This window comes from Pseudonocardia endophytica (assembly GCF_004339565.1).
Lineage (GTDB): Bacteria > Actinomycetota > Actinomycetes > Mycobacteriales > Pseudonocardiaceae > Pseudonocardia > Pseudonocardia endophytica.
The window spans coordinates 1201302-1256925 of record NZ_SMFZ01000002.1 but is presented as its reverse complement, the minus strand read 5'-3'; the positions used below and the strand labels follow the sequence as shown (position 1 = coordinate 1256925).

The 55624-nt window shown below is 73.3% G+C and carries 57 protein-coding genes, 2 tRNA genes, 1 pseudogene and 1 riboswitch (1 of these 61 running past the window's edge); of the genes and pseudogenes, 29 read left to right on the top strand and 31 right to left on the bottom strand.

Translation table 11 applies throughout. The annotated features are described in order from the left end of the window. On the bottom strand, positions 1–626 hold the 5' portion of the coding sequence (locus tag EV378_RS24745) for a PIN domain-containing protein (RefSeq protein ID WP_132429815.1). 472 nt of this gene lie to the left of the window's left edge; 626 of the gene's 1098 nt are visible here — the first part of the coding sequence; the start codon lies at positions 624–626; its stop codon lies beyond the left edge, outside the window. Positions 627–719: 93 nt separating this feature from the next. Between EV378_RS24745 and EV378_RS24740 the strand changes: the two genes are divergently transcribed. The 5 genes from EV378_RS24740 (at position 720) to EV378_RS24720 (ending at position 3545) form a co-directional block, all read left to right on the top strand. Beyond that, positions 720–1301 carry a maleylpyruvate isomerase N-terminal domain-containing protein gene (locus tag EV378_RS24740; protein WP_132429814.1) on the top strand — a complete coding sequence of 194 codons (582 nt, stop codon included), beginning with the start codon at positions 720–722 and terminating at the stop codon, positions 1299–1301. A gap of 112 nt (positions 1302–1413) precedes the next feature. Then, positions 1414–1602: a YegP family protein gene (locus tag EV378_RS24735; RefSeq protein ID WP_132429813.1), complete on the top strand. Its 189-nt coding sequence runs from the start codon at positions 1414–1416 to the stop codon at positions 1600–1602. Between the two features lie 179 nt (positions 1603–1781). Further along, positions 1782–2237: an ATP-binding protein gene (locus EV378_RS24730; RefSeq protein WP_165922468.1), complete on the top strand. Its 456-nt coding sequence runs from the start codon at positions 1782–1784 to the stop codon at positions 2235–2237. Between the two features lie 24 nt (positions 2238–2261). Then, on the top strand, positions 2262–2888 hold the full coding sequence (locus EV378_RS24725; RefSeq protein WP_243653752.1) for a maleylpyruvate isomerase family mycothiol-dependent enzyme: 627 nt from the start codon (positions 2262–2264) through the stop codon (positions 2886–2888). A 30-nt stretch (positions 2889–2918) separates the two neighbouring features. Further along, the gene (locus EV378_RS24720) at positions 2919–3545 is read left to right on the top strand and encodes a class I SAM-dependent methyltransferase (protein WP_132429811.1); all 627 of its coding nucleotides are present in this window, start codon (positions 2919–2921) and stop codon (positions 3543–3545) included. A 4-nt stretch (positions 3546–3549) separates the two neighbouring features. Here the strand turns inward: EV378_RS24720 and EV378_RS24715 are convergent, their stop codons facing one another. Together EV378_RS24715 and EV378_RS24710 are read right to left on the bottom strand one after the other, a co-directional pair. After that, positions 3550–4230 (bottom strand): DUF3159 domain-containing protein, encoded by a 681-nt coding sequence (locus tag EV378_RS24715; protein WP_132429810.1) that lies wholly within the window; start codon positions 4228–4230, stop codon positions 3550–3552. Between the two features lie 333 nt (positions 4231–4563). Further along, complete coding sequence (locus EV378_RS24710) at positions 4564–4782, bottom strand: hypothetical protein (protein ID WP_132429809.1); 219 nt, start codon at positions 4780–4782, stop codon at positions 4564–4566. A 138-nt stretch (positions 4783–4920) separates the two neighbouring features. Between EV378_RS24710 and EV378_RS24705 the strand changes: the two genes are divergently transcribed. Genes EV378_RS24705 through EV378_RS24695 form a run of 3 tightly spaced genes read left to right on the top strand, consistent with a single transcriptional unit; the run spans position 4921 to position 6570 of the window. Then, positions 4921–5508, top strand: a complete 588-nt coding sequence (locus tag EV378_RS24705; protein WP_132429808.1) for a winged helix-turn-helix domain-containing protein — start codon at positions 4921–4923, stop codon at positions 5506–5508. Then, positions 5505–6176 (top strand): SRPBCC family protein, encoded by a 672-nt coding sequence (locus EV378_RS24700; RefSeq protein ID WP_132429807.1) that lies wholly within the window; start codon positions 5505–5507, stop codon positions 6174–6176. Before EV378_RS24705 ends, EV378_RS24700 begins: the two co-directional genes overlap by 4 nt. Continuing rightward, positions 6169–6570 (top strand): VOC family protein, encoded by a 402-nt coding sequence (locus EV378_RS24695; RefSeq protein WP_132429806.1) that lies wholly within the window; start codon positions 6169–6171, stop codon positions 6568–6570. Before EV378_RS24700 ends, EV378_RS24695 begins: the two co-directional genes overlap by 8 nt. Before the next feature lie 183 nt (positions 6571–6753). On the opposite strand, the gene EV378_RS24685 is transcribed toward EV378_RS24695, so the two are convergent. From EV378_RS24685 to EV378_RS24670, 4 genes are all read right to left on the bottom strand, one after another. Then, positions 6754–7218: an SRPBCC family protein gene (locus EV378_RS24685; protein ID WP_132429805.1), complete on the bottom strand. Its 465-nt coding sequence runs from the start codon at positions 7216–7218 to the stop codon at positions 6754–6756. Then, complete coding sequence (locus tag EV378_RS24680; protein WP_132429804.1) at positions 7208–7564, bottom strand: ArsR/SmtB family transcription factor; 357 nt, start codon at positions 7562–7564, stop codon at positions 7208–7210. The genes EV378_RS24685 and EV378_RS24680 overlap by 11 nt, the downstream gene beginning before the upstream one ends. Positions 7565–7633: 69 nt before the next feature. After that, positions 7634–7927, bottom strand: coding sequence for a DUF3040 domain-containing protein (locus EV378_RS24675; RefSeq protein ID WP_165922467.1), 294 nt, complete (start codon positions 7925–7927; stop codon positions 7634–7636). Between the two features lie 31 nt (positions 7928–7958). Continuing rightward, positions 7959–8021, bottom strand: a riboswitch (Fluoride riboswitch). Between the two features lie 120 nt (positions 8022–8141). Then, a tRNA-Gly gene (locus EV378_RS24670) sits at positions 8142–8215 on the bottom strand. A gap of 141 nt (positions 8216–8356) precedes the next feature. Between EV378_RS24670 and EV378_RS24665 the strand changes: the two genes are divergently transcribed. Together EV378_RS24665 and EV378_RS24655 are read left to right on the top strand one after the other, a co-directional pair. Continuing rightward, positions 8357–8433, top strand: a tRNA-Pro gene (locus EV378_RS24665). Positions 8434–9117: 684 nt separating this feature from the next. Then, positions 9118–10401, top strand: a complete 1284-nt coding sequence (locus EV378_RS24655; RefSeq protein WP_132429802.1) for an HNH endonuclease signature motif containing protein — start codon at positions 9118–9120, stop codon at positions 10399–10401. 82 nt (positions 10402–10483) lie between these two features. Here the strand turns inward: EV378_RS24655 and EV378_RS37135 are convergent. After that, a pseudogene (locus EV378_RS37135) lies at positions 10484–10672 on the bottom strand (hypothetical protein); the annotation flags it as partial. Positions 10673–10889: 217 nt separating this feature from the next. Between EV378_RS37135 and EV378_RS35525 the strand changes: the two are divergent. After that, positions 10890–11231, top strand: a complete 342-nt coding sequence (locus tag EV378_RS35525; protein WP_165922466.1) for a DUF4288 domain-containing protein — start codon at positions 10890–10892, stop codon at positions 11229–11231. 5 nt (positions 11232–11236) lie between these two features. Here the strand turns inward: EV378_RS35525 and EV378_RS24640 are convergent, their stop codons facing one another. Further along, positions 11237–11647 (bottom strand): PPOX class F420-dependent oxidoreductase, encoded by a 411-nt coding sequence (locus EV378_RS24640; protein WP_132429799.1) that lies wholly within the window; start codon positions 11645–11647, stop codon positions 11237–11239. A 121-nt stretch (positions 11648–11768) separates the two neighbouring features. Between EV378_RS24640 and EV378_RS24635 the strand changes: the two genes are divergently transcribed. Further along, a complete protein-coding gene (locus EV378_RS24635; RefSeq protein ID WP_132429798.1) occupies positions 11769–13211 on the top strand; it encodes a flavin-containing monooxygenase in 1443 nt (480 codons plus the stop codon). A gap of 59 nt (positions 13212–13270) precedes the next feature. Here the strand turns inward: EV378_RS24635 and EV378_RS24630 are convergent, their stop codons facing one another. After that, positions 13271–13579: a hypothetical protein gene (locus EV378_RS24630; protein WP_132429797.1), complete on the bottom strand. Its 309-nt coding sequence runs from the start codon at positions 13577–13579 to the stop codon at positions 13271–13273. Between the two features lie 322 nt (positions 13580–13901). Between EV378_RS24630 and EV378_RS24625 the strand changes: the two genes are divergently transcribed. The 5 genes from EV378_RS24625 to EV378_RS24605 all read left to right on the top strand — a co-directional run bounded on the left by EV378_RS24625 (position 13902) and on the right by EV378_RS24605 (position 18985). Then, positions 13902–15377, top strand: coding sequence for an AMP-binding protein (locus EV378_RS24625; RefSeq protein ID WP_243653751.1), 1476 nt, complete (start codon positions 13902–13904; stop codon positions 15375–15377). A gap of 7 nt (positions 15378–15384) precedes the next feature. Then, complete coding sequence (locus EV378_RS24620; protein WP_132429795.1) at positions 15385–16038, top strand: RraA family protein; 654 nt, start codon at positions 15385–15387, stop codon at positions 16036–16038. A gap of 79 nt (positions 16039–16117) precedes the next feature. Continuing rightward, complete coding sequence (locus tag EV378_RS24615) at positions 16118–17221, top strand: hypothetical protein (protein ID WP_132429794.1); 1104 nt, start codon at positions 16118–16120, stop codon at positions 17219–17221. Further along, positions 17218–18438 carry a VWA domain-containing protein gene (locus EV378_RS24610; RefSeq protein ID WP_132429793.1) on the top strand — a complete coding sequence of 407 codons (1221 nt, stop codon included), beginning with the start codon at positions 17218–17220 and terminating at the stop codon, positions 18436–18438. Before EV378_RS24615 ends, EV378_RS24610 begins: the two co-directional genes overlap by 4 nt. Beyond that, positions 18428–18985, top strand: a complete 558-nt coding sequence (locus tag EV378_RS24605) for an FHA domain-containing protein (protein ID WP_132429792.1) — start codon at positions 18428–18430, stop codon at positions 18983–18985. The genes EV378_RS24610 and EV378_RS24605 overlap by 11 nt, the downstream gene beginning before the upstream one ends. 6 nt (positions 18986–18991) lie before the next feature. Here EV378_RS24605 and EV378_RS35520 read toward each other — a convergent pair whose 3' ends face one another. Next, on the bottom strand, positions 18992–19144 hold the full coding sequence (locus EV378_RS35520) for a hypothetical protein (RefSeq protein WP_165922465.1): 153 nt from the start codon (positions 19142–19144) through the stop codon (positions 18992–18994). Between the two features lie 77 nt (positions 19145–19221). Here EV378_RS35520 and EV378_RS24600 point away from each other — a divergent pair, with 77 nt between their 5' ends. Beyond that, on the top strand, positions 19222–20187 hold the full coding sequence (locus EV378_RS24600) for a DUF6925 family protein (protein ID WP_132429791.1): 966 nt from the start codon (positions 19222–19224) through the stop codon (positions 20185–20187). Between the two features lie 39 nt (positions 20188–20226). Here the strand turns inward: EV378_RS24600 and EV378_RS24595 are convergent, their stop codons facing one another. The 3 genes from EV378_RS24595 to EV378_RS24585 are packed head-to-tail and all read right to left on the bottom strand — an operon-like array spanning position 20227 to position 22311. Further along, a complete protein-coding gene (locus EV378_RS24595; protein WP_207908984.1) occupies positions 20227–20976 on the bottom strand; it encodes an HAD-IIA family hydrolase in 750 nt (249 codons plus the stop codon). A 51-nt stretch (positions 20977–21027) separates the two neighbouring features. Next, entirely contained in the window at positions 21028–21840 is an 813-nt protein-coding gene (locus EV378_RS24590; protein WP_132429789.1) for an Fpg/Nei family DNA glycosylase, read from the bottom strand. 3 nt (positions 21841–21843) lie between these two features. Next, complete coding sequence (locus tag EV378_RS24585; RefSeq protein ID WP_132429788.1) at positions 21844–22311, bottom strand: ribose-5-phosphate isomerase; 468 nt, start codon at positions 22309–22311, stop codon at positions 21844–21846. 16 nt (positions 22312–22327) lie between these two features. On the opposite strand from EV378_RS24585, the gene EV378_RS24580 reads away from it, so the two are divergent. Both EV378_RS24580 and EV378_RS24575 read left to right on the top strand, forming a co-directional pair. After that, positions 22328–22996 (top strand): DUF429 domain-containing protein, encoded by a 669-nt coding sequence (locus EV378_RS24580; protein WP_132429787.1) that lies wholly within the window; start codon positions 22328–22330, stop codon positions 22994–22996. Between the two features lie 215 nt (positions 22997–23211). Then, positions 23212–24006 carry an MBL fold metallo-hydrolase gene (locus EV378_RS24575; protein WP_132429786.1) on the top strand — a complete coding sequence of 265 codons (795 nt, stop codon included), beginning with the start codon at positions 23212–23214 and terminating at the stop codon, positions 24004–24006. A gap of 288 nt (positions 24007–24294) precedes the next feature. On the opposite strand, the gene EV378_RS24570 is transcribed toward EV378_RS24575, so the two are convergent. After that, a complete protein-coding gene (locus EV378_RS24570; RefSeq protein WP_207908859.1) occupies positions 24295–25920 on the bottom strand; it encodes an MFS transporter in 1626 nt (541 codons plus the stop codon). Between the two features lie 153 nt (positions 25921–26073). Between EV378_RS24570 and EV378_RS24565 the strand changes: the two genes are divergently transcribed. Beyond that, positions 26074–28623 carry a carboxylate--amine ligase/circularly permuted type 2 ATP-grasp protein gene (locus tag EV378_RS24565; protein ID WP_132429785.1) on the top strand — a complete coding sequence of 850 codons (2550 nt, stop codon included), beginning with the start codon at positions 26074–26076 and terminating at the stop codon, positions 28621–28623. An 8-nt stretch (positions 28624–28631) separates the two neighbouring features. On the opposite strand, the gene EV378_RS24560 is transcribed toward EV378_RS24565, so the two are convergent. Continuing rightward, on the bottom strand, positions 28632–29000 hold the full coding sequence (locus EV378_RS24560) for a nuclear transport factor 2 family protein (RefSeq protein WP_132429784.1): 369 nt from the start codon (positions 28998–29000) through the stop codon (positions 28632–28634). An 85-nt stretch (positions 29001–29085) separates the two neighbouring features. Here EV378_RS24560 and EV378_RS24555 point away from each other — a divergent pair, with 85 nt between their 5' ends. The 3 genes from EV378_RS24555 to EV378_RS24545 all read left to right on the top strand — a co-directional run bounded on the left by EV378_RS24555 (position 29086) and on the right by EV378_RS24545 (position 33953). Then, entirely contained in the window at positions 29086–30096 is a 1011-nt protein-coding gene (locus tag EV378_RS24555; RefSeq protein ID WP_132429783.1) for an RNA polymerase subunit sigma-70, read from the top strand. 61 nt (positions 30097–30157) lie between these two features. Next, on the top strand, positions 30158–31942 hold the full coding sequence (locus EV378_RS24550) for an N-acetylglutaminylglutamine amidotransferase (RefSeq protein ID WP_132429782.1): 1785 nt from the start codon (positions 30158–30160) through the stop codon (positions 31940–31942). Positions 31943–32114: 172 nt separating this feature from the next. Continuing rightward, complete coding sequence (locus tag EV378_RS24545) at positions 32115–33953, top strand: S9 family peptidase (RefSeq protein ID WP_132429781.1); 1839 nt, start codon at positions 32115–32117, stop codon at positions 33951–33953. On the opposite strand, the gene EV378_RS24540 is transcribed toward EV378_RS24545, so the two are convergent. The 4 genes from EV378_RS24540 to EV378_RS24525 form a co-directional block, all read right to left on the bottom strand. After that, positions 33940–35517 carry a serine/threonine-protein kinase gene (locus EV378_RS24540; RefSeq protein ID WP_132429780.1) on the bottom strand — a complete coding sequence of 526 codons (1578 nt, stop codon included), beginning with the start codon at positions 35515–35517 and terminating at the stop codon, positions 33940–33942. The two genes, EV378_RS24545 and EV378_RS24540, sit on opposite strands and share 14 nt — an antisense overlap. Before the next feature lie 122 nt (positions 35518–35639). Next, the gene (locus EV378_RS24535) at positions 35640–37547 is read right to left on the bottom strand and encodes a transglycosylase family protein (protein WP_132429779.1); all 1908 of its coding nucleotides are present in this window, start codon (positions 37545–37547) and stop codon (positions 35640–35642) included. Between the two features lie 367 nt (positions 37548–37914). After that, positions 37915–39324 carry an aldehyde dehydrogenase family protein gene (locus EV378_RS24530; protein WP_132429778.1) on the bottom strand — a complete coding sequence of 470 codons (1410 nt, stop codon included), beginning with the start codon at positions 39322–39324 and terminating at the stop codon, positions 37915–37917. A 35-nt stretch (positions 39325–39359) separates the two neighbouring features. Further along, positions 39360–39980 (bottom strand): mycothiol-dependent nitroreductase Rv2466c family protein, encoded by a 621-nt coding sequence (locus tag EV378_RS24525; protein WP_132429777.1) that lies wholly within the window; start codon positions 39978–39980, stop codon positions 39360–39362. A gap of 111 nt (positions 39981–40091) precedes the next feature. Here EV378_RS24525 and pepN point away from each other — a divergent pair, with 111 nt between their 5' ends. Further along, entirely contained in the window at positions 40092–42692 is a 2601-nt protein-coding gene (pepN, locus tag EV378_RS24520; RefSeq protein WP_132429776.1) for an aminopeptidase N, read from the top strand. A gap of 66 nt (positions 42693–42758) precedes the next feature. Here the strand turns inward: pepN and EV378_RS24515 are convergent, their stop codons facing one another. From EV378_RS24515 to EV378_RS24485, 7 genes are all read right to left on the bottom strand, one after another. Then, positions 42759–43130: a hypothetical protein gene (locus tag EV378_RS24515; RefSeq protein ID WP_132429775.1), complete on the bottom strand. Its 372-nt coding sequence runs from the start codon at positions 43128–43130 to the stop codon at positions 42759–42761. Between the two features lie 104 nt (positions 43131–43234). After that, complete coding sequence (locus tag EV378_RS24510; protein WP_132429774.1) at positions 43235–44698, bottom strand: sensor histidine kinase; 1464 nt, start codon at positions 44696–44698, stop codon at positions 43235–43237. Positions 44699–44799: 101 nt separating this feature from the next. Beyond that, the gene (locus tag EV378_RS24505) at positions 44800–45498 is read right to left on the bottom strand and encodes a LuxR C-terminal-related transcriptional regulator (protein ID WP_132429773.1); all 699 of its coding nucleotides are present in this window, start codon (positions 45496–45498) and stop codon (positions 44800–44802) included. 88 nt (positions 45499–45586) lie between these two features. Beyond that, on the bottom strand, positions 45587–46078 hold the full coding sequence (locus tag EV378_RS24500) for a DUF5130 family protein (protein ID WP_132429772.1): 492 nt from the start codon (positions 46076–46078) through the stop codon (positions 45587–45589). After that, the gene (ctaJ, locus tag EV378_RS24495) at positions 46065–46292 is read right to left on the bottom strand and encodes an aa3-type cytochrome oxidase subunit CtaJ (RefSeq protein ID WP_132429771.1); all 228 of its coding nucleotides are present in this window, start codon (positions 46290–46292) and stop codon (positions 46065–46067) included. The genes EV378_RS24500 and ctaJ overlap by 14 nt, the downstream gene beginning before the upstream one ends. Before the next feature lie 28 nt (positions 46293–46320). Continuing rightward, positions 46321–47730 carry a DUF2252 domain-containing protein gene (locus tag EV378_RS24490; protein WP_132429770.1) on the bottom strand — a complete coding sequence of 470 codons (1410 nt, stop codon included), beginning with the start codon at positions 47728–47730 and terminating at the stop codon, positions 46321–46323. Beyond that, positions 47727–48338: a dTDP-4-dehydrorhamnose 3,5-epimerase family protein gene (locus EV378_RS24485; protein WP_132429769.1), complete on the bottom strand. Its 612-nt coding sequence runs from the start codon at positions 48336–48338 to the stop codon at positions 47727–47729. The genes EV378_RS24490 and EV378_RS24485 overlap by 4 nt, the downstream gene beginning before the upstream one ends. 113 nt (positions 48339–48451) lie before the next feature. On the opposite strand from EV378_RS24485, the gene rfbD reads away from it, so the two are divergent. From rfbD to EV378_RS24470, 3 genes are read left to right on the top strand one after another with little or no spacing between them, the layout of a single operon-like run. After that, positions 48452–49282: a dTDP-4-dehydrorhamnose reductase gene (rfbD, locus tag EV378_RS24480; RefSeq protein WP_207908858.1), complete on the top strand. Its 831-nt coding sequence runs from the start codon at positions 48452–48454 to the stop codon at positions 49280–49282. Beyond that, positions 49279–50187: a glucose-1-phosphate thymidylyltransferase RfbA gene (gene rfbA / locus EV378_RS24475; protein ID WP_132429767.1), complete on the top strand. Its 909-nt coding sequence runs from the start codon at positions 49279–49281 to the stop codon at positions 50185–50187. The genes rfbD and rfbA overlap by 4 nt, the downstream gene beginning before the upstream one ends. An 11-nt stretch (positions 50188–50198) precedes the next feature. Continuing rightward, the gene (locus tag EV378_RS24470) at positions 50199–50879 is read left to right on the top strand and encodes a GOLPH3/VPS74 family protein (RefSeq protein WP_132429766.1); all 681 of its coding nucleotides are present in this window, start codon (positions 50199–50201) and stop codon (positions 50877–50879) included. A gap of 247 nt (positions 50880–51126) precedes the next feature. On the opposite strand, the gene EV378_RS24465 is transcribed toward EV378_RS24470, so the two are convergent. The 3 genes from EV378_RS24465 to EV378_RS24455 form a co-directional block, all read right to left on the bottom strand. Continuing rightward, on the bottom strand, positions 51127–51936 hold the full coding sequence (locus EV378_RS24465) for a sulfotransferase family protein (protein WP_132429765.1): 810 nt from the start codon (positions 51934–51936) through the stop codon (positions 51127–51129). Between the two features lie 2 nt (positions 51937–51938). Continuing rightward, positions 51939–52853, bottom strand: coding sequence for a glycoside hydrolase family protein (locus EV378_RS24460; RefSeq protein WP_132429764.1), 915 nt, complete (start codon positions 52851–52853; stop codon positions 51939–51941). A gap of 75 nt (positions 52854–52928) precedes the next feature. Then, positions 52929–53660 (bottom strand): 3'(2'),5'-bisphosphate nucleotidase CysQ, encoded by a 732-nt coding sequence (locus EV378_RS24455; RefSeq protein WP_132429763.1) that lies wholly within the window; start codon positions 53658–53660, stop codon positions 52929–52931. A gap of 50 nt (positions 53661–53710) precedes the next feature. On the opposite strand from EV378_RS24455, the gene cysC reads away from it, so the two are divergent. Continuing rightward, complete coding sequence (gene cysC, locus EV378_RS24450; protein WP_207908857.1) at positions 53711–55144, top strand: adenylyl-sulfate kinase; 1434 nt, start codon at positions 53711–53713, stop codon at positions 55142–55144. A gap of 99 nt (positions 55145–55243) precedes the next feature. On the opposite strand, the gene EV378_RS24445 is transcribed toward cysC, so the two are convergent. After that, the gene (locus EV378_RS24445) at positions 55244–55576 is read right to left on the bottom strand and encodes a hypothetical protein (protein ID WP_132429761.1); all 333 of its coding nucleotides are present in this window, start codon (positions 55574–55576) and stop codon (positions 55244–55246) included. Positions 55577–55624 lie beyond the last annotated feature (48 nt).

The following is a 55624-nucleotide window of genomic DNA, read 5'->3' as shown; positions in this document are numbered from 1 at the left end:
GCGTCCAGGTCCCGGTCCCCCGTCGTGTCGGCGACGGTCTCGGTGACCGGTTCCTCCGCGGGCTCCGGTGCGGGCGGTGGGGCGGCGGGTTCCGGTGCGGCGCGGCCACCTCGACGGCGGCCCGACGACGGCGTGCGCACGGCGGGCTCCACGCCGGGCAGGCGGTCGTAGAACAGGAACTCGTCGCAGGCAGGCGGCAGCAGCGCCGACGTCGAGGACTGCACCCCGATGCCGATCACGCGCTTGTCCAGCTCGCGGAGCTTGTGCATCAGCGGAGTGAAGTCCGAGTCGCCGGTCCCGATCGCGAACGTGGTGACGAACCCGCGCTCGTAGGCGAGCTCGATCGCGTCGACGGCGAGCTTGATGTCGGCCGCGTTCTTGCGCGAGCCGCCGATCCGCTGCGGGATCTCGATCAGCTCGACCTGCGCGCGGGCCATCAGGCGCCGGTCCTCGTCGAACGCCGACCAGTCCCCGTACGCCCGCCGCACCACGACGCGTCCGCGCTCGGCGAGCGCGTCGGCGAGCGGCCCGAAGTCGAACGGGCTGACCCCGAGCCCGTCGCGCGCACCGATCGCGAGGTTCTCGTAGTCCAGCAGCAGGGCGATCCGCTCATCCTCGACGGCCACTCGCGGCACTTCCTCACGTCGTGCGGACGGGTCGGACGACGAGCGTAACGACGCCGGTGGGGCGGCCGCGGGCGGGCACGCGAGAATGGGCGGATGCGCGCCCACGACGTCGAGGCCGTCACCTCCGAGATGATCAGCGCCTTGGGCGGCAGGGCGGACCTGCCGTGGGACGGGCCGGCCGGCCCGCTGGAGTGGTCCTGCCGCGACACCGCGCTGCACGTCGCCGACGACCTGTTCACCTACGCCTCGCAGCTGGCCACCGAGACGGCCTACGACCACGTCCCGTACGAGATCAGCGTCGCGCCGGACACCGGGCCGAACGACGTGCTGCGGGTCGTCGAGACCGGATCGGCACTGCTGGCCAGCGTGCTGCGCACCGCGCACCCCGGCGCGCGCGGCTGGCACCCGAACGGGGTGTCCGACCCCGGCGGGTTCGCCGCGATGGGCGTGCTCGAGATCGTCGTGCACACCCACGACATCGCGACCGGCCTCGGTCTCGCGTGGACTCCGCCGGAGGACACGTGCAGGGCGGTGCTCGAGCGGCTGTTCCCGGAGGCGCCCGCCGACGCGTCGGACCCGATGGCCGCGCTGCTGTGGGCCACCGGTCGCGGCGAACTGCCCGGAATGTCCACCCGGGACGCGAGCTGGCGCTGGGACTCGTCGGTCCGCAGCTGACCCGCCCCGTCCGTCATGGACACGAACGGGGGACGCTCCCGTCCGCGGGCGCCGGCGTGATCCAGTACCTTCCGCGCTGTCGAGAGCACGGCAACCGTCTGGAGGGTCTCCCATGGCCGGCAAGTTCGAGGTGTACGAGGACGCGGCGGGCAAGTTCCGGTTCCGTCTGAAGGCGTCCAACGGCGAGGTCGTGGCCAGCGGCCAGGGCTACGCGTCGAAGGCGTCCGCGAAGAAGGGCTGCGAGTCGGTCCTCAAGGCGGCGGACGGCGCGCCGATCGTCGAGGTCGAGAAGGCCGACTAGCGACTCCGGTCCGGGCCGGTCGCGCCGTGGACGGCGCAGGTGTACCGGCCCGGACCGTGGTCCCCCGGACGTGCTCCGGCACCGGCGCCGGAGACCGGATCGGGACGGCGGGCGACGGGTTTCTCACCCGGATGCGTCGAGGACGTATCAGGAACGCCCCGACCGGGTATGCACCGGCCGTGAGCCCCGTTCTGGACGTCGAACTCGCCGCAGAGCCCGCGTCGGCTGCGCGATCGCGACGTGCGTTGAGCTCGTGGCTCGCCTCCCTGTGTGGCCTCACCGCGCTGTGCGACGTCGGGCAGGACCTCGTCCTCGCCGTGAACGAGGCGATCAGCAACAGCGTCGAGCACGCCTACGGGGGCGGCCCCGGCACGGTGCGCCTGCGCGCCCGTGTCCGCACGGTGGTCGACGCGGGCTCCGGCACCAGGGGGTGCGGCCGCCTCGAGGTGTCCGTGGAGATCATCGACCACGGCTGCTGGCGTGAACCGCCGTCGGACCCCGGGTTCCGGGGGCGCGGCCTGATGATGGCCGAGGCGTCGGTGGACCACATGGGCATCGAGCGGACGTCGGCCGGGACGACCGTGACCATGCACCGGTCGCTGGGCTGCCCGTCGCGCCAGACCGTGTCGGCCTGATCCGGCCCCACGAGCGGAGACACCGTGGCCGACACGATGGGCATGGCCGTCGCGGAACGCGCCGACATGGCCGAGTTCCTGGCCGGGCTGACACCGGAGCAGTGGGACGCACCGACGCTCTGCGAGGGCTGGTCCACGCGTGACGTGGTCGCGCACATGTACGGCTACGAGGACGCCGGCTTCTCCGGCTTCGCCGCCCGGCTGCTCCGCTCGGGACTGAACGGCGACCGCGCCAACGCGGCCGTCGTCGCCGAGCAGGCCGGGGTGTCGCCTCCGGAGCTCCTCGCCAAAGCCAGGAGCTGCGTGCGGCCCCGCGGGTTCACGACGCTGTTCGGCGGGCGGATCGCGCTGACCGACTGCATGATCCACCAGCAGGACGTCCGACGCCCGCTCGGGCTGCACCGTGACGTTCCCGCCGACCGGCTCACGGTCGCGCTCGACTTCGCCCGCACCGCGCCTCCCATCAGGGCGAAGCCGCGGGTCGCCGGCCTGCGCCTCGTCGCGACCGACCTGGGGTGGACGGCGGGCGACGGGCCGTCGGTCGAAGGTCCCGGCGAGGCGCTGCTGATGGCCGTCGCCGGGCGTCGCGCCGCCGTCGACGAGCTCACCGGACCCGGAGTGGCGACGCTGCGCGACCGCATCGACGGGTGATCCCGCCCCGGCAGCTGTCAGAGTGAGGGCATGGCCACTCGGGAGGTTCGCGGTCACCGCGTGTTCGCCGCGGTCTACGACCGGATGGTCGGCCCGATGGAACGGACCGTGATCGGCCCGATCCGCTCCGAGCTGGTCGGCGGGCTCACCGGTTCCGTGCTCGACGTCGGCGCGGGCACCGGGGCGAACCTGACCCATTTCCGGGCGGCGTCGCGGGTCGTGGCGGCCGAGCCGGACCCGGCCATGCGGCGCAGGCTGACGGACCGTCTGGACGGGGCGCGGGTGCCGGTGGAGGTGTCCGACGCGGGCGCGGAGGCGCTCCCGTTCCCGGACGCCTCGTTCGACGCGGTGGTGTTCACGCTCGTGCTGTGCACGATCCCGGATCCGGGCCGCGCGCTGGCCGAGGCCCGCCGGGTGCTGCGGCCGGGCGGGCGGCTCGTGGCGCTCGAGCACGTGCGCGGGCACGGCGGGCACGCCCGGTGGCAGGCCCGGCTCGACCCGGTCTGGACACGGGTGATGGCCGGGTGCCACCTGGACAGGGACACCGCGGCCGAGATCCGGTCCGCCGGCTTCGACCCGGACCACGAGGAGCGGTTCTCCGTCCCGCCCTCGTGGGGTCCGACGTCGTCGCTGCTGCGGCTGACCGCCACCCGCTGAACGCTCAGGACCGGGTCAGCAGCCGCTTGCTGGTGCGGCGGAACGCCCAGACGACGACGAGCGCGGCGAGGATCGTCAGCGGGGTGCCCATGGCGACCCGGGCGACGGCCAGCCCACCGGTCGTGTCGATCACGTAGAGCCACTGCTGGACGGCGAACCGGGCGCCGAACACGGCCGCGGCCGCGAGCGTCGCGATGTCGTGCGCGCGCAGGCTCGGACGGTCCGCGCGCCAGGCGTGCTTGTTGCCGTGCAGGGCGTTCCAGATCACCCCGGTCAACGGCCTGCGTGCCAGCACCGATGCGGCGGTCACCACGAAGCCGGCCAGCGCGACCCAGATCCCGATCGCGAAGAAGTCCTTGGCCGACCCGGTCCACGCGACGATGCCCGCCGCGACCCCGACGCCGACCAGCCCGCCGATCGCGGACGCGAACCTCTCGCCCCGGACCAGCCGGAACGCGGTCAGCAGCACGGCGACACCGACCGACACGGCGATCGTCACCGGAAGCGACAGGAACGCGTTGGCCGTCGCGAACACGACCACCGGCACCGTCGAGTAGACGAACCCCATCGGGCCGCCCATCTGGTCGAGCACGCTCGCGGTCTTCTCCTGTGCGTTCTCCGACGTCGGCCCGGCGACCGGCAGCGGGCCGGTCGCCGTGTCGTCGTCCCGGTCTGCGTCCGTCATCGTCATCTCGTCCCCTCCGTCGTGGTGTCCGGTACGGGGATCAGGAGAAGGCGTGCCGCTGCGGCACACTCAAGCCCGTGTGACGGGCGCCACCCTCAGCCGTGGGGTAGGCGAGCGGCACGAGCACCGAGGCGTCCACCGTCGAGAGCGACAGGACGTCCGTGCCGACCACGGCGACGAGCCCGAGCCTCGCCCGAGAGCTCGGATCTCGGACAGCCACACGCGGGTGGCCCCGCCGTCCGGCATCCGCGAACTCCTCTCGTGGCCCGCGAGCAGCCCTCGCAGCCGCTGTCGACGCGACCGGGGAGATCCGGCCACCCACCCGGCCGGAGTTCACTGGCTCCAGCGGACCTCCGGCCCGTTCGCCCGGCACCGGTCGTCCACGTGCGTGATCTGCGGTCCCGTCACGGCCCGGACGGACCCGCCCGCTCCCCGTCGCGGGCACGACGAGTCCCGCCGTGCGACGAGCGCGTGCACGACCGCGACGTCGTCGGCGGCGTCCGGGTCGTCCGGATCGAGGTCGAGCGCGGCGAAGACCGTTGCGAGATCCACCCGATTGATCATGACTCACGCATGCCGCCGACGCCATAGTCCGAATTCACCATTCGAGCATGCGACGCGCTGCCGGCACGGCCTCCGACAACTTGAGTCTTCTTGACAGGAAAAGTTGTCGGTGCGACGGTGGTCGCCGTGACGGACACGGCGGTGATCTCGGACGGAGCCGCGGCCGCCGTCGCGCTCGACCCGGTCCGCGCCCAGCTGCTCGGCGCGCTGCGCACCCCCGGCTCCGCCACCACGCTGGCCGCGGAGCTGGGCCTGTCCCGGCAGAAGGTGAACTACCACCTCCGGGCGCTCGAGACGCACGGGCTCGTCGAGCTCGTCGAGGAGCGGCGCAAGGGCAACATGACCGAGCGGGTGATGCGGGCGACCGCGTCCGCGTTCGTCGTGTCACCCCAGGCATGGGCGCTGCTCGCACCCGATCCGGACGCCAGCCCGGACCGCCTCTCGGCGCAGTGGCTGCTCGCTGTCGCCGCGCGCCTGCTCCGCGAGGTCGGCGCGCTCGTCACCGCGGCGGGCCGCCGCCGGGTCGCCACGTTCGCGGTCGACGGCGAGATCCGCTTCGCCAGTGCCGCCGACCGGGCCGCGTTCACCCGCGAGCTCGGCGACTCGGTGCGGGACCTCGTGGCCCGCTACCACGACGCCGCCGCGCCCGGCGGCCGTCGGCACCGCCTCGTCGTCGCCGTACACCCGGCCATGACCCCGGACGAGCCGTCGTGAGCCGCCGGTTCGAGATCCGCCGCGAGGTCGCCCTGCCGGCCACACCGGAGCAGGTCTGGCGGGCGATCGCCACGCCGGAGGGCCAGGCCGCGTGGTTCATGCCATCGGAACCGCCGCCGGACGCGCAGGTCGAGTCGGAGCCCCCGCACCGGCTGGCGATCACCGACGGCGGCACCACCGCGATGGAGTACATCGTGGACGGTCGCGACGACGGGACGACGGTCCTGCGGTTCGTGCACAGCGGGATGCTCTCCGACGACTGGGGCGACGAGTTCGAGGGCATGACCGCCGCCGGGTGGGACATGTACCTGTTCACGCTCGGCCAGTACCTGCGGCACTTCCCGGACCGCTCCGCCGTGTACGCCGAGGCCGAGGCACCCGCCGTCCCCGGTGCGTGGGACCGGATCCTCGCCGCCCTCGGCGACCCTGCGGAGGGCGACACCGTCGATGCCACCGGGCTCGCCGGCGTCGTCGACCTCCGCTCCGTGCACTACCTCGGCGTCCGCACGGACGACGCCCTGGTCCGCTTCCACGAACGGTCCCCGATCGGCCTGCCGGTGGCCGTCGGCCACCACGCCTACTCCCCCGGCACCGACCCGGCCACTCTCTCCACGGCGTGGGCAGAGTGGCTCACCACGACGACCCAGGAGACACACCACGATGGCTGACCTGCAGAAGCTCACCCCGTTCCTGATGTTCCAGAAGGGCGACGCCGAAGCGGCGATGACGTTCTACACCGGACTGTTCGCGGACGGCGAGGTCCTCGTCCTGGAACGCTTCGGCGCCGGTGAGCCCGGCGCGGAGGGCACCGTCAAGCAGGGGGTGATCCGGCTCGGGGAGCAGCAGGTCCGACTGTTCGACAGCCCGCAGGCCCACGACTTCGACTTCACCCCGTCGATGTCGTTGTTCGTGGTCTGCGAGTCCGCCGAGGAGCAGCAGAAGCTCTGGTCGGCGCTGTCCGACGGCGGCGCCCCGCTCATGCCGCTCGGCGACTACGGCTTCGGGCCGTTCGGTTGGACGAACGACCGCTTCGGCGTGTCCTGGCAGCTCAGCCTGGGGTAGTCGGCGCTGCCCGACGGTGCGGATCAGGTGGCCCAGCCCTGCAGCGCCGACCGCTTCGTCATCAAGCACCGGACCCTCGGGTCGTCCTGCCCTCCGGCGAGAAGGCGTCCTCGACGGGCACCTCCTCCGGCGCCATGAAGCCGTCGAGCGACATCGTCACGCTGAAGAACACCCTGCCGACCGTCAGCTCTGCACACCCGCGAGGACGTAGTCGGCCAGGTTGCGCAGGGTCTGCTCGCCGCCCTCGACGGCGTGGTACTTCTCGACCGCCTCGTCGCGGAGCTCCTTCGTCGGGAACACCGTGCGCATCACGATCCGGGTCTTCTCGTCGCCGTCCACCTCGAACGTCCACACCGACTCGAACGCGTTCGGATCGTCGCGGGACTCGCCGTGCACGAGCGCGATGCGCTCCGGCGGGACGATCTCCGTCCAGGTGATCCACTCCTGGTAGTCGGTCCCGTCCGGCCCGTGCATCGTGAAGTCCCACGCACCGCCCGCGCGGAACTCGAACGACCGCGTCGTCGTCGTGAACCCGTCCGGTCCCCACCACCGCGACAGATGCCGGACCTGCGTGAACGCCTCGAACACGGTCTCCCGCGGGGCGCCGATGGCCCGGGAGATCACGATCTCCCGATCGCTAGTGGTCATCGTCGTGCCTCTCCTGGTGTGTCTGCGTCAGTTCCTGCACGTACTCGTCGAGCCGGTCGAGGCTCTCGCTCCAGAACCGCTCGAATCCGCCCAACCACTCGTGGACGGGCCGCAGGCCACGGGCGTCGAGGCCGTACAGCCGCTGCTTGCCGTCGCCACGGGCGTGCACGAGCCCGACCTCGCGGAGCACCCGCAGGTGCTTCGACGTCTGGGGCTGGGTCATGCCCAGATCCCGCGCCAGGCCGGTGACCGGCCGCTCGCCCTCGCGCAACAGCGTCAGGATCTCCCGACGTTGGGGCTCGGCGATCGCGTTGAACGCGTCCGAGGTCGTCGCCACGCGTGCCATGCGAGCATCATATGCCGATATGGGAATGCGTCAACGGGCTCTCCCCGGACGGGCCGCGCGGGACCGCACCTACCAGGGCTTCGCCTCGCCGGCCTGCCCACCGCGGGTGGCCGGGTGAGCCAGATGACGGGGGAGCCAGAACGACATCAGGACGACGATCCCGATGCCGAGCACGCTGTCGACCGCCAGGACCGCACCCGCGAGGACGAGGACGACGCCGAGGATGCCCATGGCGTTCGAGAGGCGACACGCCCGTCGGTAGACGGGGTCCGGCTTCTCACTCAGGAGTTCGACGAGCCGCGGGTCGTCAGCGGCGAGTCGTCGGGCGAGGTCGTCGAACGCCCTGCGTTCACGGTGCTTCATCGGGGCCCTCCTACCGCGCGTGGGCAAGCCACAGTTGGTAGGAGCCATCAGCCCGGAGCGGGCGGTTAGGGCGGGCACCATCGCCGCTGGAAGAACGGTAGCGCGAGCGACCCGCGCACGACAGGGCCGAGAGACTCGGGTGTCATCGACGGGAGGGTCCGCTCGCGACACGACGCCCGCTCCGTGATCGGGAGCCGGGCGCCGTTATCGCTGCTGGAGCGGGCGACGGGAATCGAACCCGCGTAGCCAGTTTGGAAGACTGGGGCTCTACCATTGAGCTACGCCCGCGTGCCCGGCGTCGTCCGCCGTGCGCAGCCCAGGGTATCCGACGCGCAGGGCCTCCGGCACGTCCGCCCCTCTCGATCACCATCGGGCGATCTGTCCGGGAGCGCCCGGGGCGCCGCGGGCGTCCGGCTACACTGAGCCCGACGGGGTGTGGCGCAGTTTGGTAGCGCACTCGCTTTGGGAGCGAGGGGCCGTGGGTTCAAATCCCGCCACCCCGACCACGGTTGACCTGCGACAACGTCGCGTTGCTACACGGTCCAGCGGCCGAAATGTAGCAACGCATGTAGCAACCGCTGCCGTCATCCCGCCTCGTTCTCCCAGTCGATCGCGTCCAGGGCCTGGCGCATGGCGTCGAGGTTGGTGTGGGCATAGATCGTCATCGTGACGTCGATGTCTGCGTGCCGGGAGATCGCCTGCACGACGTGCGGAGGCGTCCCGAGTGCGAGCGGCAGGCTGACGACGGTGTGCCGCAGATCGTGTAACCGGACACCGGGCAGTCCGGCCCGAACGCGGAGCTTGTCGGAAGTCCCGGTTCAGCGCCCGGGGTTCGAGCGGTGTCTCGATCTGCGTGCCGAACACGAGGTCGAAGTCCTGCCAGCACTCCCCCGCGGCCTTCCGCTCGTCCGCCCAGGACCGCGGTACGAGTGATCTTCGGTAGCGGGATGATCGCCGACGAGGCGCGGGTCTTCGTCGCGTCGACGACGAGCTGACCCCCGACCCGCTGGACGGTCTGCCGGATGTGGACGGTCGCCTCGTCGTCCGGTTCGTGGCGACACGCGCACCTCGCGTCCAGCAGGCACATTACCGCGCGCACGAACGGCGTACGCACGCAAGTTCGGCGCCGAACGGGCTCCAAACTGCGACGACGGGCTTGATTCGAACGTATGTTCCTGTAGAATAAATGCATGTCCACCGGTCCGGTCGCTGACGCGTACCGCCTGCTCGTCGAGGCGGTCGACGCGCTGGAGGCTGCTGCCGGTGCGGGCGCGGTGGATGCTGATCTGCTGGCCGTGCTGCCGCTGTGCCGTGGCGTGCAACGGCGCCTGGACCGGATCAGTGTGGCGGCGGCGTCCAGATTGGACCGGCGGGGCACCTTCGCCGAGCGCGGGTACCGCAACCCGACTGCGGCGGTGATGGACCTGCTGGGTTGTGACCGTGGCGATGCCCGCCGCATCACCTGCGCCGCAGAACATGTCCACCCACGAACCGGCCTGGACGGGGCCGAGCTCCCGGAAGCGTTGCCGGCGACCGCGCAGCGGTTCGCTGCGGGCGCGATCGGGCTCGAGCACGTGCACACGATCGCGGCGGTGCTGAACTCGGGAGCCGCGCGGCGGGTCGATCCGGCGAGGCTGGCCGGGGCGGAGCGCACGATCGCCGAGCACGCGTGCCTGTACACCCCGAACGAGCTGCGCACCTGGGCCACCCGCCTGGTCGAGGCGCTCGACCAGGACGGCCCGGAACCCGACGACCACCCGACACCTCAGATCAACGAGCTCACGATCACCGCCAACCGCACCGGTTCGGGTGGTCGGCTCTCCGGCCGGTTCGACGACGCCGCACTGTTCGAAGCGATCACCACCGCCGTCGACGCCCTCGCCGCACCACGGGACGGCCTCGACCAGCGCAGTCCCGCCGAGCGGCAGGCCGAAGCACTGGCCGACGTGTGCGCCCACGCACTGCAGCACGCCCCGTTGTCGGAGACCGGTGGGCGGCGCCCGGTGATCAGCGTGCTGATCACCCTGAAGGATCTGCAGGACCGGGCCCGGGCTGCCGTGCTGGACTTCGGCGGCACCGTCACCCCGGAGTCGCTGCGGATGCTGGCCTGTGATGCGGGGATCGTGCCGGTCGTGATGAACGGCGTCGGTCAGCCTCTGGATGTCGGGCGGATCCGGCGCACGATTCCGGACGGGCTCCGGCGGGCGGTGACCGCACGGGACCGGGGCTGCGCGCATCCGGGCTGTGACCGGCCGCCGAGCTGGTGCGAGATCCACCACGTCACCCCCTGGGAACACGGCGGCCAGACCACGCTCGGGAACCTGGTGATGCTGTGCAAGATCCATCACCGACAGATCCACCACACCGACTGGCTGGTCCGCATCCGCGACGGACTACCCGAGTTCGTCCCTCCACGATGGATCGACCCGCAACAACGACCACGCCGACAACCCGCGCTCGTCGATGTCGCCTGACCATTCTCACCACGGACCGCCGGGTCGCCTGCGCCTCGTCGGGACCCGGCCACGGAGGCGTTGTGACACCGAGGATGTCGAGCGGCGAGTCACCCGTCGCGCGGAACTCGAACCGGACACCGCGGCGGATCGTCGGACTCAGGTCCGGTTCGAGGTCGCAGATGTGCTCGGTGCCGTCGTGACGCCACACCTCGCCAGTGCCGGAGAGGGCGAACCAGATCTCGTCGACCGTCCGGTGGACGACGGCCGCCGACATGCGCCCGGCCGGCAACCGGAAGTCGGCGGTCCCGGCGCCCGGGCGGGCACACAGCGGCCGGACCCCGGACCCGTCCGGCGCCGTGTACGTCGAATGGCCGGGGAGCAGCGGCTGGCAGAGATCGGTCGTCGGGGAGACCTCGCCGTCGGACAACCACCCCCTACACGGCCCCGAGATCAGTGGGGGTCGGTCCCGGACGCCAGGAGACTGCCGGCGTTCCTACTGTCGGGACATGTCCTCCGAGCTCCGCGTGTACGTCGCCGTGCTGCTGTTCGAGTCGACCGCCCCGACGCCGCCCGGGAGGCCGCCGTTGTACCGCGAGGACGTCACGCTCGTGCACGCGACGACCGAGGACGAGGCCCGCGAGGCGGCCGAGCGTCACGCGCGCGATCAGGAGTCCACCTACGAGGCCGCGAGCGGCGACGTGGTGACGCTGCGGTTCCGGCAGGTCGTCGACCTCGCGCCGGCACTGACCGACGACTACTCGGGTACGGCCGACCTCTACTGCCGCCATTTCCGCGGCATCGGCCTCTACCGCCGCTGGGAGCCGATGCTCAGCGGCGAACCGGTGTAAGCGCCTCAGACGTTCCGCGCGTTCGCGCGGATCTCGTGCGGTGGGACGTCCGGGTCCTCGATCGCCAGGCCGATCACCCGGGTCGGACGGAGGCGGATGATCGCCGGATCGGTACCGTTCGCGGGACCCGTGCCGGGGACGAACTCCGCCGTTCCGCGGATGTCCAGGCAGCGCACGCGCCACGGGTCGGTCGACCGCAGATCGTCGACGACGAGTGCGGCACGCCCGTTGTCGGCGACGTTGCGGTACTTGCGGCTACGGGACATCCGGAAGCCGCCGATGTCGATCGTGCCGGTCTCCGGGTTCCAGGCGAAACCGACCGGGTTGACCTGCAGCGTGCCGTCCGGCTGCTGCGTGGCCAGGCGGCCGATCGGCTGGCTGTCGAGATAGGCGAGCTCCGCGTCGGTGAAGACCATGCGCACATCGTCGATCCTGAAGTCGGCTCGAGGTCAAGGCTGGCCCGCACGGGTCCGACCGGGCACGCCCGGCCCGGCTCCGGATCGCTACGGTCCTACCCGTCGAGACGAGGAGGTCCGGATGCGGGTTCTGGTGGTCGGTGCCGGGTTCGGCGGCATCGCCGCGGCGATCGAGTTGCGCACGCACGGCATCACCGACGTGACGATCGTCGAAGCGGGACCCGGGATCGGCGGGACCTGGGCGTACAACACGTACCCCGGCGCGGCCTGCGACGTGCCCAGCCACCTGTACTCGTTCTCGTTCGCGCAGCGGCGCAACTGGTCCCGTCTGTGCTCGCCGCAGCCGGAGATCCTCGAGTACCTGAAGGGCGTCGCCCGCGAGTACGACGTGGACGGTCTCGTCGTACCGGACACCCGCATCGTCGAGGCGCGCCGCGACGACACGACCGGGCCCTGGACGGCCACGACCGACGACGGGCGCACGTTCACCGCGGACGTGCTGATCGTCGCGACCGGTCAGCTGAACACGCCCGTCACACCGGACGTCCCCGGCCAGGGATCGTTCGACGGCGTCCAGTTCCACTCCGCGCGCTGGGACCACGAGCGGGACCTGCGCGGGCGGCGCGTCGCCGTCGTCGGGACCGGGGCGAGCGCGGTGCAGTTCGTGCCGGAGATCGCGCAGGAGGTCGCGCACCTCGCGGTGTTCCAGCGCACCGGCAACTGGTTCCTGCCGCGCCGCAACCGGCCGTTCCCCGGCTGGTGGAAGGCCGCGATCAGGTACGTGCCCGGCCTGCAGCGGTGGCGGCGCCGGTTCATCACGGAGTACACCGAGTCGCTGACGCTGATGATCCGCCATCCGTCGACGCTGGGTCGGATCGGTCGGCTGTGGTCCACGCTGTTCATGCGGATGCAGGTCCGCGACCCCGAGCTGCGCCGCAGGATCTGGCCGGACTACACGTTCGGCTGCAAGCGGATCCTGTTCAGCTCGCACTACCTGCCCGCGCTGTCGCGGCCGAACGTCTCGCTGTCCACGGAGAAGGTCACCGAGATCGTCCCGGAGGGCGTCCGCACGGCCGACGGCACGACCCACAAGGTCGACACGATCATCTGGGGCACCGGCTTCGCGGCCCGGGACTTCATGTTCCCGATGGAGATCGTCGGGCCCGGCGATCGGAAGCTCTCCGACGAGTGGGCCGGCGGTCCGCACGCGCACCTCGGGATGACGGTGCCCGGCTTCCCGTCGCTGTTCGTCCTCTACGGACCGAACACGAACACGTCCGGCGGCTCGATCATCCTGTACCTGGAGGCCCAGACCCGGTACCTGCGGGAGGCGCTGCAGCGCATGACGAGCCGCGGGGCGGAGGCGATCGAGGTCCGGCGCGACGTCGAGGCCGCGTCCGACGCCCAGGTGCAGGCCCGCTTCCCCGGCACGGCGTGGACGGCATGCGACTCCTGGTACCGCGACGAGGGCGGCCGGATCGTCACGAACTGGCCGGGCTACATGCGCGAGTACCTCGACCGCACGAAGACCGTGGACGCCGACGAGTACGTGTTCCACCGGTGACGGGCAGGCGCCGCGCCCCGCTCCCCAGCGGGCGCGGCGCCGGGTCCGGCGTCCCGCGCTCAGTTGTTGTTGTTGTTCGACAACGAGTCGCAGGAGATCGCGGACGCGTGCGAGCTGGGCAGTACACCGTCGAGAAGACCACCGACGTTCGCCCCGACGTCGGGGCAGACGTTGGTCCCGTTGAGCAGGTTCACGTCGCCGACGTTCACGAGCCCGGTCTGACTGCTCGGGCTGTTCACGTCGCCGATCACCGCCCGGTCGCCCTTGTTGTCGTCGCCGTGCGGCTCGTCCGTCGCCATCGCGAACGGGCTCACCGCGAGCAGGGCCGCGACGATCCCCGCCCCGACGATCGCGAGCTTCTTGACCATGTCATCTCCCCGTGTGACGGATGGTGCTGGAATGAGCTGCCGGGACCTGTGTGTCGCGGCATGCGGACGGTAAGGACGTGATCACGCCCGGGTCGATGCCCACCGCCCGCTCGGGTGATCCGGTCACGCGGTGGCGAGCACGCAACCCAGGGACCACCCGGACCGTGTTCGCCCAGGAAGCCGACACCCTGCGTCGACACCGGCACCGCGGCCGTCGCGGTGCGTCACGACGGCCGCCCTCCCGGGCCGGGCGGCGAATCACCCGTCGGAGCGAGCGACCACACGGTGACGTCGGCCCGGATCGTGAGCGATGCTGACGAACGTGCCCGACGCGACCCCGCTCTCCACCCGCATCCGTGAGCTCGCCGCCGACCGGCCGGACGCCCCCGCCGTCTCCGACGGTGACACCGTCCGGACCAGAGCCGAGATCGACGCGTCCACGAACCGGCTCGCCCGCGCGTTCGCCGAACGCGGTGTCCGGCAGGGTGATCTCGTCTCGATCGGGCTGCCGAACGGCGTCCGGCACCTGGAGACGTCGGTGGCCGTCTGGAAGCTCGGCGCGGTGCCCCAGCCGGTCTCGCACCGCCTACCGCCGGACGAGCTGGCCGCCGTGCTCGAGGTCGCCGATCCGTCGCTCGTCTACGGACTGCGGCCTCCCCACCCCGCAGGCTCCGCCGGCGACCGACCCCGGAAGCCCGCGGACCGGCCGTGGGTGCCAGGCGACCTCGACACCGACGGGTACCCGAGCGACCCGCTGCCCGAGCTCGTCGGACCGTCCTGGAAGGCGCCCACGTCCGGCGGCAGCACCGGGCGCCCGAAGGTGATCGTCGCCGGGCAGCGGGCGTGCACCGAGGAGGTGCTGGCCCGCGCCGACGGGCTGCGGATCGACCGGGACGGCGTGATGCTCTGCACCGCGCCGCTGCACCACAACGCGCCGTACATGTTCTCGCTGATGGCGCTGCTGCAGGGACACCACGTCGTGATCGAGAAGCGGTTCGACGCGCAGCGCACGCTCGATCTCGTGGAACGTCACCGGGTCACGTGGCTCTACGTGGTGCCGACGATGATGAGCCGCATCCTGCGCCTGCCCGACCCCGGCGCGTCGGACCTGTCGTCGCTGCGCACGGTGCTGCACGTGGGGGCGCCCTGCCCGCCGGACGTGAAGCGGGGCTGGCTCGACCTCGCGGGACCCGACGTCGTCGTCGAGCTGTACTCCGGCACCGAGTCCCAGGCCGGGACGTTCATCGACGGCCGCGAGTGGCTCGCGCACCCGGGCTCGGTGGGGCGCGTGACCCGCGGCGAGATGAGCGTGCGCGACGAGGACTTCGCGGAGCTCCCGGCCGGTGAGACGGGCGAGATCTGGATGCGCACGTCGGACGGGGTCGCGACCTATCACTACCTGGGCGCGACGCCCGAGGAGCGCGACGGGTGGGAGACGCTCGGCGACATGGGCCACTTCGACGCCGACGGCTACCTCCACCTCGCCGACCGCCGGACCGACATGATCCTCGTGGGCGGCGCGAACGTGTACCCGGCCGAGATCGAGGGCGTCCTGGACGCGCACCCGGACGTCCGGGGCAGCGCCGTGATCGGATTGCCGGACAACGACTACGGGCAGGTCGTGCACGCGATCGTGCACGCCTCACCGTCCATCGAGGACGCGCTGCGCGAGCACGTGGCCGCGCGCCTCACGCCCTACAAGACGCCGCGCACGTACGAGTTCGTCGACAGTCCGCTGCGCGACGACGCCGGCAAGGTCCGTCGCTCCGCGCTGCGCGACGAGCGGGTCCCCCGATGATGGGGCCATGACCGATCTCATCGAACGCCTCCGCGCGGTCCAGGTGTCCTCGCTGTGCGACGCGGACAAGGCGATGCCCGTCGTCGTGTCCGAGGTGCGCGCGATGCTGCCCGGCCTGCCGATGGTGGGCCCCGCCGTGACGGTCGTCTGCCACGACGACCACCTGCCGATGTTCGCGGCCCTGCGTGCGGCCGAGCCGGGGTCGGTGCTGGTGGTGGCGTGCGACGGGCACCGGCGCGCGGTCTCCGGCGAGCTGTTCGCGACCGAGGCCAGGCGGCGCGGCCTCGCCGGGATCGTCGTCGACGGGTACGTGCGGGACATGCGGGGGCTGCGCACGATCGGCCTGCCGGTGTTCGCCCGCGGCACCTGCCCGGCGTCCGGGACGACGCGCGACCCGGGCACGGTCGGCACCGACGTCGTCGTCGGCGGCGTGCCGGTCAGCCCCGGTGATCTCGTCGCGGGCGACGACGACGGGGTGATCATCGCTCCCGCCGGGCGTCTCGAGGCCGCCCTGCCCGGCGCCGAGGAGATCGAGCGGGCCGAGCGGGCGCTGCTGGACGCGATGGCGGCCGGGCGCGAGCTGCACGGCCTGACGACCGTCGACGAGCACGTCGCCGCGCTGGCCGCGGGCCGGGACAGCTCGCTGGGCTTCCTCGTCTGACCTGCGGTTCGGGACCCTCCCCGAGCTCGTCGTCCTAGCGTCGGCCCCGCACGACGGGCCACGCACGGGAGGACGACCGATGAACGAGCGTCGGCGGGAGGCGGCCCACCTCGGCCGCCGGCTGGCAGGGCACCGCCGGCGGGAGGCGCGCACCGCGGTGGCCCTGCTGGAGCTGGAACGCCGCCCCGGGTACCGCCTGCTCGACGCCGGGTTGGGCGGCCCGTACGCCACGGCCCGCACGACCCGCGACCGGCTCTGGCGCGACTACGCCCGCTACACCGGGGAGCTCGCCGCGGCCGAGCGGGTCCGCGACCGCCGCCGCGTCCGGGCCGTCGCCGACGTGGGCGCGCTGCGCCGGTCGCTCGACCGTGCCGACGCCGTGCTGGCCGATCTCGGTACCGGAGTGGGCGAGCTCGCGGTGTTCGCGACGTCCTGCGAGCAGGCCCGCTCGTCGGTGCTCGCCGCGCTGGCCCCGGTCGCGGAACGGCTCGGCCGCGCGCGGCACGCCGTCGCCCGGCTCGAGCTGCACGACGACGACCCGGACGCGATCGCGACCAGGGCGCTCAGCGCGCGGGCCGCCGAACTCGAGCGGGCGGCAGGTGCCGACCCGCTGGCGCTCTCCGCGGGCGTCGTCGTCCCGCTCGACGACGCCGTCGGCGCGCTGTGCCTGCGGCTGGACGCGCTGATGGCTCTGCGCGCCGGGTGGTCCACCGTGGCCGGTGAGCTGGACCGGGAGCTGGACGCAATCGCGGCACACCGGACGAGGGTGTCCCGCATGAGGGCCCGCGCGGGCGCCGAGCTGCGCGACACCGTCCCGGCCCGGCCCCCGGACCGGGGTCCGGAGCTGCGCGCGCTGCGAGCCGCCGTTCCGGAGGCGAACGGCTGGCGGAAGCGGCACGACGCCGTCGGGGCGCTGCGGGCGGGGCTCGCCGGGACGCGGCGCGAGCTGGACGCGACGGCGGCGCTCGTCGCGCAGCTGCTCGACCGGCGCGACGACCTGCGCGGCCGCTTCGGCGCCTACCGGGCCCGGACGCGGCGGCTGGGGTGGACCGACGACCCGGAGCTCGCCGAGCTGGCCGAACGGATCGGGACCCGGCTGTGGGCGGTCCCGTCGGAGATCGCGCGGGCGACCCGCGACCTGGCCGCCTACCGGCGCAGGCTGGCGCTGCTGAGCACGCGATGACCGGGTTCACGGTCGAGATCGACCGCAACCCCTGGCTCGCCCCGGACGCCACCCGGGTGGACGTGCTGGTCACGGTCACCGGGCCGGCCGGGCAGCCGGAGACGGTCGCCGACGTGCTGCAGGTCGTCGTGGTCGACTGTTCCGGTTCGATGCTCGGCGACAAGATCGAACGGGCCAGGGCGGCCACGACGACGGCGCTGGCCGCGCTGCCGGACGGGACGCTGTTCGCCGTCGTCGCCGGGACGTCGCAGGCCCGGCCGGTGTACCCGGCCGAGGGTGCGGCGCGGGCCGACGGACGGACCAGGGCGGAGGCGGTGGCCGCCGTCGGGGCGCTACGGGCGGGCGGCGGGACCCGGCTCGGGGCCTGGCTCGACGCCGTCCGCGACGTCGCCGAGCAGCATCCGGGCGCCGTGCGGCACGCCCTGCTGGTCACCGACGGGCGCAACGCGGAGAGCCGTTCCGAGCTGCACGCGGCCGTGCAGCGCTGCCGGGGGAAATTCACCTGCGACTGTCGCGGCATCGGCACCGACTGGGAGGTCGCGGAGCTGCGCACGATCGCCACCGCCCTGCTCGGCGACGTGGACATCGTCGCCGACGCCGCCGACCTGCCCGACGACCTGGCGCGGGTGTTCCGGGCCGCGGTGCGGCGGTCGGTCCCCGGCGTCGTGCTGCGGCTGTGGTCTCCGGAGCAGGTGGTCGTGCGGGGCGTCACGCAGGTCGCGCCGGAGGTGCGGGAGCTGACCGGCTCGGAGCGCGCGACCGGCCCCTGCGGGATCGACGTACCGCTCGGCGACTGGGGTGCCCAGACCCGCGAGTACCACCTGCGGATCGACGTGCCGCCCCGTCCGGTCGGGGATCGCATGCTCGCCGTCCGGGTCGCGGCGGGGCCGCAGGACGACCCGGGCGCCGGGCACCCGGTCGTCGTGACCCGGACGGACGACCCGGCGCTGCTCGCCGTCGAACCGCCGCGGCTGGAGCACTACCGGGGGCAGGTCGCGCTCGCCGGTGCCGTGCGCGACGGGCTGAGCGCCCGGCACGGCGGCGACGACGCGACGGCCACGCTGCTGCTCGGGCACGCCCGCGATCTGGCCGAGCGGACCGGGCACCACGACACGTTGTCGCTGCTCGACGACGTGCTCCACGGCGACGCGGGCCCGGTGGAGGAGATGACGCTCGACGCGCGGGGACGGAGGTCCCGGTCGCCCGATGACGACTGAGCTCTCCTGCCCGGCCGGCCACCGGTCGTCGGAGACGGGGTGGTGCGACGTGTGCGGGCGCCCGCTGACCGGCCACGATCCGGTCCCCGCCACCTGCCGGGTCTGCGCGACGCCGCTGGCCTGCCGGTTCTGCGACGAGTGCGGCGCCGACGACGCACTCCCCGCCCCGACCGCGCGGATCGCGCCCGATCCGGCGTGGTTCGCCCACGTCCTGCGCCGGGCGGGCGACCGGGTGGGGTGGCGGGAACCGCCGCGGACGCTGCCGTGGCGGGCCCGGCTCGAGCACCGCCGGATCGTGGTGGGCAGGCGCACCGCGCGGTCGGTGCCGGACGTCGACCTCACGGGCGACGCGGGCGTCTCGGCCCGGCACGCCGTCCTGGCCTGCGACGACGACGGCGGTTGGAGCGTCGTCGACCTCGGGTCCAGCAACGGGACGGCGGTCGGCACCTACGACGCCGTCCCGGCGCATCGGCCCGTCCCGGTGCCGCCCGGCACGGTCATCCGGCTCGGGCTGTGGACCTCGGTCCTGGTCGAGCCCGTGCGGTGACGTGACTCAGGCGGCCGTGTCCCAGGACCACATCTCGTTCATCGGCTTCGTGCAGTCCGGGCACGGGACGTCGACGCCCGCGGTCTCCTCGGCCGGCAGCTCCGCCACCGACCCGCACCCCGCGCACCCACACCAGGCGGTCTCGCTCTCGGCGTACATGTGTTCGAGGGTAATCACACTGTTGTGATTCGCAAGGGCAGGTTGCTCGTGTCCCGGCGGATTGCGACGCTCGGTCGGTGAGCATCGGCCCGATCGACGACCTGGTCCGTCGCCACCTGGACGATCCCGACGCGGGCTGGAGCGTCGGCGCGCCCGGCGGGATCGCGGAGTTCGTACGCAACCGTGGCGAACCCTACGACGCAGGGGCGACACCGCGCGGCGCGATCCGGATCGAACCGCCGGAGGGTGCCGTCGCGGTCGCGTACCGGACGCCGGCCGGTCCGGATCTGGGGTGGAACCACGCCGTCGCGTTCTGCGTGCCCGCCTCGGCCACCGCGCCGAGGAGGACCGTGCTCACCGAGCTCGGACCGGACGCGGACGCCGTCCGATCCGACGACCGGGACGGTGTCCTGTTCGACCTCGGGCTCGGCTCGCCCGCCGTCGAGGCGTGCGTGCGCGTCCCGGATCCCGACGTGCTGCGTCCGTTCGCCGGGCAGCCGCTGTTCTCCTCCGGTGCCGCCGCGCTGCTGATCGAACAGTCGCCGCACCGGGTGTTCCGCGGCCCGGCCGGACGTGTCGAGGTGTTCGCCGCGATCCCACCACCGGACGGCCGCAGCCCGGACGGCCCTCACACGCACCTGCTCCCCCACCTGCTGGGCCGCACGCACCCCGCGACCGTTCCGGTGCCGGACGGCACGGTGCCCGTCGCACACCTGTATCCGGCGCACCCCGGCAAGGAGCACGACGGGCGGTCCCGGCCGTACTCCCCGGAGCGCGACGCCGCGTTCACGTCGCTGCTCGACGCGTTCGGCGACCCAGCGCTCGTCGAGCTCGACCGCGCGGTCACCGAGGCCGTCCGCGACGGACGGGGCCCGGACACCGTGGACGTCCCGCCCTCCCCACCCGCACGGGCGACGGTCTCGGTCACGCTGCGGCGGCTCGCGGCGGCCGAACCGGATCTCCCCGGCCTGGCGCTCTGGCGTCCGCAGCGGACCGCTCCGGACGACGAGCGCGACCCGCACGGCGACCGCAACGGCGGCTGAGCGCGTCGCGCCGGCTGCGCCCCGGTGGCCGACGCCCGCTCAGACGTCGTCGACGAGATCGGCGATCGACGTCACGACGCGGGTCGGGCGGAACGGGAACCGCTCGACCTCGTCGGCCCGGGTGATGCCGCTGAGCACGAGCACGGTGCGCATCCCGGCCTCCAGACCGGCCAGGATGTCGGTGTCCATCCGGTCGCCGATCATCAGCGTCGACTCGGAGTGCGCCTGCAGGCGGTTCAGCGCCGCGCGCATCATCAGCGGGTTCGGCTTGCCGACGAAGTACGGGTCGGTGCCGGTGGCCTTCGAGATCATCGCGGCGACCGAGCCGGTGGCCGGCAGCAGGCCCTCCGTGGACGGGCCGGTCGCGTCCGGGTTCGTCGCGACGAACCGGGCGCCCGCGTCGATCAGCCGGATCGCTGTGGTGACGGCCTCGAAGCTGTAGGTCCGGGTCTCGCCGAGCACGACGTAGTCCGGACGAGTGTCGGTGAGCACGTAACCGATCTCGTGCAGCGCGGTGGTCAGCCCGGCCTCTCCGATCACGTACGCGGACCCGCCGGGACGCTGGTCGTCCAGGAACGCCGCCGTCGCCATGGCCGACGTCCAGATCGACTCCTCGGGGACCTCCAGTCCCGACGACCGGAGCCGGAACCGCAGGTCACGCGGCGTGTGGATGGAGTTGTTCGTCAGCACCAGGAACGGCACACCGCGCTCGGACAGCCTGTGCAGCAACGTGTCCGCGCCCGGGATCATGCGACCCTCGTGGACGAGCACACCGTCCATGTCGGTCATCCACGCCGCGATCGGCTTCTGCTCCGCCACGGCCGCGACCCTAACCCCGCATCAGGCGGCGGGCTGGCAGACCGGGCACCAGAACAGGTTCCGGTTCGCGTGCTCCGCGTGCGCGACCTCGGTGCCGCACACCAGGCACGGCATCCCGGCGCGGCGGTAGACGTAGACCTCGCCGCCGTGCCGGTCCTTGCGCCCCGGCTCGCCTCGACGGCGCGGGTCGTGCTCCCTGCGGACCGTGTCGATCCGGCCGCGCCGCACGCCGTCGCGCATGAGGGCGACGAGGTCCGGCCACATCGCGTCCCACGTCGCGCGTTCGAGCCGGTTGCCGGGCAGCTGCGGGTCCAGCCCGTGCCGGAAGAGCAGCTCCGCGCGGTACACGTTCCCGACGCCCGCGACGACCGCCTGGTCCATCAGCAGCGTCGCCAGTGGACTCCGGCTCTTCGTGATCCGTGCCCAGACGCGTTCCGCGTCGGCGTCGCGGCGCAGCGGGTCCTCACCCAGGCGCTTCCGGATCTCCCGGACGTCCGCGCTCGTGATCAGCTCACACGCCGTCGGACCGCGGAGGTCGGCGTAGTGGGTCTCGCCGACCAGCCGCATCCGCAGCTGCCCGACCGGCGCAGGCGCCGGCGCCTCGCCCTCGACGAACGTGCCGTACAGCCCGAGGTGGACGTGCACGACGAGATCCGGCCCGTAGCGGTGGAACAGGTGCTTGCCGTGCGCCTCGGCCCGGGTCATCGGGCGGCCGTCGATCAGCGCGGCGGACTCGGCGAACCGGCCCTGTGGGCTGGACACCCCGACCGGCCTGCGGGCGAACAGCTTCTGGTGCAGGCGCGCGAGCCGGTGGAGCGTGTGACCTTCCGGCACCCGCTACTCCGGCAGGTCGATCGCGCCCGTGCGCTCGTACTCGGCGAGCTGCTCGATGCGCCGGACGTGCCGCTCCTCGCCGGAGAACTCGGTCGTCAGGAACGCCTCGACGATCGCCAGCACCTCCTCGAACATGTGCTGACGGGCACCGATGCCGACGATCTGCGCGTCGTTGTGCTGGCGGGCCAGCCGCGCGGTGTTCTCGTTCCACGCCAGGGCGGCCCGGATGCCGGGAACCTTGTTCGCGGCGATCTGCTCGCCGTTGCCGGAACCGCCGATGACGATGCCCAACGACTCCGGGTCCGCGACGACCTGGCGCCCGGTCTCGATGCACCAGGCCGGGTAGTCGTCCTCCGGGTCGTACGTCGGAGCCCCGACGTCGATCGCCTCGATGCCCTGGTCGTTCAGGTGGTCGAGGATCTTCGCCTTGAGCTCGAACCCGGCGTGGTCGCTTCCGACGTAGACGCGCACGGCAGGATCCTCCCGCATGAACGTCGCCGGTGTGGACGGGGTCCCTTCGGGGTGGGTCGTCTGCGTGGTCTCCCCCGGCTCCACCGTCGCGTGGTCGGTGGTGCCGGACGCGCAGGCGGTGCTCGACGTGACATCCGGGTGCGACGCGGTCGGGGTCGACATCCCTCTGGCGCTCCCGGTCGGCGCGGAGCGTCGCGAGGCCGAGATCCTGGCCGCTGCCCGGCTCGGCTCCGCCCGGTCGTCGCTGTTCCCGACGCCGCCCGCCGAGGTCCTGGCCGCTCCGACCTACGCCGACGCCTGCTCCGTCGCCCGGGAGCTGACCGGGAAGGCGATCAGTCTCCAGACGTTCCACATCGGACCCAAGATCCGGGACTGGCAGGCCGTGTCGCTGCCGGAACACGTCGTCGAGGCCCATCCGGAGATGTCGTTCCGGACGCTCGCCCCGGACCTCGCGTTCGCCGGCAAGAAGACCGCCCGCGGCGCGGGCCAGCGCATCGCCGCCCTGGCCCGCTGGCTCGACCCGGCCGCTCTGCTCACCGACCTCCCCGCCAGGGGCACCCGCCTCGACGACGCCCTGGACGCCCTGGCCACCGCCTGGTCCGCCGCCCGTTGGGGTCGCGACGAGGCCGAGGAACTGGGCCCGGGCCGCGACGCGAGGGGCCGCCGGCTCCAGATCGTGGTCTGACGTCCCGCTCACTGCTCCCGGGCGCGCCACGGGAATCCCCCTCTGACGGTCCATGATCAGCGGAACCGGCGCCGGCGCGCCACCAGTGGCGCGTTCCGACCACTCGCGCCGATCACGGCCGGGCGCGTCCCGAGCCACAGCGAACGAACGGCACCTTCGAGCAATGTCACTGCCCGAAGGGCCCGCTCGTTCGGGTGGCCGGGCAGGATCGCGGTGTGGACGGGCGGTGGGTCGAGGTCGGCGATCGCGTTCTCGCGCGGCGCCACGACGAGCTGGACCTCACGACCGGGTTGGTGATCGGCGACGACCGCGCACTGGTGATCGACACCCGCGGGGACGAGCGGCAGGGCAGGGAGTGGTTCGCGGCGGTCCGAGAGGTCACGGCGCTCCCGCTGGTCGTCGTGATCACGCACGCCCACTTCGACCACTGCTTCGGGACCTCCGCGTTCGCCGGGTCGCCGGTGGTGGCGCAGGCAGGCTGCGCCGCGGAGATCGCCGCGACCGCCGCGGCCCAGCGCGCGGAGTGGACGGCGTACTACCGGGAGCGCGGCGACGACGTGACGGCGCGGGCGCTCGCCGCAACGGACCCGCCGTTGCCGGACCACCCGGTCTGTCCTCGTCCCGGCGACCGGTACGAGCTCGACCTCGGCGCGCGCACGGCCGTGGTGGTTCATCCCGGGCCCGGCCACACCGGCCACGACCTGGCCGTGCACGTTCCGGACGCGGGCGTGCTGTTCGCGGGGGATCTGCTGGAGAACGGCGCGCCCCCGTCGTACGGGCCGGACTCGTTCCCCGGTGAGTGGGCGAACGCCGTCGGTGCGTTTCTGGACGAGCACGTGGAGACGCTCGTCCCCGGCCACGGTGAACCGATGTCGTCGGAGCAGGCGGCCGCGCAGCACGACGAGTTGGCCGAGGTCGCTCGTCTGTTCCACGGCGTCGCGGACGGCGAGCTGGATCGCGACGCGGCCGATCGCCTGAGCCCGCACCCCGGTGTCGGATGGCCCCACTGATCGCCTGTACGAGCCCGCCTCCGACACGATCGGACCGCCTCCACCACACGTCGCGGACGTCGCCGGCGGTGTCCCGACCGTGCAGGTCCGGCATGACCTGCCGGGTCACACCAGGCTCTGCGGGGACGCCGGTGGGCGCCGTCCGCGGCGGCGAATCCCGGGCACCGGACGCGCGGTGATCCGCGGAACGCGCGGTCGTCCGGCGGACGCACGCGCCGGGACGCGCGCGAACTCCCGCCATGCGCGCGGACGCCGGGCATGCGCGCAGACGCCGGAGGGCCGTCCGGTTCACCCGCCCTCGGGGCGTCGGCGGCCGGCACCGACCTCCCCGCCCGACCGGCCGCGGCCCTGCAGCGCACGGGCGGTGTCACCCGCGAACCCGCTGTCGGCCGGAGCTCCGCCGCGACGGAGCCGGTACAGCTCGACGGTGTCGAGCTCCTCGGGCGAACGGGGTGGTGCGGCACCCACGGGGGCGACGACGAGGCCTCGCGGGGCGGTCACCGCGTCGAGTACGTCGCCGTCACGGGTCGGACGCCGGGAATCCGCGCCCCCGGCCGGCCGGCGAGGTTCACCGGTCCCGTCCGGGTCGACACCGGTCACGACGCCGGCCGTCGACACGACCGGTTCGTCGACGACGGCCGGAGCGGGCCCCGCGCGCCCCGCCGCATGCCGGGCCGATGTGGCCCCGGAACCGACGCCTCCGGCGCCGCCCACCGCGTCGTCCACCGCCTCGACCGGCTCGGCGGGCGGGCCGAGCCGGTCGACGGCCCGCCCCAACCGCACGACCGCCAGCGTCCCGACGATCGGTCCGACGGCGAGCACCGCGAGCGCCGACGCCCACCCGGTCACGCCGGCCACGACCGGCACCAGCTGGATGCTGGCCACGGTGAGCAGGAAGCCCAGCGCCGTCTGCACGGTCAACGCCGTGCCGGTGTAGCGCGGGTCCGCGACCTCGATCGTCGCCGTGGTGAGCACCGGCGAGTCGGCCACCGCCGCCGTCGTCCACACCAGACAGAACAGTCCGGTGACGACCGGCGGCACCGACACGGCGAACGGCGACAGCACGCAGCACAGTCCACTCACGACCAGGGCCGCGGCGATCGTCGGCGCCCGGCCCCAGCGGTCCGCCGCCCGCCCGCCGGCCATGCACCCCAGAGCGCCGCCGAGCCCCATGGTCAGGAACACCAGCACCTCGGACCGGCCGCCGAGCCCGCCGGCGCCGAGGTAGGCCCCCAGCCACGTCCACAGTGCGTAGAGCTCCCACATGTGACCGAGATAGCCGAGCACCACGAGCCGCGGGCCCGGTTCACGCAGCATCCGCGCCGCGTACCGGGGATCCGGCGGCGGCGCGGGAGCGGCGGCCGGGCCCGGACGCACCACGAGCAGCGTCACGGCGGCGGCCAGGAGCCCGCATCCGGCGGCCACGGCGAGCACGACCCGCCACGGCAACGGCGGACCGGCCAGCACCAGGTGCGGGAGCGCAGAGCCGAGCGTCAGCGCCGCGACCAGCGTGCCGAGGTCGCGGGCCCGGCGACGCGGACCGGACCACGACGTCATCAGCTTCATCCCGACCGGGTACACGCCGGCCAGGAACATGCCGGTCAGCAGGCGGAGCGGGATCGCAGCCGCGGCGCCGTCGGCCACCGTGCACAGCAGCGTGCAGACCGACGCTCCGGTCGTCGCGATCGCGAGCAGCCGGTGCGGCCGGACCCGGTCGGCCAGCGTCAGCACGGCCGCGCCGACGGCCCCGAGCACGAACCCGAGCTGGACGGAGCAGGTCAGCCACACCGCCGTCGTCGAACCGATGTGCCATTCGGCCCGCAGGGCCGGTCCGACGGCGGTCGCGGAGAACCAGACCGCGAGCCCCAGCACCTGGACCAGCGCGATCGTGGACCGCGCCACGACAGCGTTCACCCGGCCTCCTCGTCGCGATGACGCGTGGAACGACACACGCTAGGCCGTTCAGCAGATGGGAACTGCCCCGTACAGATCAGTCATGGATCCGGGCAACGGGCAGGACGCGCGAGTGTCACACCGGTGCAACAACCGCCACCTAGCGTCGCCCGCGTGGGTGATCGTCCGCTGCTGGGTGTGGAGGAGGAGTTCCACGTCGTCGACCTGGTGAGCCGGCGTGCCGCCCCCGAGGTGGACCGGTTGCTCGAGCGGCTCGGCGGGGAGGAGTTCTTCCCGGAGCTGCAGCGCTCGCTCGTGGAGACGAACACCCCCGCGACGGCGTCGCTGGACGAGCTGCGCGACCACGTGCGGCGGCTGCGCCGGACGCTGCGCACAGCGGCCGAACCGCTCGGGCTGGGCGTCGTCGCGGCCGGGACGGTGCCGCTCGTCGACCTCTCCGGCGACGACATCTCGGCCGGCGCGCGCTACGAACGCATGCAGCACGAGTACCAGATGCTGGTGCGCGAGCAGCACATCTGTGGCGTCCAGTTCCATGTGGACGTTCCGGACCGGGACACCGCGGTGCAGGTGACCCGCCGGGTCGCGCCGTACCTGCCCGCGCTGCTGGCCACCACGGCGAGCTCCCCGTACTGGCGCGGTCACGACTCCGGCTACGCCAGCTACCGCAGCATGATCTGGCAGCGCTGGCCCACCGCGGGCCCACCCGGCACCGTCGAGACGGCCGCCGAGTACGACGCGATGATCGACGACCTGATCGCGTCCGGCACGATCTCCGACGCCGGGATGCTCTACTTCGACGTCCGGCCGAGCGCACACCTGCCGACCGTCGAGCTGCGGGTGTGCGACGCGTGTCCCGAGGTCGACGACGTCGTGCTCGTCGCGGGGCTGTTCCGCGCGCTGGTCGGGCGGGCCATCGCACAGACGGAGGCCGGCGAGCCGCTACCGGGCGTGCGCCACGAACTGCTGCGCTCCGCGAACTGGCGGGCCGCACGCTCCGGGCTGGAGGGCGACCTCGTCGAGATCGGCGGGACGGGTGGCCCGTCGCTCGTCGCACCCGCGCTGCAGCTCGGCGGGCTCGTCGCGGACCTGCGGCCGTGGCTCGAGCAGAGCGACGACTGGGAGCAGGTCACCGCGCTGGCCGAGGCCGTGCTGGCCCGCGGCAGCGGTGCCGCGTCGCAACGCAGGGCGTTCGGGTTGCGCGGCGCGCTCGCGGACGTCGTCGACGACCTGGTGGCGCGTACCCAGGGCGAGACGCTCGCGCACGAGCCGCCGGAGATCGTCCCGCCGGCGCCGGAGCTGCTCGCGACCTACCGGCCCCCGGCCTACGACGAGGCGGTGGTCGGGCGCGGCACGGTCCAGCCCGCGTACGGATGGATGTTCCGCGCGCTGGAGCGGATGGGCCCGCGTGGCCTGGCCGCGGCCGAGAACGCGCTGCACACCGAGCAGCGGGCACGCGGCGTGACGTTCCGCGTCGGCGACGAGTCGGAGGACCGGCTGTTCCCGCTCGACCTGATACCGCGGATCGTGTCCCGTGAGGACTGGCTCCACCTGTCGTCCGGTCTGGCGCAGCGGATCCGGGCGCTGGAGCGGTTCGTACACGACGCGTACGGACGACGCGAGATCGTCCGCGACGGCGTCGTCCCGGCCTCGGTGATCGACCGGGCGCCTGGCCGGAACCGGGCCGGGTCGCTGGTGCCCGCGGACGCGGTGCGGATCGCGGTCGGCGGGATCGACCTGGTCCGGGACCGGGCCGACCACTGGGTCGTGCTGGAGGACAACCTGCGGGTGCCGTCCGGGATCGGCTACTCGATGATGAGCCGCCGCCTGCTGCGCAGCGTGATGCCCGACCTGGAGCCCCCCGCGGGCGTCGTCGCGCTGGACGACGTGCCGGTCCGGATGCACGACGCGCTGCTCGGCGCGGCCGACGACGCGACCGGGGAGGCCGCGCTGCTCACGCTCGGCCGGGCCGACTCCGCGTACTTCGAGCACACGCTGCTGGCCGAGGCGCTGGACATCCCGATCGTCACGCCGTCGCAGCTGCAGGTCACCGGCGGGTCGGTGTACCTCGTCGGGTCGGCGCGCCGACGGCGGCTGTCGGCGCTCTACCGGCGCATCGACGAGGCCGACCTGGCCCGCGCCCGCGGGGCCGACAGCCGCCCGATCGGGAGGGCGCTGCTGGCGGCCGCCGCGAGCGGCCGGGTGGCGCTGCTGAACGCGCTCGGCAACGGCGTCGCGGACGACAAGCTCGTCTACGTCTACGTGCCCGAGATGATCCGCTACTACCTCGGCGAGCAGCCGGTGCTGCAGAACGTCCCGACCTACGCGTGCATCGACCCCGAGCAGCGCGAGCACGTCCTCGACCGGCTCGACGAGCTCGTCCTCAAACCGGTCGACGGCTACGGCGGCGCCGGGATCGTGATCGGCCCGCACGCCACGCCCGAGGAGCTCGACACGCTCGGACGGACCGTGCGCGCGACCCCGGAGCGGTGGATCGCCCAGGACACCGTGCAGCTGTCCACGCACCCCACGTTCACCGACGGCGAGCTGCAACCGCAGGCCGTCGACCTGCGGGTCTTCGCCGTACAGGGACGGTCCGGCGTGGACGTGCTGCCGTCGGCGCTGTCCCGGGTGGCCCCGCCGGGGAGCATGGTCGTGAACTCCTCCCGTGGCGGCGGGGCCAAGGACACCTGGGTGCTCCGCTGACCGGGACCTCAGCCGGCGGCGGCGCGCGCCTCCCGTGCTTCCGCGAACGGCAGCCGATCGAACACGATCCGGATCTCGGTGATCCGCCCGTCGACGACGGTGTGGCACTCCGCGCCGGGCGCGTCCGGCACCGGGACCGTCGCGGTGTCGTAGAGCAGGACCGACGTCCGGTCGTCGCCGAACGCGGCGACCAGGCCGGTCGCGGTGACGATCCGCGTGAACGGCTCCATGAACCCGCGGAACGCCTCTGCTCCGTCCAGCCTGCCGGATGGGGTCAGGCCGACCACGTCGGGAGCCAGGTAGGTCATCGCCCGGTCGAAGTCCTTCGCCGCCCAGGCCTCGTAGTAGGCGCGCGAGATGGCGAGAGCGTCACTCATGTCGTTCCTCCGGTGTCGACGGATGCTGCACCCGTCGAGACACCGATCCCCCCGCGATCGGAACGGTTCTGCCACGATCTCTCCGATGGGCGACGTGATGGAACGGGCGCTGGCTGGCGACGGCCGCGCGTTCCGCGAGCTCACCGGGCCGTACCTGCACGAGCTGCACGTGCACTGCTACCGGATGCTGGGATCGCTGACCGACGCGGACGACCTGCTGCAGGAGACGCTCGTCGCGGCCTGGCGTGGATTGGGCGGGTTCGCCGGCCGGTCCTCGCTGCGGGCGTGGCTGTACCGGATCGCGACGAACCGCTGCCTGAACGCGATCCGCGACGAGAGGCGCCGCCCGCCCGTCGAACCGGTGCCGCCGACGCCGCCGCCGGAGCCGACCCGCCGCGGCGACGTGACCTGGCTGGAGCCCTACCCGGACCCCGCTCCCGGCCCGGACGTCGTGCACGAGTCACGGGCTGGCGTGGAGCTGGCGTTCGTCGCCGCACTGCAGCGGCTGCCGCCACGCCAGACGGCGGCCGTCGTGCTCGTCGACGTGCTCGGGTTCTCGACCGCCGAGACGGCCGGGATGCTCGGCGACCCTCCGACGGCCGTGAAGGGCCTGCTCCAGCGCGCCCGGTCGACGCTGGCCCGCGACCGCGGGACGTCCCACGACCCGGCCGAGGCGGCCGAACGCGATCTGGCACAGCGGTTCGCCACGGCGTTCGCCGACGGCGACGTGGACGGCGTGATCTCCCTGCTCACCGACGACGCGTGGCTGGCCATGCCCCCGGCGCCGCACGAGTACGTCGGGCACGCGGCGGTCGCGGAGTTCCTGCGCACGTCGTTCGGTTGGTGGGACGGGCGGCAGATGGAACTGCTGTCCACCCGGGCCAACGGGCGACCGGCGTTCGAGTGCCGTCTCGACGGCGACGAGGCGGGCGTCCTGCTGCTCACGATGTCCGGCGACCGGATCGCCTGCATCACCCGCTTCCTCGGCCCGGCCACGCTGCGCCGCTTCGCGCTGGGCTCGGTTCCGGTCCAGGACGCCGGGACCTCGATCGGCGCGCGGCGCGCGACGACCTCGACCGGGTCCGCCTCCGCGTAGCCCCGCGGCCGTGGTGTGCGCGACGTTTTCCCACCCCACGACGTCCGGGAGGATCGAGAACATGTGCGGCATCGCCGGGGAGATCCGGTTCGACGGGCGGGCGGCCGACGTCGCGGCCGTCGCCCGCATCACCGCCGCGCAGCACCGGCGCGGGCCGGACGGGTCCGGGCTGCACGCGTCCGGGCCGGTCGCGTTCGGCCACCGCCGCCTGAAGATCATCGACCTGTCCGAGCGCGGCGCCCAGCCGATGGTCGACCCCGGGTTGGGGCTCACGCTCGTGTTCAACGGCTGCGTCTACAACCACCACGACCTGCGCGCCGAGCTGGAGGCGGCCGGCTACCGGTTCTTCTCGACGTCGGACTCCGAGGTGGTGCTCAAGGCGTTTCACCGCTGGGGACCGTCCTGTGTGGAACGTTTCGTCGGGATGTTCGCGTTCGCGGTCCACGAGCGCGACACCGGGACCGTGACGCTGGCCAGGGACCGTCTCGGGATCAAGCCGCTCTACCTCGCGCGCGACGCCGGGCGGCTGCGGTTCGCCTCGACGCTGCCCGCCCTTCTCTCCGGCGGCGGCGTGGACACCACCATCGACGACGTCGCGCTGCACCACTACCTGACGTTCCACGCCGTCGTCCCCGCTCCGCACACGATCCTGAACGGCGTACGCAAGCTCCCGCCCGCGACCGTCCGCACGATCGCCCCGGACGGCACGGAGCGCGACCACGTCTACTGGCGCCCCGAGCACGTCCGCCGCGACGAGTACCGCAGCCTCGACGCGGGCGGCTGGGCCGAGCTGCTCGGCGAGCGCCTGCGGACGGCGGTCCGCCGCCGGATGACCGGTGACGTGCCGGTCGGGGTGCTGTTGTCCGGCGGGCTTGACTCGTCACTGGTCGTCGCACTGCTGGCCGAGCAGGGACAACGGGGGCTGCGCACGTTCTCCGTCGGCTTCCCGTCCGCGGGCGGCGAGCGCGGCGACGAGTTCGAGTTCTCCGACCTGGTCGCCGCCGAGTTCGGCACCGACCACGAACGGATCATGGTCTCGCCGGAGCGGATGCTCCCGGCCGTCGACGCGTGCGTGGCCGCCATGTCCGAGCCGATGGTCAGCCACGACTGCGTCGCGTTCCACCTGCTCTCCGAGGACGTGTCGTCGTCGGTGCACGTCGTGCAGTCCGGCCAGGGCGCCGACGAGGTGCTGGCCGGCTACGGCTGGTACCCGCCACTGGCCTCGGTGCCCCGCGAGGAGGCCGCGCACGCCTACGCCGCCGTGTTCACCGACCGCCCGCACGCCGCGCTGCGCGACATCCTGGAACCCGGCCGGGTCCCGTCGTCGGACCCGAGCAGGCGGCTGATCGGCGACCACTTCGCCGAACCGGGCGCGACGACCGCGCTGGACGCCGCGCTGCGGCTGGACTCGACCGTGATGCTCGTCGACGACCCGGTGAAGCGGGTGGACAACATGACGATGGCCTGGGGCGTCGAGGCCAGGGTGCCGTTCCTGGACCACGAGCTCGTCGAGGCGATGGCCGCGTGCCCGCCGGAGCACAAGCTCGCGCACGGCGGGAAGGGCGTGCTCAAGAGCGCGGCGCGCGGGGTGGTGCCGGACGCCGTGATCGACCGCCGGAAGGGATACTTCCCGGTGCCCGCCGTCCGGCACCTCAGCGGCGGGCTGCTGGACCGGGTCCGGGACGCGGTCACCGACCCCGCCGCGCGCGAACGGGGCCTCGTCCGGCGAGACTGGGTCGAGCGCATGCTGGCCGACCCGAACTCCGGGCGGACCACGCTCGGCTCGAACGCGTTGTGGCAGGTGGCGGTGCTGGAGATGTGGCTGCAGGAACGGGGGATCCGGTAGTGCCCCGTCACAGAACGCCGGTGCCGAGATCGGCGGATCCAGGCGTTCGCCGGCACGGCGCCGGCCGGGCGTACTCGGGTCGGTCGGCAACGCCGCCGGCGGGCGCCAGGGCCGCCGCGCTCCGTGCCGGGTGTTCCTGGACGGGGCACTAGTGGACGGAGCCCCCGACACGGTGGCCGGCACCGTCGAGGAGCACGAGCTGCTCGCGGCCGTCAGCCGGACCCACCCGGCACCGAGCCCGGACGGCGACCTGCTCGCGTGGATCTCGGACCGCGACGGGCGTCCGCGGGCGTTCGTCGCCCCGCTGCCCGGCGACGGGTCCCCGGTCTCCGAACCGGAGCAGGCCCTGGACGTGCGGGTGGAGCGCGGACCGGCCGCGGAGCTGTCCCCCGACGTCACGGCACTGGCCTGGTCACCGGACGGCCGGTGGCTGGCCTGCCAGATCGCCCCTGCGGGCGGCGAGCGCAGCCGCGTCGTGCTGGCCGACCCACGCACCGGCGCCCGTCGGGAGATCGCGCCGACCGCGGCCGCCGTCACGCTCGGGGCGTGGTCGCCGACCGGGCGCATGCTCGGCGTGACGATCCAGCAGGAACGGCGCGGCGACGGCGCCGCATGCCTGGTCGACGTACGTACCGAGTCCTCGACGGTGCTGGTCACCGGCGTGGCGGCCGTCGTGTGCGCGATCGGTGGCGACGGGCGGCGCGCCGTCGTGCGGACCGGCCCGCGCGGCAGGCGGCGCCTCGAGCTGATCGACCTGCGCACCGGCCGTCGTACCGAGCTGGCGTCCGGCGCGACGATCGCGGCCGCCCGGTTCGGCGTCACCGGCGGCACGCTCCTGCTGCACACCGACGCCGGTCGCGAGCACCCGGCGCTGCTCGCGGCGTCGCTGGCCGAGGACGGCGACGTGTCGCTGACCCGGATCGTCGCCGGCCGGGAGGACTCGGACCTGGACCTGGTGGCGCTCGACCCGGCGGGCGCACGGGCGGCGCTGGTCTGGAACGTCGGCGGACGCTCCCGATTGGAGATCACGGACCTCCGCGGCAGGCAGCCCGCCCGGCTCCCCGCCCCGGACCCGATCCTCACCGGCGTGGTGTTCACCCGCGACGGCTCTGCGCTTCTCGTGGCCGGGAACGGACCGGACACGGCACCACGCGTCAGCCGGGTCGCCCTGCCGTCCCCCGGCGTCCCCGCCCACACGACACCGCTGCTGGCCGGGGCCACCGGTGGCGCCGTGCCACCGCGGCCGGAGGTGTTCACCGGCGAGGACGGTCTGGACCTGCACGGCTGGGTGCTGCGCCCGCCGGGCGCCGACGGGCCCGGACCGGCGTTCGTCTGGCTGCACGGCGGACCGGAGTCCGAGGAACGACCGGGATTCGCACCGCTGCTCCAGGCGCTCGCCGCCGCCGGGATCACCGTGTTCGCGCCGAACGTGCGCGGCTCGTCCGGGCGCGGGCGGACGTTCACGCAGGCCGACGACGGCGACCGTCGTGAGCACTCCATCACCGACGTGCGCGCCGCGGCCCGCCACCTGGTCGGCGCCGGGATCGCCGACCCGGACCGGATCGCCGTCGGCGGCCGCTCCTACGGCGGCTACCTCACGCTCGCTGCGCTGACCCGCTTCCCCGGTCTGTTCCGGGCCGGGGTCGACATCTGCGGCATGGCCGACCTGGAGACGTTCTACGCGAGCTCGGAGCCATGGGTCGGTGCTGCGGCAGCCCCGGAGTACGGCGACCCGGCCACCCAGACCGCCCTGCTCCGCTCGCTGTCCCCGATCCACGCGGCCGACCGGATCACCGTGCCGTTGCTCGTCGTACACGGGGCGCACGACACGAACGTCCCGCTCGGCGAGGCGCACCGGATCGTCGCGGCGCTGGACGGCGCGGAGGTCCCGGCAGAGCTCGTGATCTTCGACGACGAGGGCCACGAGATCCTCGACCGCCGGTCGAGGGAGCGGTTCGTGCGCGACACCGCCCGCTGGCTGGCGACCACGCTCGGCGTCACGCCCTGGTGAACGACTGCATGATCTGCTGGCCGCTGGCGTCGGTGGCCACGACGAAGCGGTAGTTCTCCTGGCTCTGCGAGCCGTCCTGGCGGACGAACACGACCGTCGCCGTCACCGTGTTCGGGCCGGCTCGGCGGATGTTCTGCGCGTACACCGTGCGCATCCCGCTGTAGAAGTTGCGGAACTCGCCGATCCCGCCGGACGCGGCCTGCGCGGACGGGCTGAGCATCGCGAACGCGCCGTTGATGTTGCCGGGCAGCTGGCCGTAGTAGTTCTGCACGAACCCGACGGCGTCCGTGGCCGGGGCGGCCGAGGTCGGCGCCGAGGACGTCGGGGACGTCGAGGTCTGCGACGGCGACGGCGACGGGCTGGCGGACGTCGTCGGCGCCGGGGTGGTCGTCGGGGCGGGCGCGGTCGTGGTGGGCGCCGCGATCGGTCCCGGGTCCGGGGTCTGCGAGCTGGAACGGGCCAGCCCGATCGCGACCCCGCCACCGATCACGAGCAGCGCGACGACCGCGGCGATGATCACCGGGATCCGGTTGCGGTTCCGGCCGCTCTTCGCGTTCGAGCCGTTGCCGCCGCCGGGGATCACGACCGGGGCGGGTGCCGGTGCGTCGGTCAGCGTGCCCGGGTTCGACGACGCGTGCTCGGCACCGGTGTCCGCGGATTCCTTCTGGCCGTCCGCGACGTCGTCGACGGGGGCGACGAGCGTCTGCGTCGGCGTCGCGAGCCCGGCCACGGACTGGCCGGCCGCGATCCGCGCCAGCGAGTCCCGCGCCTGGGACGCGCTCGGGCGCTCCGCCGGGTCGTTCGAGAGCAGCCGCATGAGCAGCGCGGTGAGCGGGCCCGCCTGCTCCGGCGGTCGCGGCGCCCCGGTCGCGACCTTATGCAGCAACGCGTACGCGTTGTCGTCGAGACCGAACGGCGGTTCACCCTCGACGGCCGCGTAGAGCGTCGCGCCGAGCGCGAACACGTCGGAGGCGGCCGTCGGTTCCTGGCCGCGGGCCACCTCCGGCGCGAGGAACGCAGGCGTGCCCGCGATCACGCCCGTCCGGGTGAGCTGGACGTCGTCCACGGCACGGGAGACGCCGAAGTCGGTGATCTTGGTCCGGCCGTCCTCGGCGATCAGGACGTTGCCCGGCTTGATGTCCCGGTGCACGACACCCGCCGCGTGCGCCGCGGCCATGCCGTCGGCGACCTGCCGTCCGACGGCGGCCGTCTCGGCCGGCGTCATCGGACCCTTCTCGGCCAGCACGGCGGCCAGCGATCGCGACGGGAGGTACTCCATGACGAGCCACGGGCGCTCGTCGTGCACCACGACGTCGAACATGCTGATCACGTGCGCGTGCTGCAGGCGGGCCCCGATCCGGCCTTCCCGCAGGATCCGCTGCCGCGACTCCTCGAGCTGGTCGGGCGACGGCACGGCAGCGGCCAGAAGCTCCTTGACGGCCACCGTGCGGTTGAGGAGCTCGTCGGTCCCGCGCCAGACCGCACCCATCGCACCGGCACCGATCCGCTCGTCGAGCCGGTAGCGGTTCCCGATCCGGTGCGTCTCGGGGGTGGGCGAGCTCATGAGGTCCTAGGGTAGGCGTCAGCCGGTCTGCCCCTGCCAGCAGGGCACCCGTGATGTTCGGCCATTCGGGTGACATCCGAAGTGCGGATCACGACTGCTTTCGAGCTACCGATCGGTACGGTTCATTTCGGAAGTCCCAGCTTGGACGAGCATGCGGGCCACGAACTGTACCCCCCACGCGCATCGCGGACCTTCGACGCGATCTCGATCTGTTGCTCCTTCGACGCCTTGTCGGCGCGGGGTGCGTACCTGGTCCCGCCGAAGTCGTTCCACGTGGCCGAGTCGAACTGCAGACCGCCGTAGTAGCCGTTGCCGGTGTTGATCCCCCAGTCGCCGGACGACTCGCATTTCGCCAACTTGTCCCACGACGGATCGGCCGCCGCCTTCTGCGGGGCCGGAGCGGCGGCGGTCTTCTTCTCGACCTTGATCGGCTCCGGAGCGGGTTGGTCGTTCTGGTCCTTGTCGCCGCCCTGCTTGTCGCCGCCCTGCTGCTTGTCGCCTCCGGCTCCGAACTTCCCGTCCTCCGGGGAGGTGCCGGACGCCGGGGCGGCACCGGGCTCGGCGCCGTCGCCCTGGTTGCTCTGGTCGCTCTTGTCGCCGCCCTGGTCGCTCTTGTCCTCGTCACCGGACTGTCCGTCGGCCGAGTTCTTGTCCCCCGACCCGTCCTTGTCGGCCTTGTCGGCCTGGTCCTTGTCGGCCTGGTCTGCCTGGTCCTTGTCGGCGCCGTTCGAGCCCTTCTCCCCGTCCGGCCCGTTCGCGCCGCTCCCGGAGCCGCCGTTCCCGGAGCCGGCTCCACCACCGGACCCGTTCCCGCCGGACCCCGTGCCGGACCCGGTGCCGTCGGGCCCGTTCCCGGCTGATCCGCTGCCGCCAGCCCCGTTCCCGCCGGACCCTGTGCCAGACGCGCTGCCGCCGGACCCGCTGCCGCCGGACCCGTTCCCGGCCGATCCCGTGGTACCCGAACCGTCGCCGGTGCCACTGCCTCCGGTGCTCGTGCCGCCCGAGTTGGTGCCGCCCGAGTTCGTGCCTGAACCGCTCCCCGAACCGTTGCCGCCGGTGCCGGGCCCGCCGGCCGAGCCGTTGCCCGCGCTGCCGGCGCTACCACCGTCGGGATTGGTGCCGGACCCGGTACCCGGGTTGCCGGCCGATGCCGATCCACCGCCCAGGACGGCGTCGGCGACGCTCCGGTCACCCGTCCCCGACCCGGACCCGGTGCCCGACCCGCTGCCCGAACCACCGCTGCCCGAGCCCGAGCCACTGCCGCCCGAGCCCGTGCCCGAGCCATTGCCGCCCGAGCCGGATCCGCTACCCGTGCCGGTCCCGGTGCCCGCGCCTGCCCCGGTGCCGGAACCCGTCCCGGAGCCGTTGGCCGAGCCCCCTGTGCCCGAGCCGCCGTCGGCCACTCCGTCACCGGTTCCCGACCCGTTCCCGCCGGACGCGGACCCGCTGCTCGACTGCCCCGTCCCGGATCCGTTCGCGCCGGACCCCGCCCCCGACCCACCGCTGCCGGACCCGGTCGTCGACGCCGGTGTGCCCATCGCACCGGACGACGATCCGCCCTCGCCGGTCGCCTGTGCGACCACGTCCGGATCGGGAGGGCCGTAGCCGGCCGCGACATCGTCGACGACCAGCACCCACGCCGGTCCGCCGTTCTGCTTCGGCACCGGGAAGCGCGCGACCCCCTCGCTGGTGAGCGTGCGCATCTTCAGCGTGCGGCCGGTCTTCGGGTCGTACCACCAGGGCTGCACCGTGTCGCCGGACAGCAGGTCCAGGTCCAGCACGACGTCACCGCCCGCCGGCGTGTAGCCGAGGACGTACGACCCGTCGTCGGCCGAGGTGATGGACACCCTCCGGTCGACGGACGCCACCCCGACCGTGAACGCGCCGTCGCCGTACGGGCTGAGCGGCGTGCGCGCATGGTGCGCCCCGGCCAGTGCCACCTGCGTACCGACGACGGCGGCGGCAACCAGCAACGTCGTCCCCAACGCGGCGGGCGCATGCCGCCAGACCGGCCCTCGATTCTCCAGCACGCCGGCACACTGCCCGGCCGCCGCGCCCGCCCGAGGCGGAACGGCCGGAACCGTTCACTATCGACACACGCTCGCGGCACGAGGGGCGAGCAACAGCCACAACGTGCCGGCCGGTGCGCGCCACGATTCGAGTGGAACGTTACGGCGGTCGTGACAGCCACAACGTTCCAGTCGATTTCGACGGCCGGTCGAGCGGCACGTTCCGGCGCTCACGACGCCCCGACTCGGCCGTCGCGCCGGACACGGCCCGCCCAGCCGGCCCCCGCCCCAGCCGAACGGACGGCACCTTCGAGCAATCACACTGCACGAAGGTGCCGTTCGTTCGGAGATCGGGCGGGACCGGAGCCGGGGCCAGCCGGTCAGGCGCTCACTGCTGGATCGACTTCGTCTCCAGGAACTCCTCCAGGCCCCAGCGGCCCAGTTCCCGGCCGTTGCCGGACTGCTTGTAGCCCCCGAACGGGGCGAGGATGTTGAACGCCCCGCCGTTCACGTCGACCTGCCCGGTACGCAGGCGACGGGCCACGGACATCGCGTGGTCCTGCTCGCCGAACACGGCGCCGGCCAGGCCGTAGATCGAGCGGTTGGCGATCGCGACGGCCTCGTCCTCGTCGGAGTACGGGATCACCGACAGCACCGGGCCGAAGATCTCCTCCTGGGCGATCACGGCGTCCGGGTCGACGTCGGCGAAGATCGTCGGACGGACGTACGCCCCGCCCTCGAGCCCCTCGACGGCACCGGAGCCGCCGAAGACGACGCGGGCACCGTCGGAGATCCCCCGCTCCACGTACGACGCCACCCGCTCCTGCTGCGCGGTCGACGACATCGGGCCGATCCGGGTGGACTCGTCGGTCGGGTCGCCGACGCTGTACTTCTCGGCGGCTCCGACGAGCTGCTCGAGGATCTCGTCCTGGCGCGCGGCCGGGACGAGCATGCGGGTCCACGCGGTGCAGGTCTGCCCGCCGTTGATCCACGCGTTGCCGAGGCCGACCTTGACCGCCTCGCCGAGCTCGGCGTCGTCGAGGATCACGTTGGCCGACTTGCCGCCCAGCTCGAGCGCGACGCGCTTGACCGTGTCCGACGCAACGGCGGACACGCGCTTCCCGGCCCGGGTGGAGCCGGTGAACGAGACCATGTCGACGTCCGGGTGGGCCGCGATCGCCTCACCGGCGACGGGGCCGGTGCCGTGCACGATGTTGAACGCGCCTGCGGGGAGCCCGGCCTCCGTGGCGATCGAGGCCAGGATCGCCGAGGTGAGCGGCGCCACCTCGGTCGGCTTCAGCACGACCGTGTTGCCCGCCAGCAGCGCGGGCGCGACCTTGGCGACGATCTGGTGCAGCGGGTAGTTCCACGGCGTGATCGCGCCGACCACACCGATCGGCTCGCGCACGACGAGCGAGTTGCCGATCTCCTCGGTCCACGGGAAGTCGGCGGCCAGCTTCGAGATCGACTTCGACGAGCCGATCGGCATCGACACCTGGACCTTGCGCGAGAACGTGATCGGCGAGCCCATCTCGGCGGTGATCGTCGACGCGATCTCCTCGGCCCGCTCCTTGATCCCGTCCGAGATCTTCCGGACGACCTCCGCGCGCTCGTCGACCGGCGTCTGCGACCAGCCGGGGAACGCGGCGCGGGCCGCGGCGACGGCGCGGTCGACGTCGGCGGCGGTCCCGGCCGGGACGCTGCCGACGACCGCGCCGGTCGCCGGGTTCACGACGTCGATGCGCTCGGACCCACCCGAGACGTCGGCGCCGTCGATGAAGTGCTGCAACGAGGTCATGACCCCATCCTCACACGAGTGAGGGCGCCCTCACCTCAGTAGTCGAAGTCGGGGTCCTCGGTACGGGTCCGCTTGAGCTCGAAGAAGTGCGGGTCCTCGGCCATCAGCACGGCGCCGTCGAAGAGCCGTCCGGCCTTCTCGCCGTGCGGGACCTTCGAGATCACCGGGCCGAAGAACGCGACGCCGTTGACGTGGATCGTCGGCGTGCCGACGTCCAGACCGACCGGATCCATCCCGGCGTGGTGGCTCGTGCGCAGCTTCTCGTCGTACTCGGTGGAGTACGCGGCGTCGGCCAGCGACGCCGGGAGGTCGAGCTCCTTGAGGACCTTCCCGATGACGTCGTCGAAGTCCTTGTTCTGCCGGTTGTGGATCTCCTCGCCGAACGCCGTGTAGAGCGGGCGGAGGATCTCCTGGCCGTGCTGCTCGGCGGCGGCGATGCACACGCGCACCGGGCCCCAGGCCTTCGTCATCATCTCGCGGTAGTTCTCGGGCAGGTCCCGGCCCTCGTTGAGCACGGCGAGGCTCATCACGTGGAACGCCACGTCCACGTCGCGCACCTTCTCGACCTCGAGCACCCAGCGGGACGTCAGCCACGCCCACGGACACAGCGGGTCGAACCAGACGTCGACGCGGGCACGGTCAGCAGCAGTCGTCATGACCGTGGCAACACACCGGGTGCCCGTGCCTGTTCCCGCCGGGCGGGGAATGGTCGGGTGACGGAGAGCGGGACGTGATTGGATTCCCGGCGACCCGATGGAGAGGACCCCATGACCCCGCCCAACCTCACCCGCACCGACGCCGAGAAGCGCGCCGCGCTGCTCGACGTGTCGGAGTACACGGTCGACATCGACCTGACCGATGGTGCAGGCGCACCGGGCGAGCGGACCTATCCGGTCACGACCACGGTCCGTTTCCGCTGTTCCGAGCCGGGGGCGGACAGCTGGATCGACTGGGTCGGCGACGGCATCGCCTCGGCCGAGCTGAACGGCACGGCTCTCGACGTGTCCGCCTACCGGGAGGACGACGGGCTCGCGCTGCCCGCCCTGGCCGCGGACAACGAGCTGCGGATCGTCGCCACCGGCCGGTACACGAACACCGGTGAGGGTCTGCACCGCTTCGTCGACCCGGTCGACGACGCCGTCTACCTCTACTCCCAGTTCGAGACGGCCGACTGCAAGCGGCTGTTCCCGTGCTTCGACCAGCCGGACCTCAAGGCGCGCTACACGCTGACCGTGACGGCGGCGCCGGACTGGAAGGTCGTCTCGAACACGCTGGCCGAGTACGAGAGGGCGGGCCCCGCCGTCGTGCACCGGTTCGCGACGAGCGAGATCCTCTCCACCTACCTGGTCGCCCTGATCGCCGGTCCGTACGCGAGCTGGCACGACACCTACCGCGACGCGCAGGCCGAGATCCCGCTGGGCATCTACTGCCGGGCGTCGCTGGCCCCGCACATGGACCACGAGCGGATCTTCACCGAGACCCGCCAGGGCTTCGACTTCTACCACCGCAACTTCGGTGTGCCGTACCCGTTCGGCAAGTACGACCAGCTGTTCGTCCCGGAGTTCAACGCGGGCGCGATGGAGAACGCGGGCGCGGTCACGTTCCTCGAGGACTACGTGTTCCGCTCGCGCGTGACGCGGACGAACTACGAGCGCCGCGCCGAGACGATCCTGCACGAGATGGCGCACATGTGGTTCGGCGACCTCGTGACCATGCGCTGGTGGGACGACCTGTGGCTGAACGAGTCGTTCGCGACGTGGGCGAGCGTGCTCTGCCAGGCCGAGGCCACCGAGTACGAGAACGCGTGGACGACGTTCGCGAACCTGGAGAAGTCCTGGGCCTACCGCCAGGACCAGCTGCCGTCGACGCACCCGATCGCCGCGGACATCCCGGACCTGCAGGCCGTCGAGGTCAACTTCGACGGGATCACGTACGCCAAGGGCGCGTCGGTGCTCAAGCAGCTCGTCGCCTACGTCGGCCTGGAGCCGTTCCTGGCCGGCCTGCGGGACTACTTCGCCGCGCACGCCTGGGGCAACGCCACGTTCGACGACCTGCTGGGCGCGCTGGAGAAGGCCTCCGGCCGCGACCTGTCCGACTGGGGCGCGCAGTGGCTGCGCACGACCGGCCTGAACCTGCTGCGCCCGTCGTTCACGCTCGACGACGAGGGCCGCTTCACGTCGTTCGAGGTCGTCCAGGGCGGCGCCCGGCCCGGCGCCGGGGAGACCCGCACGCACCGGCTCGCGATCGGCGTCTACGACGTCGACCCGGCCACCGGCAAGCTCGTCCGCACCCACCGCGTCGAGACCGACGTGTCCGGTGAGCGCACCGAGGTCGCGGACCTGGTCGGCGTCGGTCGCGGCAAGCTCGTGCTGGTCAACGACGACGACCTCACGTACTGCGCCCTGCGCCTGGATCCGGGCTCGCTGGCCACGCTGATCGAGCGCATCGGCGACATCGCCGAGCCGCTGCCGCGGACGCTGTGCTGGTCGTCGGCGTGGGAGATGACCCGCGAGGCCGAGCTGAAGGCCCGTGACTTCGTGAACCTCGTGGCGGGCGGGTTCGGCGCCGAGTCCGAGATCGGCGTCGTGCAGCGGCTGCTGCTGCAGGCCCAGACGGCCGTGATGTCCTACGCCGACCCGGCGTGGGCCGAGGCCAGGGGCTGGCCGGTGCTGGTCGACGCGCTGCGGTTCCGCCTGGACACCGCACCCCCCGGTTCGGACGTGCAGCTGGCCGTCGTCAACTCGCTGACCACGTCGGTGCTGCCGGACAACGTGCTGGACAAGGTCAGGGGCTGGCTCTACGACGTCGACGTGCCGGCCGGGCTCACGGTCGACACCGACCTGCGGTGGCGGCTGCTGCACGCGCTCGTCGCGCACGGGAAGGCCGGCGAGACCGAGATCGACGAGGAGCAGCGCCGCGACCCGACGTCCACCGGTGCGCGGCAGGCCGAGCGGGCCCGCGCGCTGGTCCCGACGGCGGAGGCCAAGGAGCGGGCCTGGCAGCGGGCCGTGCACGACGACGAGCTGCCGAACGCGATCAACGAGTCGATCATCGCGGGTTTCGGGCACCCGGCCCAGCGCCACCTGCTCGAGCCGTACGTGGAGCGCTACTTCGCCGAGATCGACGACGTGTGGGCCCGCCGGACGTCCGAGCTGGCCCAGAACGTGGTGCTCGGCCTGTTCCCGTCCTGGGTCGTGCGCGAGTCCACGGTCGAGGCGGCGGACGCCTGGCTGGCCGACGAGTCCCGCCCGGCCGCGCTGCGCCGGCTCGTCTCCGAGGGAAGGGCCGGCATCGTGCGGGCGCTGGCGGCGCGGTCGTTCGACGGCCAGGAGAACGTCCCGGCCGACCAGGTCGCGACGACCCCCTGAACGACGGCCCCGGACGCACCGCGGCCCCTCTCCCCGGATCGGGGAGAGGGGCCGCGGTGGGTCTGCTCAGCCGCGCAGGCGGCGGACGGCGCGACGCAGCGGGCCCACGTCGTCCGCCCGGTCGGTGAACGACGCGCACGTGCGCGGGCCGCAGGCGCCACAGTCGTCCCCGGAGCGGTAGTGCTCGTGCATCTCCTCCGGGTGCCCGCAGGTGCACATCCGCACCGCGACCGCCGGTGGTGCGGGCGGCGCCTCGCGGACGGGCTCCGGCGTGGTCGACTCCGGTGCCGTGCGCTGCTGTGGGACCGACGGCGTGCCCACGGCCGGCAGGCCGGTGGGCGGCGTCAGGACCGCGGATCCGGGTGCCGACGGGGTCGGGGCGGGGCGTGCCGGACGGCGTCCGGTGCTGCCGGGCCCCTCCTGGTGCGTCTCCCCCATGGTGACCTCCTCAGTGCTGACGGACGTCGACGTCCGTACGTAGCGACAGTATGCGAGGAGAGTCACCGGATGTGAATCACACGTTCGAGTCGCACCACAGGGGGTCAGACAGGCACGGACGGTAGCGTCAGTACCGCCAGACAGCCGATGGGATCCTGGACCGTCTGGAGCTGGAGCGAGCCGCCGTTCTCCTCAGCCATCCTCCGGCTGATGTGCAGCCCGAGTCCGCTGCCGCCGGCCGACTCGTCGTGCACGCCGCGCTCGAACACGGCGTCCTCACCACCGACCGGCAGTCCGGGACCGCGGTCGCGCACCTCGATCACCACGGTGCCGTCGTTGCCCGGTCGCCCGCGCACCACCACCGGCGTGCCGGGCGCGTGCCGGTCGCAGTTGACCAGCAGGTTCGTCACGATCTGCTCGGTCACCGACGACTCGGTGGCCGCGAACAGGTCGCCCTCGGTCTGCAGGTCGATGTCCTGGTGGACCCGCATGCCGACGACGTTCTCCAGCACCGGGCGCACGAGATGGCCCTCGATCTCGTCGTCGGGGGGAACCGGATCGAGCTGCTCGGCGACCGGGGTCTCCAGCATCTTGCGCAGCCGGGAGAGCTCGTTGAGCAGCAGCTGCCGGAACCGCTCCCCCTCCTCGTCGCCGTCGCTGCTGCTCAGCACGTGCACCACGCCGGCGAGCGCGACGAGGCCGTTCTTCAGCTCGTGGTCGCGCTCCGCGGACAGGTCGGTCGTCGACTCGAGGATCTCTGCGGCGTGCGCGAGCCGCGCCTGGACCTGGTCGTAGTCGGACTGCAGCGTGGACACCGAGCGCTGCACCACCTGCAGCAGGGCGAGGAGCACGACGGCCATGCCGACGACGCGCAGCGCCGGCCAGACGAGCTCGGTCGGCATGGCGGTCCCGACCGCCTCGCGGTAGAGCAGGGACGCGGCCACCACGAGCAGCCCGAGCCCCAGACGGGCCCGGCGGGGGTTCGTGATGCGGTACCCGTCGATCAGGAAGACGAGCGACACGACGGTCCACCCGATCAGCGCGATGATCGTCGTCGTACGCCCCTGCGCGAACGCCAGCATCGCCGGCGTGTCCGGCAGCGCCGCGACCCCCAGGCCGGCCGCACCGCCGATCACGAGACCGAACAGGGCCCCCCTGGCGCGCAGCGACTCCGTCTTGCGCACGCCCACCAACATGATCGCCAGCGCGATGACGAACATGGTCAGCGTGGCGACGCGCCCGCTCGCGTTCCGCGGATCCGTCAGCGTGATCGAGCTCAGCGGCAGCACGAAGACGCCGTAGAGGGCGAGCGCGGCCGCGATCCAGGCGGGCCGCGGGTCGCCGGTGAGCCGGTAGGTCACCAGCGCGCACAGCGAGGCACCGGCGCCGAGGCCCGCGGTGACGAGGATGAGGCCGTAGGTCCCGTTGACCGGGTCGATCTGGTTGCCGACGAAGTCGGACCGGGACAGCGCGACCACGATCACGCAGATCGCGGCGACCACGACGACGTCGCGCAGCTGGCTGGCGAAGAACCGCGCGATGCGTAGACGCCCCAGCACACTGGTCACGCCGACCGCCACCGCAGGCCCCCTCGTTCACCAGGATTGATGAGACGGGAGTCTAGAACGGCCGGATGACCACACGGACGCAGGTCGCCCGGCAGGAGTAGTCAGCCTCCGTGGGCCTTCCGGTACAGCGCGACCGCCTCCAGCTGCGACCCCACCTCCAGCTTCGTCAGCACCGCCCGGATCTGGGTCCGTACGGTCGCCAGCGACACGACGAAGTGGTCCGCGACGGCCTGGGCCCGCTTGCCCGCGGCGAGCAGCGCGAGGACCTCCTTCTCGCGCTGGGTCAGCTTGTCCAGCTTGGTGACCAGGTCCCGCCGCTCGCCCTCGCGACGGCGGTGCATCTCGATCAGTTCCTCGCGGCGGCCGGCGGGCATCACCGAGCGGCCCTGCCGCGCCTCGCGGATCGCCGCGAGCAGCGTCGGGAACGGCGCGTTCTTCGGCACCCAGACGAACCCGCCCGCGGCGAGCGCGGACCCGATCCGGCCGGCGTCGGAGCTGCCGGACAGCACCACCACGCGCCACCCGGCACGGACAAGGGGTTCGACGAGCCGGACGCCGTCGATCCGGTTGCCCTCCGGGTCCCGGCCGAGGTCCAGGTCGAGGACGATCAGCCCGCGCTCGGTGCGCCCGGCCGTCTCCAGGACCCCGGCCGCCGAGCGGACCGGCTGGAACCGGGCGTCCTCCCCCTCGTGGCGCAGGCTCTGCGCCAGCGAGGAACCCACGAGCTCGTGGTCGTCCACGATCAGGATGGGCGTGTCACCCGACCCCCCACCAGCTTCGCCCCCGCCCGTGCGCGCCATGGGGTCACACCTTAGTCACGAGATCACCCGGCGTGGTACGGCCCACCGCCCCACCGGACCAGGTGTCACCGAATGGTGACGTCGACGATCAGCGGCGGTTGCCCGCCTGGTCGGCGAGCATCCGCAGGCCGCTCAGCAGGCCGCCGAACAGGTCGCCCTCCTTGAACGCGGAGACCATGCTCATCAGCGCGAGCTTCGCACCACGGTCCGGCAGCCGGACCTTGGCCTCCGCCCCGGTCACGATCTCGAGCCGCCGCTGCTCGGGGCTGACGGCGACCAGCACGGCCTCGTCGTAGCCCTCGATCTCGGAGTGCAGGTTCTCGGCGGTCGTCCGCGAGTTCTCCCCCAGGTCGCCCAGGTAGATCGCGAACCGCAGGCCGGTCTCCCGGCTCGTGACGGTCAGCGCCTCGTCCAGGCGGGACAGCTGGACCGGCGTGAACGGGTGCTCCCGGCCGTCCGGCTCCTGGTAGTTCTCGGCGGCCGAGATCCGGCCGGAGATCGTGACGACCGCGCCTTCCGGCAGGTCCTCGGGGTGGACGGTGGCGAGCTCGCCACCGTGCCCGTGCTCACCAGGTGCCACCGGTACCTCCGCGGGTGTCGGTGCCGGCGGTGCCGGCCGGGAGGTGCGCGCCCTCCGGGTTCGCGATCCAGAACAGCGGCTCGTACGGCCACGGGTCACCGACGCGGTAGCGCGGGCGACGGCCCGGGCGCCGCGCCAGGTTCCACAGCGCCAGCAACCCGTACAGCGCGGCCGGCGCGACCACGAAGGTCAGCAGGGTCTCCACGACGGTCACGCGGGCAAACCTATCGGATCCGCCCGCGTCACACCTGCGCAGGTGGCGTACCCCTCAGCTGCCCGGACCGCACCGCGCGCAGGAACCGTGCATGATCGGCTTCGGTCTGGTCGGCGTACTCGCGGGCGAAGCGGCACAACGCGTCCCGCACCTTCCCGCCCCCACCGAGGTAGCCGGCGATCATCGACGCGCCGCTCGTGCGGGCGTGGCCCTTGGCCAGCAGCATGCCGCAGACGGCGGCGTAGTCGGCCAGCGCTCCGGCGTCCAGGTCGTCGAGCACGATCGCGCCCTTCATGTCCCGGAACTGGCGCACGTAGTACTGCCTGTCCTGGACCGTGGTCCACCCCAGCAGCGGGTCGGAGACGGTCTGCAAGGCCTGCTGGTACTCGACGACGCGCTGGCCCTGATGCGAGTGCAGCGCCTCCTTGCCGTGCACGTACGGGGCGACGACCGACCGTCGCGCCTGCTTGAGCTGCAGGAACAACACATCGTCGGGGCTGGAGCCCTCGCACAGCACGAGGTAGGCGCGCAGCCCGACCGAGCCGACGCCGACGACCTTGTGGGCCACGTCGACCGCGTGATACCCGCCGAGGATCCGCGCCCAGTGCGGCGGCAGCGTCCGCAGGTACCCGTCGAGGGCGGCGAGGATCGCGGCCCGCGTCGGCGCGTCCGGTCTGGTGATCTCCGGGGGTTCGACGACGATCCGGCGCTCCCCGCCGTCGTCGGTCACGAAGCGGGGAAGGGCACGGTCGCTCGTGCGCTTGCGTGCCCGCTTCGCGGCCGCGGCGACGGCCCGCCGCGACCGGCCCTTCGAGCGGTCCTCCATGTCGTCGGCCTCGAGGTGCTCGTAGCTGCGGGCCAGCAGCGGCGCCTCGGCCAGCCGCGCGATGTTCGTCCGGTACGCCGTGACGCAGCGCGCGACGGCGTGCGCGCACTGGTCCTCGGTGGCGTCGTTCTCCCGCCCGGCCACCCAGACGCTGGCCACCAGCCGTCGCAGATCCCATTCCCACGCGCCGGGATGGGCCTCGTCGAAGTCGTTGAGGTCGAACACCAGGTCGCGTTCCGGGGAGGCGTAGAAGCCGAAGTTCCCCAGGTGGGCGTCCCCGCAGATCACCGGGTGGATGCCGGTGCTCGACAGGACCGAGAAGTCCGCGGCGTGCACGGCCGCGACGCCGCGCAGGAACGCGTAGGGCGACCGGCCCATCCGGTCCAGCCGCTCGTCGATCAGGTCCGGCTCGCGGCCCGCGTTCGACGCCGCGACGATGTCCATCGGGTCCTGCCGCCGCAGCGCGGCCGACCAGCGCGCGAGCGAGCGCCGCGGCGCCCGCTCGCGCATCGACCGGCCGATCTCGTACCGCTCGGCGCGCGGCGTCCCGGGCCGGGACAGCGACGCGAACTCCTCGCCATGGTCGCCGGGCAGCACCGGGTGCGCGGTCATCGGTCAGTCCTACCCGCGAAACGGGTCGCGTACCAGGCCCGGCAGGCCTCCCAGTCCGGGAGCAGCCCGTCGTCGCGGGCCTGCGCGAACCCGGGCGCGGCGGCGTCCTTGCCGGACAGGACCGGGTCGATCCCGGACGGCCACGGCAGTGCCAGGTCGGCGTCGAGCGGGTCGATGCCGTGCTCGGCGGACGGCGTGTACGGCGTGGAGCAGAGGTAGGTCACGACGCTGTCGTCGGCCAGCGCCATGAACGCGTGCCCGAGCCCCTCGGCCAGGTAGACCGCCCGCAGCGACTCGCCGTCCAGCTCGGCGGTCTCCCACGCCCCGAACGTCGGCGACCCCACACGCAGGTCGACGACGACGTCCAGCACGGAGCCCCGGGAGCAGTACAGGTACTTCGCCTGGCCGGGCGGCGTGTCCGCGTAGTGCAGCCCGCGCAGCACGCCGCGGGCCGAGACGCTGGAGTTGACCTGGGCGACCGGCAGGTCGAAGCCGAGCGCCTCACGGAACGGGCCCGCCTGGAACGGCGCGCAGAACGCACCGCGGGCGTCCGGGAACACCGGCGGCTCGAACAGCCATGCCCCGGCGATGCTCAGCTCCCTGCCCATGCTCGTTCCGCGTGCGCTCCTCTCGGTGTGCTTCACACCGGTCTCCCCGCTTCGTCGTGCATCCGACCAGCGTGCCAAAGTCGCGCGGACACACCGGCGGCCAGGGAGGACGGATGCGAGCGGTCGTGCTCGGCGGGAGCGGGCAGCTGGGCCGTGCCCTGCGGGCGGAGCTGCCGGACGCCGCGTTCCCCGGCCGCGACGAGCTCGACGTCGGCGACCCGTGCTCGGTCGAGGGGTTCGACTGGGCGCCGTTCGACACGGTGGTCAACGCGGCCGCCTACACGGCCGTGGACCGCGCCGAGACGGACCCGGCGGGCGCCTGGCGGGTCAACGCGGCCGGTCCCGCCTCGCTGGCCGCCGCGGCCGTCCGGCACGACCTGACGCTCGTCCAGGTCTCCACCGAGTACGTGTTCGACGGCACCGCCTGCGGCCCGGTGCCCGAGTCCGCTCCACTGTGTCCGGTCAACGTCTACGGCGCGTCCAAGGCCGCGGGCGAGCTGGCCGTGCGGGCGGTGCCCCGGCACGTCGTGGTCCGGACGAGCTGGCTCATCGGCGACGGCGCGAACTTCGCCCGCACGATGCTCGGGCTGGCCGCCCGCGGCGTGTGCCCCGACGTCGTCGACGACCAGATCGGCCGCCCGACGATCGCGTCCGACCTGGCGAGGGCCGTGGCGGCCCTGGCCGGCGCCGAACCGGGCGCCTACCACGCCACCGGCGACGGGGAGCCGGTCAGCTGGGCCGAGGTCGCGCGGGTCGTGTTCGCGCACGCCGGACGGGACCCGGCCGACGTCCGTCCGGTGTCCACATCGGACTATGCGGCCGGCCGCACCATGGCCCCGCGGCCGTCGAACGGCGTGCTGTCCCTGGAGCGCCTCGGCGCGACCGGGATCACGATGCCGGACTGGCGGGTCGGGCTGGAGTCCTATCTGGAGACCCAGCCGTGACCCGCGGGATCATCCTCGCCGGCGGCACCGGCAGCCGTCTGCACCCGCTGACCCGGACCGTCTCCAAGCAGCTGCTGCCGGTCTACGACAAGCCGATGATCTACCACCCGCTGACCACGCTGATGCTGGCCGGCGTGCGGGAGATCCTGCTGATCTCCACCCCGACCGACCTGCCCGGTTTCCGACGGCTGCTCGGCGACGGTTCCGAGCTCGGCCTCGCGATCACCTACGCCGAGCAGCCGCACCCGAACGGTCTGGCCGAGGCGTTCCGGATCGGCGCCGACCACGTCGCGGGCGGTCCGTCGATCCTCGTGCTGGGCGACAACATCTTCCACGGGCCGTCGTTCGGCAGCCGGCTGCGCGCCGCCGTCGACGACGTCACCTCCGGCCGCACCGGGTGCGTCCTGTTCGGGTACCCGGTGCGCGACCCGCAGCGCTACGGCGTCGGCGAGTCCGACGCCGACGGCAACCTGATCTCGATCGAGGAGAAGCCGCAGCGGCCCCGCTCGGACCGGGCGATCACCGGCCTCTACGTCTACGACTCCGGTGTCGTGGACATCGCCCGAGCGCTCACGCCGTCGGCCCGGGGTGAGCTGGAGATCACCGACGTGAACCGGGCCTACATGGAGCAGGGCCGCGCCCGGCTCGTCGACCTCGGGCGCGGCTTCGCGTGGCTGGACACCGGCACGCACGAGTCCCTGATGGAGGCCGGGCAGTACGTCCGCACGCTGGAGAACCGGCAGGGCGTGCGGATCGCGTGCGTCGAGGAGGTCGCGCTCCGGATGGGGTTCATCGACGCCGAGGCGTGCCTCGCGCTCGGGCTCGCCCAGTCCGGGTCCGGCTACGGCGAGTACGTGGCCGAGGTGGCCCGCTCGTTCGGGGCCGGTTCGTCCGGTTCGCGCTAGTCTCCCCGGGTATGGGGGACCTGCTGCTGTGTGAGGAACTGCTGCTGCTCGGCCTTGACGACGAGTCCGGCAAGCCGAGCTGGACGTTCGACGCGTCGATGCTCAACGCGGCACTGATGCTCGACCTCGTGACGACCGGGTGCGTCCGGTTCGACGAGGACAAGGTCTACGTCACGGAGCACTTCCCCCGGCACCCGCTGATGGCCGCGGCGCAGGACGTGATCGCCGACGACAAGAAGGTCCGGTCGATCTCGCACTGGCACACGATGCTGCCGTACACGCTGAAGGACCTGCAGAAGCGCGCCGCCGAGCGCCTCGTCGCCGACGGCGTGCTGGTCCAGGAGGAGAGCAAGGTCCTGGGCCTGTTCCGCAGCACCCGCTTCCCGGAGTCCGACCCCGGCCCGGAGCGGGCCCTGCGCGCCCGCCTGCACTCGATCCTCGTCGAGAACGCCGAGCCGGACGACCACGACACGGCGCTGATCACGCTACTCGCGTCCGGCTACGGCATCGACCACGTGTTCTCCGGCGACGACAAGGACGCCCGCAAGGCGGCCAAGCGCCGGGCGAAGGAGCTCTCGACCGCGGCGAAGGAGGACCCGGTCTTCCAGGCCCGCCACGACGCGGCCGTCATCGCCGCGGTCACGATGGTCGCCACGACGACGGTGATCACGACCACGGGCAACGGGAGCTGACTCTCCCGAACGTTCCACTCGACCGCCCTCTACGGATCCAGTGGAACGTTGCGGCGGCTCGCACGACCGGAACGTTCCACTGGATCCGGATGCGACGTCGAGTGGCACGTTGTTGCGGTATGCGGGGACCATCAGATGCCGGGGCCACTGCCGACCGAGGTCCCGGCCCGTTCTCGCCGAACAGTCCAGGCGGGTCGCGCCGATCACCCAGGGCCCGTCGCGGAACCGTGGCGTTCATGGCGGCGGCTCAGCTCCCGGCGGGGCGGGCGGCGGTCCAGGCGGAGAGGTCCCAGCCGGTCCAGTGTTCGATGCGCGGGATGTCGTCGGCGAAGCGGTGCACGGCGGCGGCGCGCTCCTCCGGGGCGGGCCACGCGGAGCGGCCGGCGACGTCGTCGCGGACGTTGCGCCTGCCCACACCGCCGATCTTCCCGGTCGGGACGCCGAGGAACTCGCAGACGCGGTCCGCGGCCCAGATCGGTGTGTCGCGCAGCTCGGCGTAGCGCAGGAGCAGTACCCGGTCGCGGTCGAACAGCGTGAACAGGTGGTCGAGCTGCTCGCCGTAGCGGCCCTGCGCGGTGTAGTGCCAGAAGTGCGCCCAGCCGGCGTCGACCCGCTCTGGCTCGCGTTCCAGGGCGCGCAGGAAGTCCGCCTCCGGCTCCAGGCCCGCGCCGCGGAGGTGGGCCCAGTTGGAGTGCGCGCGCTCGACCGGGTCGCGCAGCACGGCGATCAGCTTCGCGTCCGGGATCATCGCCTGGATCCGGCGCTGGGCGGCGCGGTCGTAGAGGTAGAACACGGTGGACTCGCCGCACAGCTGGTCCGGGTCCGCGTCGGCGAACAGCGCCTCGTACTCGTCACGGCGCCAGACGTGCTCGCCCCACGTCGGGACGTCGCCCGGCCCGCCGCCGGTGTCCGGGGGCGCCCCGTCGGTGAGGAAGAACTTCGGCTCCTTCGGGTCGGACAGGTGCAGGTCGGGATGGGTCGCGAGTGCCGCGTGCAGCGCGGACGTGCCGCACTTCGGGGCGCCGAGCAGCAGGAAGTCCGGCAGTCGCGACCCCATGCTCAGCCCCCCGCGGCGACCGGCACGCGCACCGGCTCGGTGCGCAGCTCGTGGGCGCCGTCCGGACGGGTCGCCTCGTAGTACAGCCGGTAGCCGCCGTCCGGCAGCTCGACCACGGACAGGTAGCGCAGGCCGTGCGCCCCGAACGGCGACTCGGCCACCGGCCCGTCGCCCTCGGCCGTGAACCCGGAGTCCGTGCCGAACGCCAGCCCGGTGCGCTCCTCCCAGTTCTCCTCGGCGGTGGCGCGGCCGTCGTAGGTGGCGGCCCACCCGTCGTCGACCCGGAACACGGCGCTGATCCGCACCCCGCGGGCGTCCCACCCGTCCGCGCGTCCGGAGAGGACGGTGCCGTGGTCCGTCCACACCAGACCGTCGGAGCTCGTGTAGTGGACGGTCGTCATCCGGTCCTCGTGCAGCGGCACGTCCAACGGGTGCACCGACGCCCAGAGGTGCCACACGCCGTCGTCGAGAACGATCACCGGGTCCTTCACGGCGTGCCGCGCGTCGCCGGGGAGCACGGTGACGGCGGGCGCGTCGGCCAGTCCGCTGATCGAGTCCGCCTCCAGCGTGTCGACCCACCAGTGCTTCGAGCCGGGCGTCGCGCAGCTCACGTACAGGCGCCACCGACCATCCGGGGTACGGACGAGTGCGGGCCGCTCCAGCGACTCGGCGCCGAAGCGGTCCTTGGTCACCTCGGCGACGTCGTCGAAGTGCACGCCGTCGGTCGAGCTCGCCAGCACGACGGCCAGCCCGCGCCCGGCCCCGACCGGAGCCCGGACGCGGTAGGCCAGGTGGAACACGCCGTCGTCGAAGACCGCGCTGGGCGCCCCGGCCCAGTGCCCGGCACCGGAACCGGGCGGCGCGACGGCCACATCGGCGTCGGTGAAACGGGGCAGGGGCAGCGGTCGCGACGTCATGGTGCCCATGATGCTCGGCGAGCCGACCACGCCGGACAAGGCGCCGCCCACATGCCGGATCGGTGTCCGGACAGCTCAGGCGTTCAGCGCGCCCAGGATGTCGTCGGCGAGCTCGGGGCGGCAGACGACGAGGTCCGGCAGGCTCGGGTCCCGCCGGTTGTAGAGCAACGGGGAGCCGTCCAGGCGGCAGGTGTGCAGCCCGGCCGCACGCGCGACCACGACCGGCGCCGCCGAGTCCCACTCGTGCTGCCCGCCCGCGTGCACGTACGCGTCGGCCTCGCCGAGCATCACGGCGGCGACCTTGTACCCGGCCGACCCGAGCGCGACCCGCTCGATCGTCATCCGCTCGGCCAGCCTGTCCACGACGGACGGTGGCCGGGTCCGGCTCACCGCGACCCGGACGCGCGCCGGGTCGGGCATCGGGAGCGGTGGCGCGATCGTCGCACTGTCCAGGGTGGTCCCGACGGCGGGCAGCGCGACCGCGCCCGCGGACAGCTCCCCGTCCTCCCAGAGCGCGACGTGCACGGCCCAGTCGTGCCGCCCGGCCTCGGCGAACTCGCGGGTCCCGTCCAGCGGGTCGATGATCCACACGCGGCGGGCGTCGAGGCGCGCGGGGTCGTCGAGGGCCTCCTCGGACAGCACGGCGTCGTCCGGACGGAACTCGGCCAGCGCCGCCGCGATCAGGTCCTGCGCAGCACGGTCGCCACGGTCCCCGACCGGCTCCGGGTCGTCGGTCCGGCGCACCCGGAGCAGCAGCGCTCCGGCCTCGTCGGCGATCCGGCGGGCGAACGCGGCGTCGTCTTCCACGGAGCCATCCACGGCCGACCTTCTACCACGCGGCACGTACCGTGCCCCCGGTGACGTCCTGGATCCCGAGTCCGGTCGAGCTCGACGACCTCGATCTGCTGCTGCACGGCGCCTACCGCCCGCTCACCGGCTTCCTCGACGCGGACGCCGCGGCCGCCGTCGTCGAGTCCGGGACGCTGCCGGACGGCACGCCCTGGCCGGTCCCGATCACGCTCACCGTGCCGGACGCGACCGCCGACGAGGCCGTGCGCGCCGGCACGCTCACGCTCTCCGACGAGCAGCGCACGCCGGTCGCCGAGCTGGCCGTCGAACGGGCGGACCCTGCGGGCGACGGACGGTCCACACTGGCCGGTCCGGTGCGCGGCCTGCACCCGCGGGAGCGGGCGGACGGCGTGCGGCTGCCCGACCCGTTGGGCGACGGGCCGGTGTTCGGCGTCCCGATGACCACCCCTCCGCACGCGCCGGACGTCGCCGCGATCGCCGCGGCGGCCGAGGCGACGGACGCCCGCGTCGTGCTGCTCCCGCTGGTCGGCGACGGATCACCGGACGGGCTCGACGGCGCCGGTCTGGTGCGCGCGGCGACGGGTGCGGCCGCGGAGATCGGCGCGTCCGTCGTGGCGCTGCCGCTCGCCCGCCACGACGCCGCCGACGGGCGCGACAACGCGCTGGCCGGGCGGGTCGCCGCCGCGCTCGGCGTCACCCACCTGCCCGACGGCTGGGGCGCCGGCGCCGCCGGCACCAAGTCCGTCGCGCTGCCGGAGATGGCGCTCGACCGCGCCACGAAGGTGTGGACACCGACCGCCCGGGTGCCGGCCGAGCGCCGCGACGAGCCGGCCGCGGCCGACGTCCCCGCGCTCGTCGCGGACCTGATCGCCCGCGACGAGCCCGTCCCCCGCCTGCTGACCCCGCTGGCGACCGAGCGCGAGCTGCGCGGCAGGGCGGCCGCGACCGCCCCGGTCCGCGCCGGCGTGACGGTGCTGTTCACCGGGTTGTCCGGCTCCGGGAAGTCGACGATCGCGAACGCCGTGCACGCCGCGCTGACCGAGCGCACGCCGCGGTCGGTGACGCTGCTCGACGGCGACGTGGTGCGCACGATGCTGTCCTCGGAGCTCGGGTTCTCCCGCGAGCACCGGGAGCTCAACGTGCGACGGATCGGCTTCGTCGCCGCCGAGGTCACGCGGCACGGCGGCGTCGCGCTGTGCGCCCCGATCGCGCCCTACGCGAGCGTGCGGGCCGAGGTGCGGGCGATGGTCGAAGCGCACGGCCGGTTCGTGCTGGTGCACGTCAGCACGCCGCTCGAGGTGTGCGAGGCCCGTGACCGCAAGGGCCTGTACGCCAAGGCCCGCCGGGGTGAGATCGCCGAGTTCACCGGCATCTCCGACCCGTACGAGACGCCGACGGACGCGGAACTGACGATCGACGCGAGCCGCGTCGACGTCGCGGAGGCGGTGGAGCGGGTGCTGGCCGCGCTCGAGCGGCCCTGACCTCGGACACGACGACGACCGGCCCCACCCCCGGAGAGGTACGGGCCGGCCGCCGTCGTCAGTCCCAGCCGCCGGGCACACCGACGGCACGGGCGTCGGTCAGGGTCCGACCGGGAGCGGCAGGGCCGGCAGCGGGGACAGCACGCTGACGGAGTTCCCGCTGAGGTTGTCGTTGAGGTTGTTGTTCAGGAAGTCGCTGCAGTTGGCGGCGTTCCCGGCGTTGTTCCCACCGACCGGGGCCTGCGTGACGATGTTGCCCAGCGACCCGCCCGTGATGGCGGACTCCGCGCCGGCGTCGCCACCGACGAAGGCGCACTTCTTGCCGTCGTGGCCGTCCTCGCCGTGATCCGTCGCCCAGGCGAGCGGGGACGCGGCAACGAGCACGGTCAGCACACCGGCACCGACGATGCCGGCCTTCTTCTTCGCGTTCATCTGAGTCCTCTCCTCCGTGCCGGCGCCGGCCGACGCGGTATCTCGTCC

Excerpts from the sequence above, each read along its gene's own strand:
- EV378_RS24655 (WP_132429802.1), top strand. The coding sequence starts at position 9,118 with ATGTCCACCGGTCCGGTCGCTGACGCGTACCGCCTGCTCGTCGAGGCG.
- EV378_RS24525 (WP_132429777.1), bottom strand. The coding sequence starts at position 39,980 with ATGACGACTGCTGCTGACCGTGCCCGCGTCGACGTCTGGTTCGACCCG.
- EV378_RS24580 (WP_132429787.1), top strand. The coding sequence starts at position 22,328 with ATGAACGTCGCCGGTGTGGACGGGGTCCCTTCGGGGTGGGTCGTCTGC.
- EV378_RS24605 (WP_132429792.1), top strand. The coding sequence starts at position 18,428 with ATGACGACTGAGCTCTCCTGCCCGGCCGGCCACCGGTCGTCGGAGACG.
- EV378_RS24610 (WP_132429793.1), top strand. The coding sequence starts at position 17,218 with ATGACCGGGTTCACGGTCGAGATCGACCGCAACCCCTGGCTCGCCCCG.
- EV378_RS35520 (WP_165922465.1), bottom strand. The coding sequence starts at position 19,144 with ATGTACGCCGAGAGCGAGACCGCCTGGTGTGGGTGCGCGGGGTGCGGG.
- EV378_RS24560 (WP_132429784.1), bottom strand. The coding sequence starts at position 29,000 with ATGAGTGACGCTCTCGCCATCTCGCGCGCCTACTACGAGGCCTGGGCG.
- EV378_RS24680 (WP_132429804.1), bottom strand. The coding sequence starts at position 7,564 with ATGGCACGCGTGGCGACGACCTCGGACGCGTTCAACGCGATCGCCGAG.
- EV378_RS24630 (WP_132429797.1), bottom strand. The coding sequence starts at position 13,579 with ATGGTCAAGAAGCTCGCGATCGTCGGGGCGGGGATCGTCGCGGCCCTG.
- EV378_RS24695 (WP_132429806.1), top strand. The coding sequence starts at position 6,169 with ATGGCTGACCTGCAGAAGCTCACCCCGTTCCTGATGTTCCAGAAGGGC.
- EV378_RS24550 (WP_132429782.1), top strand. The coding sequence starts at position 30,158 with ATGTGCGGCATCGCCGGGGAGATCCGGTTCGACGGGCGGGCGGCCGAC.
- EV378_RS24530 (WP_132429778.1), bottom strand. The coding sequence starts at position 39,324 with ATGACCTCGTTGCAGCACTTCATCGACGGCGCCGACGTCTCGGGTGGG.
- EV378_RS24620 (WP_132429795.1), top strand. The coding sequence starts at position 15,385 with ATGACCGATCTCATCGAACGCCTCCGCGCGGTCCAGGTGTCCTCGCTG.
- EV378_RS24465 (WP_132429765.1), bottom strand. The coding sequence starts at position 51,936 with ATGGGGTCGCGACTGCCGGACTTCCTGCTGCTCGGCGCCCCGAAGTGC.
- pepN (WP_132429776.1), top strand. The coding sequence starts at position 40,092 with ATGACCCCGCCCAACCTCACCCGCACCGACGCCGAGAAGCGCGCCGCG.
- EV378_RS24485 (WP_132429769.1), bottom strand. The coding sequence starts at position 48,338 with ATGGGCAGGGAGCTGAGCATCGCCGGGGCATGGCTGTTCGAGCCGCCG.
- EV378_RS24715 (WP_132429810.1), bottom strand. The coding sequence starts at position 4,230 with ATGACGGACGCAGACCGGGACGACGACACGGCGACCGGCCCGCTGCCG.
- EV378_RS24470 (WP_132429766.1), top strand. The coding sequence starts at position 50,199 with ATGGGGGACCTGCTGCTGTGTGAGGAACTGCTGCTGCTCGGCCTTGAC.
- EV378_RS24490 (WP_132429770.1), bottom strand. The coding sequence starts at position 47,730 with ATGACCGCGCACCCGGTGCTGCCCGGCGACCATGGCGAGGAGTTCGCG.
- EV378_RS24720 (WP_132429811.1), top strand. The coding sequence starts at position 2,919 with ATGGCCACTCGGGAGGTTCGCGGTCACCGCGTGTTCGCCGCGGTCTAC.
- EV378_RS24675 (WP_165922467.1), bottom strand. The coding sequence starts at position 7,927 with ATGAAGCACCGTGAACGCAGGGCGTTCGACGACCTCGCCCGACGACTC.
- EV378_RS24515 (WP_132429775.1), bottom strand. The coding sequence starts at position 43,130 with ATGGGGGAGACGCACCAGGAGGGGCCCGGCAGCACCGGACGCCGTCCG.
- EV378_RS24685 (WP_132429805.1), bottom strand. The coding sequence starts at position 7,218 with ATGACCACTAGCGATCGGGAGATCGTGATCTCCCGGGCCATCGGCGCC.
- EV378_RS24740 (WP_132429814.1), top strand. The coding sequence starts at position 720 with ATGCGCGCCCACGACGTCGAGGCCGTCACCTCCGAGATGATCAGCGCC.
- EV378_RS24635 (WP_132429798.1), top strand. The coding sequence starts at position 11,769 with ATGCGGGTTCTGGTGGTCGGTGCCGGGTTCGGCGGCATCGCCGCGGCG.
- EV378_RS24540 (WP_132429780.1), bottom strand. The coding sequence starts at position 35,517 with ATGAGCTCGCCCACCCCCGAGACGCACCGGATCGGGAACCGCTACCGG.
- rfbD (WP_207908858.1), top strand. The coding sequence starts at position 48,452 with ATGCGAGCGGTCGTGCTCGGCGGGAGCGGGCAGCTGGGCCGTGCCCTG.
- EV378_RS24445 (WP_132429761.1), bottom strand. The coding sequence starts at position 55,576 with ATGAACGCGAAGAAGAAGGCCGGCATCGTCGGTGCCGGTGTGCTGACC.
- EV378_RS24595 (WP_207908984.1), bottom strand. The coding sequence starts at position 20,976 with ATGACCGACATGGACGGTGTGCTCGTCCACGAGGGTCGCATGATCCCG.
- EV378_RS24615 (WP_132429794.1), top strand. The coding sequence starts at position 16,118 with ATGAACGAGCGTCGGCGGGAGGCGGCCCACCTCGGCCGCCGGCTGGCA.
- EV378_RS24505 (WP_132429773.1), bottom strand. The coding sequence starts at position 45,498 with ATGGCGCGCACGGGCGGGGGCGAAGCTGGTGGGGGGTCGGGTGACACG.
- EV378_RS24555 (WP_132429783.1), top strand. The coding sequence starts at position 29,086 with ATGGGCGACGTGATGGAACGGGCGCTGGCTGGCGACGGCCGCGCGTTC.
- EV378_RS24640 (WP_132429799.1), bottom strand. The coding sequence starts at position 11,647 with ATGGTCTTCACCGACGCGGAGCTCGCCTATCTCGACAGCCAGCCGATC.
- EV378_RS35525 (WP_165922466.1), top strand. The coding sequence starts at position 10,890 with ATGTCCTCCGAGCTCCGCGTGTACGTCGCCGTGCTGCTGTTCGAGTCG.
- EV378_RS24735 (WP_132429813.1), top strand. The coding sequence starts at position 1,414 with ATGGCCGGCAAGTTCGAGGTGTACGAGGACGCGGCGGGCAAGTTCCGG.
- EV378_RS24460 (WP_132429764.1), bottom strand. The coding sequence starts at position 52,853 with ATGACGTCGCGACCGCTGCCCCTGCCCCGTTTCACCGACGCCGATGTG.